The organism is Bradyrhizobium zhengyangense, from assembly GCF_022012555.1.
In the GTDB taxonomy this organism is placed as follows: Bacteria; Pseudomonadota; Alphaproteobacteria; order Rhizobiales; family Xanthobacteraceae; genus Bradyrhizobium; species Bradyrhizobium zhengyangense.
Genome location: NZ_JAKLTZ010000009.1, coordinates 57,458 through 113,500, shown reverse-complemented (window position 1 = coordinate 113,500; position 56,043 = coordinate 57,458). Strand labels below are relative to the sequence as shown.

Sequence of the window (56,043 nt, the reverse complement as noted above, 5' to 3'; positions counted from 1 at the left end):
GGCTGCGAACGAACTTGGACTCTCGCGCGTTGGACTTTCCAACAAGATCAAGCGCTATAGCCTCGATGAGGCAGAGTGAGACAGCCGATGGTACGCAACGAAGATCAGTTTAAGAGGGATCCCTCACCCAACCTGGTGCGCTTCCCCCAGTCGCGAGTTTCGCCTGCTCGCAGGACGCCAGCAAAGGATCTCGGGCTGAGCCTGCTTTCCAGAAGGCTCGGTCTGCCGGAGCGCCAATTGACTGGACATTGGTGCAGCCGCTGCGAGGGCATCTGGTACGGTTATCTGCTCGAGGTCGATTGTCCTGCATGTGGCAATCGTCACGGCTGAGTACCGCTGCTCGTCTTCAAAAAATCAGCACCGAACGAGCGATACTTCAGCCTGCCTCAGGGAAGGAGCTTTGGGCACCGTCACCCCGTAACAAGGACTAATGCCAACCCTTGCAATATTTGATGCGCTGCAACGATCATTGCTTACATTGACAAGCTGGTATGCATAGCAAACTTAGTATGCGCGGCGTCACACACCGTAGATCGCCCTGCGAAGTCAGCTGACGCTTAGAATCCTTGAGCTTTTTGAAAATTGCAAGGTACGAGCCGCTCGGCATGGTCCTTGCTACCTCCTTCCGACAAAGATGCCATGCCAGCGCGTCTGATTTGGTGGAGGAAATAGATGACTAATCTTCTTTGGCTCCAGGGGGGAGCGTGCTCCGGCAACACGATGTCGTTTCTCAATGCCGAGGAGCCAAGCGCCTGTGATCTCGTCACAGATTTCGGCATCAACGTCCTATGGCACCCATCGCTCGGCCTTGAGCTCGGCGAGAATCTGAAGAAGCTTCTCAACGCGCTGACATCAGGACAGATGCCGCTCGATATTTTCGTGTTCGAGGGCACGGTGGTCAACGCGCCGAATGGCACTGGCGAATGGAATCGCTTTGCGGGCCGCCCGATGAAAGATTGGGTCACCGATCTTGCCAAGGTCGCCGGCTATACTGTCGCGATTGGCGACTGTGCAACATATGGCGGTATTCCCGCGACTGCTCCCAATCCGTCAGAAAGCCAAGGACTACAATTTCTCAAACGTCAGCAAGGTGGCTATCTCGGCACAAGCTACCGATCAAAGGCAGGCTTGCCCGTCATCAACATACCGGGATGCCCAGCCCATCCGGATTGGATCACGCAAATTGTCGTCGCGGTGGCGACCGGCAGAGGTGCTGAACTCTCGCTCGACGAGTTTCAACGCCCAAAGACGTTTTTCACGAGCTTCACCCAGACCGGCTGTACGCGGAACATGCATTTTGCCTATAAGGTCTCAGCCACGGAATATGGCCAGCGAAAGGGGTGCCTGTTCTACGATCTCGGCTGCCGTGGACCGATGACGCATTCACCCTGCAACCGCATTCTCTGGAATCGGCAATCGTCGAAGACCCGAGCAGGCATGCCGTGCATGGGCTGTACCGAGCCGGAATTTCCGTTCTTTGAGCTGGCCCCCGGGACGGTATTCAAGACCCAGACTCTGATGGGCGTGCCCAAGGATCTGCCGTCCGGCGTTGACAAAGCCGGTTACGTCAAGCTGACCGCGGCCGCGAAAGCCGCCTCACCAGCATGGGCCGAGGAAGACATCTTCGTCGTCTGACGAGTGTCCTGCTCACAGACCTGTCGCTCAACCATCAGTCATCAGGAACCGATTCACATGCCAAGCGCAGTGCAAACTCTGGACATTTCGCCGGTCGGCCGGGTCGAAGGCGATCTCGACGTGCGTGTCAACATCCAGGATGGGGTCGTGGTCGACGCCTGGACCCAAGCGGAGCTGTTTCGCGGTTTCGAAATCATTCTGCGTGACAAGGATCCCCAAGCCGGCCTCGTTGTCACACCGCGCGCCTGCGGCATTTGCGGCGCCTCGCATCTGACCTGCGCCGCATGGGCGCTCGATACGGCCTGGCAGACCGAGGTGCCACGCAACGCCATCCTGGCCCGAAATCTCGGCCAGCTCGTCGAGAGTCTGCAGAGCCTTCCGCGCCATCACTACGGGCTCTTCATGATCGACTACACTCACAAGAATTATTCGAGCTCGAAATATTATAAAGAGGCGGTGAGGCGCTACGCTCCCTTCACCGGCGCAAATTACGAAATCGGCGTGACGATTTCTGGCAAGCCCGTCGAAATCTATGCTCTGCTGGGCGGGCAATGGCCCCACTCGAGCTACATGGTACCGGGCGGGGTGATGTGTGCCCCGACGCTCACCGACGTGACGCGCGCCTGGTCGATCCTCGAGTATTTCCGCCGCGAATGGATGGAAAAGATATGGCTAGGCTGCTCGCTCGAGCGGTACGAACAAATCAAAAGCTATGACGATTTCATGGCCTGGCTTGATGAAACGCCGCACCACGCCAATTCTGATCTGGGCATGTTCTGGCGGATGAGCATCGATTGCGGCATGGACAAGTATGGTCAAGGTCACGGCCGCTTCGTGTCCTGGGGATACCTTCCCCACGAGGACAAGTATCAGAAACCGACGATCGAAGGCCGCAACGCCGCGGTCATCATGAAGAGCGGCGTCTACGATGGCCGTAGCGATACGTTCAAGCTCATGGACCAGAACTTTACGCGCGAAGACACAGCCCATGCTTGGTACGATGAGCCGGGTGGGCTGCATCCGTTTGACCGCAAGACTGTACCGACCCAGAAGAACGCCGTCGACATGGGTGGAAAGTATTCCTGGGCCACCGCCGTGTGTCACGATGAAAGCGGCCGGCTCGAAGCTGGGCCGCTATCGCGGCAGCTGATCGCAGGCGGCAAGCACGGCGAGAGCTGGCAACATTACGATCCGCTGGTCCTTGATATGTACAAGAAGCTGGGGGGCGCCAGCGTCATGCTCAGGCACTTCGCCCGCATGCACGAAGGTGTCAAGTTATACCGGCAAGCTGAACACGCGCTTCGTGAGTTTCGGCTGAACGACCCGTGGTATATCAAGCCCAACGAGCGCGACGGGCGCGGCTGGGGCGCCACAGAGGCAATCCGAGGAGCGCTGTGCCATTGGATCGACGTCAAGGACGGCAAGATCAAGAACTACCAGATCATTGCGCCGACTACCTGGAATGTTGGACCGCGGGCGGCGGACGGCACCCGAGGACCGATGGAGCAGGCCTTGATCGGCTCGCCTATCAAGGATCCGAGCGATCCCGTTGAAGTCGGCCATGTCTGCCGCTCCTATGATTCGTGCTTGGTTTGCACGGTCCACGCGCACGACGCAAAGACAGGAGAGGAACTGGCGCGCTTTAGAACAGCCTGACCGCAAACTCGCTCGAGTCACTGGATTGCATCAACAGGCTTCGTTTGGTCATTCTCGCAGGCCGAGCGAACCACGGTGGATCACTACGTCAAAAGGCGCGTCGCACAATGGCGTCCGAAAACGGGGCTACCCTGAAAGCCATCGCCGATATGCTTGCGGATGGGCTCGAAACGCAAGTCGAGCCCTTTCCCGAGACGGACAAGGAATTTGCGGAAATTTTGCTGCAGCTGCGTCAGCTCGATACGAAGGACCTCAAGGCCAAACTCGTGATCTCGGGGTTCCTCGACCATCCTTACGGACCTGACAGGCAACGCTGCCTGGAATGCATGTACTATCTCGTGCACCGCAAATGGTGCGATCTGCCAGAGCTGTCTGTGCCTGTCGAGCCGGACTGGTGGTGCCGGCTATGGCGCATCTAGCTTCTCACCCGAGGCGCTCGTCATGGCCTCCGCCAGCGATGAAAGCTTACGTTCCCGCATCATCGGTCTCCTGACCTCTGGTCTTGCCACGGACGTGTATCCGCGCGCAGACAGCCATGAGCAAGTTCAGCGGCTTGTCTGCGACCTTCGCCTTGCAGGCGATGATCTGGAGGCTAAGCTCAAGCTCGCGGGGTTTACCTCATATCCGATTGAGCACGCCGGCATTACGCAGCTTTGCGAAACTTGCATGTACTACAAGGTGCACCAGCGCTTCTGCGAGCTGCCGGAACTGAATGTGCCGGTCGAACCCGATTGGTCCTGTAAGCTCTGGCGCATCTGATGCGCCTCATGGAAAGGGCACGCCGTGATTGCCGTGGTTGCTTGTGGAAATCCAAATCGTTCCGACGACGGCGCCGGTCTTGCTGTTCTCGGGCAGCTCAAAGATCGGGGGTTCGGACAGAATGCTGACATTCGTCTGCTCGACGCTGGCACCGACGGGATGGCGGCGATGTTCGCTGCGCGGGGCTGCCGAACGCTGATTATCGTCGATGCCTGCAGATCCGGCTCCGAGCCGGGCGCAATCTTCGAGGTCCCAGGACACGAATTGACCAAACCTTATGGAGGTGGACTTAATCTGCACGACTTTCGCTGGGAGCACGCACTTTTCGCCGGAAAGGCGATATTTCGCGATGCGTTTCCCGACGATGTCATCGTATTTCTGATCGAGGCAGAGCAACTCGATCTTGGTCTGTCGCTATCTTGTCGTGTATCGCAGGCGGTCATGAAGGTCGCCGCTAGGATCGAAGAGTTGCTGCGAACGCCCCAGGAGGCCGTGCCGGTGGGCTGATGCCAAATCTTGCGGTCACCATCAAAGACGGCTCGCTCTACTTTTCTGCCGCGCTCTGCAGACGCTTCTTCGATGGCCTTCAATGCGTCATCCTGCTCCGACGAGACAACGATCTTTGCATCCTGCCAGTCCGTCACCAGGCGGGCGGTGGATATCTGTTGAAGATGCGCAACATCGCTGGTGATCGCGTGGTGCATGCACCCGACTTCTTCAGCGAGCACAATGTCCCGATAGACGTCCGCGAGTTCGCAGCCGAATGGTCCTCCGCTGACCAAGCTCTCATCATCGCGCATGCGTTCGATTTGTAAACTTTCTTTACATTTCGCTTATTGAGTAGACAGACTGAAAATTTGGCTGCAAGATTGATCCGCATCAATGACGCGCGGCAAATCAAGCGCTCGGTCCGGGAGGACACCTTGGCGGCAGGCCTTCTGAGCGAACAGGTACGCGCAGCCTTGCAAGCAGCGGAGGCCGAGACGGCTACGCCGGCCGAGCGAGCCGAGATGCTCATGGAGATCGGAATAGGGCTGCAAACGAGGCCCAAGTCGCCGGATGAGATCAACTCCGCAATAGAACTCTACGACAAAGCCCTGACCGTCTGTCCCGGTGAGCTGGCTTTGCTGCGATCTCGTATTCTGGCGCGCAAAGCAACGGCGCTGCAGGCGATGCCCGAGCAGGGCACAAAGTCAATCGAGCTCGCTCGGTCCATCTTCGAAGCCATCATGCCAGAGCTCACTCAACTCGCAACGCTTGAAGAAACCGCGGAAGCCGAGATGAATCTCGGGCTGTGCATCCAAAGCCTCGCTGCCGTTGGCCGCGCAAAGATCTCTGAGGCGATAGCAGCCTATCAACGCGCCCTTCGTACCTTCACTCGAACGAGCCACCCCAAAGAGTACGCCATTCTTCAGAACAATTTGGCGACGGCCTTTCTCTCCATGCCGATGACCGATCAGCGCGGCAAAATGCGAGAGGCTCTTGCTGTTCAAGCCTTCGAGGAAGCGCTCAAAGTCGTGACTCTCGTCGATGATCCTGTCGAATACGCGATGTTGCAGAACAACCTCGGCAATGCCCTCCAATATGTCGCCTCGAGCCACGTGCTCGAGAATAATCTTCGCGCGCTTGAGGCCTATGACGAGGCACTTAAGGTCCGCACCCGCGAGACGATGCCGATCGAGTACGCGAACACCATCTCGAACAAGGCAAACTGCCTGTGGAATCTGCCCGGTCATGCCTCGAACTCGGAAACCGGCAGGGGCATCAATCTCTCAATGGCCCTCGTCTATTACAGAGAGGCGCGCGAAATATTCCTGGCCCATGGAGATCCCGGTCGCGCTCAGATCGTCAGCGAGGCCTCCATGCAGATCGAGCGCGAGCTGATGGAGCTGTCGGCGCTTCTCGATCGACCTACCACCCTGCATTCCTAGCAAATCTGGATCGAAGGAGTTCTTGCAAATGAGCGTGTCACTTACTCCGGCAATATTCGCCTTAAGTCTCGGTCTGGCGATGATTGCATCAATCGCAGGAGGAATGGTCGGCGGCCTCATCGTCGGCGGAAAAGTGCTCGGAAATGAGCTCGCAGCGCTGCTCGGTGGTTTCTACGGCCCGTTGGCTGGAATTGCCGGCGTTTTCGTCGGCCTTATCGCTCTTTCGATCATCGCTTGAGGAAGATGACATGTGGGCAATGACACAGAACTCCATCTTGTTGTTCTTCCGCGGAAAGCTTTTCGCAGACCCAGCCAAGGCTTACCGGCAAATTGCGATCGGGGTGGCGGTCACAGCCATGCTGCTCATCATTCTTACGCTGGTCGGGGCGCCGATATGGGCGGCTTCAGCCCTGGCAGCAGCAATTGGTGGGGGCTTGCAGCCTTATCTCTTCCGAAACCTCCGCTATAGGTGAGGAGCGCGGCCGGCGCGAGATCGCATGAACGCTCACGAATCGACACCAACACTTCGGGAGGATCTCGCCGGCTTTGTCGGCGATATCGAGCGGTTGGAAACGGTCGTGGCGACCTGGGATGAAACGCAGCGGGGCGTCGTTTCCGCCTACAAGATCGCGATCGAAGCGCTCAATGCGGAAGCGTTCCGGCGCCTGATACGTGCCTTGAAGGCCGATCCCGCCGCGCTGGCCGCCATGAAGAGCGCAGCTTCGGACGAGCTCGTCTACGCGGTGCTGCGGCGCTACAACCTCTTGAGGGCGGCCCTCAACGAGCGGGTCGAGCAGGCACTCGAAAGCGTCCGGCCGATGCTGAAATCGCATGGTGGGGATGTCGAACTCGTCTCGGTTCGCCCGCCGGCAGTGGAGGTTCGGTTCAAGGGAGCCTGCGACGGCTGTCCCGCCTCGGCGCTGACATTCCATGCCGGCGTGAAGAAGGCGCTTCAGGATGTCTGCCCCGAGATCACCGACGTTATTCAGGTCAAGGGGCTGGCCGCGGCGAGCGAAGGCGGCGTTCGGTTCATCAGCCCCTTCGCGCTGAATGCGGAAGGACAGTGGATACCGGCGGGAGCTTGGGCGGATTTTCCGGAGGGCTTGGTCCGCGCGATGGAATTGGGCGGACGCAAGATCATCCTGTCACGTAGTGGGGAATCGATCTCCTGTTTCGAGAATGCCTGCGCGCATCTCGGCCTTCCGATCCATGATGGCGAGGTGCAGGGCGGCATCATCACCTGTCCCTATCATGGGTTCAGATACGACCTCGCCAGTGGCGAATGCCTGACCGCGCCTGAGGTGCAACTGCAGCCGCACGCGGTCAGGATCATCGGAACCAGGGTTGAAGTGAGGATAACGGCATAGCCATGATCACTTCAGCCGCAACCATTCGCTTGGACCGACCGCGCGCTAGGATGCGCGACAACCACGTGCCACGCCGGTTTCTCTCGCCGGCCGGCGCCCGCGTGATTCTGGGTGGAGAGGTCACGCCGGACGGACTTGTGCAATCGATCGTTCCGTCGGCCCAGACGTTGTTCGGCCCGCGTGGGGTGTGTCTCGACAAGAACGGGCCCATGTTCGTCTGCGACAGTGGCCATCATCGGCTGCTGATCTGGAGCCGCTGTCCGTCCTCCGATCAAGCGCCCGCCGATATTCTGATCGGTCAATCCGACTTCTCGCGCGAGGGCCGCAACGCCAAGCGCGACATCGGCCCCGACACGCTCAACTTCCCGACCGGCGTCGCTGCCGCAGACGGCATCCTGGCCGTGGCGGATGCATGGAATCACCGGATCCTGATCTGGAATCGCTATCCATCCGCCTCGAACCAGCCCGCCGATGTGGTTCTAGGTCAGGCGGACTTCGTCTCAGGCCTAGCCAATCGCGGAAGAGCGGTGTCTCGCTCCGACACACTGAATTGGTGCTACGGGGTCGCGATCTTCCAGGGCAGGCTGATCGTCTGCGACACCGGAAATCGCCGCGTTCTGATCTGGAACGGCATTCCGACCGCCAACGGCACGCCGGCCGATCTGGTCCTCGGCCAAAGAGACTTCGTCACCCGTGATGACAATGCCGGCGGCGACGTCTGTGCCACCAGCATGCGGTGGCCGCACGGCATCGCCTGCCATGACGGCGCACTCGCGATCTCGGACGCGGGCAACAATCGCGTCATGGTATGGCGCCATTTCCCCACCGTCAGCGGGACGCCGTGCGATTTCGTGCTGGGCCAGGACGATTTCGCGGGCGTCGATCACAATCGCAGCTCGTACGATCCATCCTCGAGCGCGATGAGCATGCCCTATGGTCTCGTCATCTGGGATGGCCAGCTCGTGGTCTGCGATACCGCAAATTCGCGGCTGCTTGGCTTCCATCTCCAGGACCTCGCCATGGATGCGCCGGCCACAGGGCTGGCGGCCCAGAACGGCTTTGCCGACAAAGGTGACAATCGCTGGCGCGCGGCAAGTCGCGACAGCCTGTGCTGGCCTTATGCTGCTTCGGCAGTCGGTCGGACTCTGGCGATCGCCGACACCGGCAACAACCGGATCCTGATCTGGGACAAAACACCATGAGCAGGCTCAACCTCGCCGCGCCGCAGAACCCTGTCGAGGTCGTTGAAATCCGGTTTCGCGGACGTGTGCAGGGCGTCGGCTTCCGGCCGGCGGTCTGGCGCCACGCGCGGGAACTGCGGCTTGGCGGCGAGGTGCTGAATGACGGAGAAGGCGTTCTGGTTCGCGTGCAGGGAGAACGGGCGATCATTGACATGCTCGTCGACCGCATCGCTGGCGATCCGCCGCCGCTGAGCCAGATCGAGGCAATCGAGATCACCGCCTATGCGGGCGTGCTGCGCGACGATTTTGCGATAGTCGAGAGCGCACATGGCGGGGCTCATACCGAGATTTCACCTGACGCGGCGCTCTGTGCCGATTGCGCGCGCGAAACCACCGATCCCTTTGCGCGCCGCTTCCGCTACCCCTTCACCAATTGCACCAATTGCGGGCCGCGGCTGAGCATCGTCGACGGCATCCCCTACGATCGCGCCAAGACCGCGATGTCGCCGTTTGCAATGTGCGCCGACTGCGCCCGCGAATACCGCGACCCTTCCGACCGGCGGTTTCACGCCGAACCGATCGCCTGCCATGCCTGCGGGCCCAAGGCGAAGCTGGTCAGGCTCGACGGGCGTCACTTTACCTTCGAGCAGTTTTCCATGCTTGACGATGTGGATGCGGCGTGCAGCCTGATCCAGAAGGGCGAAATCGTCGCCGTCAAAGGGCTCGGCGGCTACCAGCTCGCCTGTGACGCCACCCAGGCCGACACGGTCAGGAGGCTGCGCAAACTGAAACAGCGGGACGGCAAGCCGTTTGCCCTGATGGCCAGGGACGTTGACGTTATCCGCCGGTTCTGCGATCTCGCCGAACACGAGTTGGTCGCGTTGACAAGCCCGGCGGCCCCCATCGTGCTCCTGCATGCGAATGGGCCGGAGCACCTGCCTGACGAGATTGCACCGGGATTGCGGACGCTCGGTTTCATGCTGCCGACGACGCCGCTGCATGTCTTGCTGCTGCGGCGGATGGACCGGCCGGTCGTCATGACCAGCGGCAATTTGTCGAGCGAGCCGCAGGTGACGGGCGATACGGAGATGACGGAGCGCCTCGCGGGGATTGCGACGTTCGCGCTCACCCACGATCGGCGCATCGCCAACCGTGTCGACGATTCTGTGGTCCGGGTGGTGGCGGGCGGGCCGCGGCTCCTGCGTCGCGCCAGAGGATACGCACCGGCGCCGATCGCCCTGCCCAGGGGGTTCGCGAAAGCGCCCGATCTGCTCGCCATGGGCGGGGAGCTGAAGGCCACGTTCTGTTTGCTCAAGGACGGCGCTGCGATCCTGTCCCAGCATCAGGGCGACCTGGAGGATGTCGCGACATTCGACGATTACAGGAAGAACCTATCGCTCTATGCCGCGCTCTTCGAGCACGAGCCTACGGCAGTGATCGCCGACATGCACCCCGAATATCTGTCCTCCAAGCTCGCGCGCGAGCACCTGGCGGGCGGGACGCTGCCTTTGATGGAGGTGCAGCATCATCACGCCCATGTGGCGGCCTGTCTTGCCGAGAACGGATATGCGCTCGACGGCCGTCCGGTCCTCGGGATCGTTCTCGATGGTCTCGGATGGGGCGAGGACGCGACGTTCTGGGGCGGCGAGTTCATGCTCGCCGACTATGTCGGCTACACGCGGGCCGGTACGTTCAAGCCGATCCCGATGCTTGGCGGCGTCCAGGCCGTGCGCGAGCCCTGGCGCAATCTCTATGCGCATCTCATGGCGGAGATGAGCTGGGCCGAGCTGACAATGAATTTCGCCGAGCTCGAGCTCCATTCATATTTGGCGGCAAAGCCGCGCGCGCTGCTGGATTCGATGGCGCGCAACCGCATCAACGCTCCGCCAGCATCATCCTGCGGGCGCTTGTTCGACGCCATGGCCGCCGCCCTCGATGTCTGCCGGGACGCGCAGAGCTATGAGGGCGAGGCGGCGGCGCGGCTGGAAGCCATGGTCGACGAGAAAACTCTCGCCGATGAAGACGAGGCGCTGGCCTATCCGCTGACGATCCCCAATCTCGCCGGCACGGGTTTGCCCTATATCGAGCCGCTCGCGATGTGGCATGCGGTGCTGGGTGACCTGATCCTGAAGACACCGGCGCCGGTGATGGCTGCACGGTTCCACAAGGGGCTGGCCAAGTCCATCGCCGCCATGACACGCAAGCTCGCCGGCTCCCCCGAGGACGGCGAGCGACGCTTCTCGACCGTCGCGCTCACCGGCGGCTGCTTCCAGAACCGCATCCTATTCGAGGAGGTGGTGCGCCGGCTGGAGCGCGAGCAGTTCACTGTGCTGTCACATGCGCGCGTTCCGTCCAACGATGGCGGACTTGCTCTCGGCCAAGCCGTCATTGGAGCTGCGCATCTGATGAAATCAAACAAAGACTTCAGGGAAGGAAAGCCGTCATGTGTCTCGGTATTCCCGGGCGGATCGTAAGGATCGACGACGAAGCGAGAAAGCTTGCGACCGTCGACGTCAGCGGCGTCAAGCGGCAGGTCAACATCGCCTGCATCGTCAGCGAGGATCATCCGCCGTCGGCCTGCCTCGGCGACTGGGTGCTCGTCCATGTCGGATTCGCGATGAGCCGGATCGACGAGGAAGAAGCCGCGCAAACGCTCAAGATTCTCACAGAACTGGGTGAAGCACAGGCTGAAATCGAAGCCATGAAGCGTTCGGCAGCTGAGCCGGGAGGGTAGCGCCATGTCAGGCAACAGCGACCTGAAGGAACTTTATCCGTTTCTGCATGGCGGACAGCAGGAGCCGGCGCGGCTGGATGCCGCCCTCCTGCTCTCGGTCGAAGAGAAGGCACGCGATTCGCGCGACACCAATGCGCGCTTCTTTGCCGAGAACGCCGCGGTGCTGATCGCCGCGGCGAAAACGGTCGCGGATGTCTATCGCAACGGCGGACGGCTATTCTCGATGGGCAATGGCGGCTCGAGCTGCGACGCCTCGCATGTCGCCGTGGAGTTCGTCCACCCGATCACGGCGGGCAGGCCCGCACTGGCCGCAACCAACCTCGTCGCCGATCTGGCGATGATCTCGGCGGTCGGAAACGACCTCGGTTTCGATCACGTCTTCGTCCGCCAGATCGTGGCCCAGGGGCGGAAAGGCGATGCGCTCATTGGCATCTCCACCAGCGGCAATTCGTCGAACCTGATGGCCGCCTTTGCCAAGGCGAAGGAGATGGGCCTCGTGACCATTGGGCTTGCGGGCGGCGACGGCGGAAAGATGAAAACCGCGGGTGTCGTCGACCATTGCCTGGTCGTCCCGACGACGTCGATCCATCGCACCCAGGAGTGCCATGTAACCGCCTACCACATCCTCTGGGATCTCGTTCACACGCTCTTGGCTGACGACCGGGGATCGGCGCGAACGAAGGGAGCCGTGGCATGAAATATGTCGACGAATTCCGCGACGGCGAAAAGGCGCGCGTACTCATCGGCGAGATCGAGTCGCTGGTTTCCGGCATGAAACTTCCGGAGGGCCGGCCGCTTTACCTGATGGAGGTCTGCGGCGGGCACACCCATTCGATCTTCCGCTATGGGCTCGAGGGCATGTTGCCCAAGGCTATCGAGCTGGTTCATGGTCCGGGATGTCCGGTCTGCGTCCTGCCGATGGGACGGGTCGATGATTGCGTCGCGATCGCGGAGAACCCGAAGGTCATCTTCACAACCTTCGGAGACGCGATGCGCGTGCCCGGCTCGCGGAAGAGCCTCCTGCAGGCCAAGGCGGATGGTGCCGACGTGCGCATGGTCTATTCGCCGATGGACGCGCTCCAGCTCGCTCGGCGCAATCCCGCTCGCGAGGTCGTTTTCTTCGGCCTCGGCTTCGAGACCACCATGCCGTCGACCGCATTGACGATCCTGCAGGCGGAGAGCGAGGGGATCCGGAACTTCTCCGTGTTCTGCAACCACATCACGATCGTTCCGACCATCAAGGCGATCCTCGACAGTCCCGGCCTGCAGCTCGACGGCTTCCTCGGGCCCGGCCACGTGTCGATGGTGATCGGCACGGCTCCTTACGAGTTCATCGCCAATTTCTATCGCAAGCCGATGGTGGTCGCCGGCTTCGAGCCGCTCGACATCCTCCAGTCTATCTGGATGCTGCTGAAGCAGATCGCGGAGGGGCGGGTCGAGGTCGAGAACCAGTATGCCCGCGTCGTGCCGAGCGAGGGCAACAACGCGGCGCTGCGCGCGGTGGCCCAAGTATACGAATTGCGCGAGTTCTTCGAGTGGCGCGGGCTTGGATCGATCGATCATTCCGGCGTGCGCCTGCGCGATGCTTATGTGCATTTCGACGCGGAGCGCAAATTCGCGATTCCCAACGTCAGGATCGCCGACCCGAAATCGTGCCAGTGCGGCGAGGTGCTGAAGGGCGCACTCAAGCCGTGGCAATGCAAGGTGTTCGGCACCTCATGCACGCCGGAAACGCCTCTCGGAGCACTGATGGTGTCCTCCGAAGGAGCCTGTGCTGCCTACTACCAGTATGGCGGCCAAAAGCGCCAAGCGGAGGTCGTATGAATTTCGTCCCCTTCGTCAAGACGCGCACGCGCGGCAAAGTCAATGTCAGCTCGGTGACGCTGGCTCATGGCGGCGGCGGCAAAGCCATGAAGGACCTGATTGACGACGTGTTTCTGACGGCCTTCGGCGAGCACGCCTGTGAGCCGCTCGAGGATCAGGCGCGGTTCGATCTGGCGGTCTTCGCAGCCCATGGCGACAGGCTCGCCTTTACGACCGACTCCTTCGTGGTCGATCCCCTGTTCTTCCCGGGCGGCGATATCGGAAAGCTCGCGGTTTGCGGCACGGTGAACGATCTCGCCGTCGGCGGGGCGGTGCCCATGTATCTGTCCTGCGCGGTCATCATCGAGGAGGGCGTGCAGATCGATCTCTTGCGACAGGTCGCGCTTTCCATGGCGCGAACGGCTTCGCAAGCGGGGGTGCAGATCGTCACGGGCGACACCAAGGTCGTGCCACGGGGAGCGTGCGACAAGATCTTCATCACGACCACGGGCGTAGGCGCGATCCCTGCCTCGCTCGCGCTCGGCGTGGACAAGGCCCGCGCCGGCGACGCCGTCCTCGTGAACGGACTGCTGGGTGACCACGGTGCCGCCATCCTGTGCGCCCGCGGCGACATGGCGCTCGAGACGCCGATCGCCAGCGATTGCGCCTGTCTGCACGAGCTGATCGGCGCGATCCTCGCCGCCGCACCGGGCACTCGCTTCATTCGGGACGCGACGCGCGGCGGCGTCGCGACGGTGCTGAACGAGATCGCGGACGGCTCGGGGGTCTCCATCGAGATCGAGGAGGGCATGACGCCGATCCGCGAGGAAGTGAAGGCGTTCTGCGAGGTGCTTGGGCTCGATCCGCTCTATCTCGCCAATGAGGGCAAGATCGTCGTGATCGTTCCCCCCGATCAGGCCGAAGCCGCGCTGGCTGCCATGCGGCGAGATCCACTGGGTTTGGATGCCGCCCGTATCGGCCGGATCACCTCGGACCAGGATAGCCGCGTCATGATGCGGACGAGCTTTGGCGGACACCGAATGGTCGACATGCTCGTCGGCGAACAGCTGCCTCGGATCTGCTGAGAGGACCCATGCACGAGCTCGGCATCACCCGTAACATCGTGGCGATCGTCAGCGATGCCGCCAAGGGCCGCAAGGTCCGCCGCATCACCGTCGATGTTGGAGATCTCTCCGGCGTGATGGGAGAGGCGATCGCATTCTGCTTCGAGACCGTCGCCCGCGGGACGCCTCTTGACGGCACAGCGCTCGACATCAGGCGCGTGGCCGGGCGAGCGCTGTGCGCGACGTGTCGTTCGGAATTCGAGCAGGCGAGCCTGTTTGCGCCGTGCCCTTGTGGCTCGCGGCAGTTTACGCGCCTTCAGGGCGAGGAATTGAAGATCAGAAGCATGGAGATCGAAGGGGAGGCTGCCTGATGTGCGGACATTGCGGTTGCGGCGCCAAGGCGGGTGCCACGGTGATCAATCTCCAGACCGGACATGAAGCGAGCCTGGGCGGTGGGGAGACCGGTGAGCACCTGCATGATCATTTCCATGTCCACGCGGATGGCGTTGCTCACGCCCATTCGCATGACCATGATCCCGCCCACGTCCACTCTCACGCTGGACACGGCCATGATCACCATCATCATGACCATCATGATCACGGACATCATGGACGCCGACATTCGCATGACCATGCCCACGAACACGGGCATACCAATCATGACGAAGCTGCGGGCCTGGTGCTCGATCTGGAAGCCCGGATCCTCGCCAAGAACGACGTTTTGGCAGCAAGGAACCGGGCCTGGTTCGCCGGTCGCGAAATCCTGGCCCTGAACCTCGCAAGCTCGCCCGGCGCCGGCAAGACCACGCTGCTGGAGCGAACCATTGGCGACCTTCATCACGAGGTCAATCTCTTCGTCATCGAAGGAGACCAGGTGACGGCCAATGATGGGGAGCGAATTCGACGCGCAGGCGCCCCAGCAGTCCAGGTCAATACGGGCACGGGTTGCCATCTCGAGGCCGACATGATTGCGCGCGCTCTTTCAGAGCTGCGTCCACCGCCGGAATCGATCGTGATGATCGAGAATGTCGGAAATCTAGTTTGTCCTGCGATGTTCGACCTTGGCGAACATGCAAGGGTCGTCATCCTCTCAGTGACCGAGGGAGAGGACAAGCCGATCAAATATCCTCACATGTTCCGGTCGGCTGACCTCATGATCTTGAACAAGCTCGACTTGCTTCCGCATGTGGATTTCGATGTCGATCGCGCGGTGGCATACGCCAGAGACGTCAACCCGGCCATCGAGGTTCTGCAGGTCTCGGCCAGAAACGGCGCAGGATTTGAGGAGTGGTACGGTTGGATACGACGGCAAAGCAAGTTGCTGAAGGACACCGTATTTCCCTCTTGATGATTGGATCTTGCCATGTTCGGAATATTGGGGCTGGGACTGCTGCTGGGCATGCAGCACGCGCTCGAGGCCGATCACATTGCGGCGGTATCGAGCATTGCGGCGCGCCGCAGCGATGTGGGCGAGATCGTCAAGCATGGGTTGACGTGGGGAATTGGACACACCATCACTTTGTTCCTGTTCTCCGGGGCGGCTTTGGTGCTCGGATATGCAATTCCGCCGGGCGTTTCGCAACCGCTAGAGGCGGCCGTCGGCTTCATGTTGATTCTGTTAGGAAGCAACGTCATATGGCGCTTATGGCGCGAACGTGTCCATGTTCACCATCACATCTCAGATTTTCGTGCTCCTAGTCACAAGAGCGAAATTTGGCGCCCTGAGGCGCGCGCGCATGATCATGACCATGGTGCGCGCTGGCGGACGCTGGCGGTCGGGCTCATGCATGGGATGGCAGGCTCAGCCGCGCTCCTCGTCTTAACCGTCTCACAAGCGCCGAACCATCTAGCGGGGATACTTTACGTGTTACTATTTGGTATGGGCTCGATGATGGGGATGGCCGCACTGTCGTCGCTGATTGCGGTTCCCTTAGTCATCTCAGCCCGAACCTTAACTTGGGTCAACCGGTCTTTGCAGTTCGTTATCGGAAACATCGCGATGGGACTTGGCCTCTTGACCATCTATGGAACAGTCGCCGCCGCTGGCTAGCGAGAGGTCAGCTACCCTTCGCCATTTGAATGCGTCTTTTTTCTAAGGATGGTCCGGAGAATCGATACCGGGGGTGTCTCGACCGCCCCTAGCAGCGCGCTGCTCTCCTCGGTCGTGCCGCTTGGGTGCGACCCGGTAGATACGCTGCGCGAGCCAGCAAGCTCCCAATGACGGCGGCTCCCTTCGCTCTCGCATTTACGGACTTTATCTCTTCATCCTCTCGGCAGTCCCGGGTTGACATTAAACCGCTAGCGCCGTCTCGAACTTGGCCTCTATGTTAGTAGCGATCCTTTCCGATGGCTCGACATTGAGCATCTCGCCGCGCGCGCTGCCAGGATGCTCTGCCAGACGGCGGATTGTCGGCCCCTCGCAATCGACAAAGGGTCTATAAGCGGTTGCCGCCTATCCGCGAACCAGGAGAGGTTCGCGAATAAGGAAGGGAGGGTTCAAGCCGGAGGCAAAGGTTTTTTGTTGCCTAGGCAACTAATTCATGCGAACCTTCGCGCAAGGGAAGATGGCGGGACAACCGCTACGCCTTTCCTGGGAGGACCGATGTTCGGCAGGGATGGTATCGCCAGCAAACGCCGGCGCAAGCGTGAAGGTAACGAAGCCTTGCGTGCACATCGTGCTGTGCGCCCTGGCTTAGCTATCGGTATCCGTCACCGCGCCGAGATTTTCATGCAAACGGCGCAGCAGCCCGATCAGTATTTCCTGCTCATCCCTGGAAAGGCACGACAGCAGCCGCCGCTCGCGCCCAAGCGCCACGGCGATCACCTTGTCGTGGGTGGTGCGCCCCTTCGCTGTCAGGGAGATCGAATGGGTGCGGCCGTCATTCGGGTCGATGCGGATCGCGATCAGGCCTCGCTTCTCCATGGCGGCGAGCGTCCTGCTCACCGGCCCCTTGTCGAAGCCGATGACGTGGCAGATGCGGGCGGCCGGAATGCCTGGCTCGATTGCGAGCAGGGCAATGATGCGCCACTCGGTGACGTTGACGCCGAACGCGGGCTGATAGAACGCGTTCGCGCTCTTGGACAATTTATTGGCGATGAAGGTGATCAGAGCCGGGATGTAGCGGTCGAGATCGAGCAGCGGCGCATCGCCTTCAGTCGCGGTGTTGTGTCTCGATTTGCTGGTCGGTGGCTGCATCACGTCGGGGCTCGCTTCATGCGCTGCTCCAGAAATAAGGACATGCGCGAACGCTTCACAAGCCCAAATTTGCGAGGACTGCAATGACTGTACCGAGCGCCTGTGCTTCGACCGCCGGTCCAATGGCCATTCCACACCTTGACGTCGACCCCTTCGCGATCTCGTTCTTCGACGATCCCTATCCGACCCATGAAAGGCTGCGAGAGGCCGGCCCTGTCGTCTATCTCGATAAATGGAACGTCTACGGCGTGGCGCGTTATGCCGAGGTCTATTCAGTCCTCAACGATCCCCAGACCTTCTGTTCCAGCCGCGGCGTCGGTCTTTCCGACTTCAAGAAGGAAAAGCCCTGGCGGCCGCCGAGCCTGATCCTGGAGGCCGATCCCCCCGCGCACACCCGCACCCGCGCCGTGCTGTCAAAGGTGCTGTCGCCCGCGACCATGAAGCGGATCCGCGACGGCTTCGCTTTGGCGGCCGAAGCCAAGATCGACGAGCTGCTGCAGCGGCGCAAATTCGATGCGGTCGCCGATCTCGCAGAGGCCTATCCGTTGTCTGTATTTCCGGATGCGCTCGGACTGAAGGCGGAAGGGCGCGAGCACCTGATTCCTTATGCTGGTCTCGTCTTCAATGCCTTCGGCCCGCCAAACGAGCTACGTCAGACCGCAATCGAGCGATCGGCGCCGCACCAGGCCTATGTCGCCGAGCAGTGCCAGCGACCGAATCTTAAGCCTGGCGGCTTTGGCGCCTGTATCCATGCGTTCTCCGACACTGGCGAGATCACGTCGGATGAGGCGCCGTTGCTCGTGCGCTCACTGCTGTCCGCAGGCCTCGACACCACAGTCTATGGCATCGGAGCCGCTCTCTATTGCCTGGCACGCTTTCCGAAGGAATTCGCGCGGCTGCGGGCCGATCCGTCGCTGGCGCGCAACGCCTTCGAGGAAGCCGTTCGCTTCGAAAGCCCGGTGCAGACCTTCTTCCGCACCACGACGCGCGAGGTCGAGATCGGCGGCACGCGCGTCGGCGAGGGCGAGAAGGTCCTGATGTTCCTCGGCGCGGCGAACCGCGACCCGCGCCGCTGGATCGAGTCCGATCGCTACGACATCACCCGCAAGACTTCGGGCCATGTCGGCTTCGGCTCCGGCATTCACATGTGCGTTGGCCAGTTGGTAGCGCGGCTCGAAGGTGAGGTGGTGCTGTCCGCGATCGCGCGAAGGGTTGCATCGATCGAAATCTCCGGTCCCGTCGAGCGCCGCTACAACAACACGCTGCGCGGGCTAGAGAGCCTGCCGATATCCATCACCCCGGCCTGACGAGGACCTTTGATGCCAGCCATTACTTTCGTTCATTCCAACGGCAATAGCGATCACCTCGACGCCAGCGACGGGGAGAGTGCGATGCAGGCGGCAACCCGCTACGGCCTCGACGGCATCCTCGCCGAGTGCGGCGGCAACGCCATGTGCGCGACCTGCCATGTCTATGTCGACGACGCCCTGGCTGGCGCGATTGCCGGCCGTCCGCGACGACGAGGACGCGCTGCTCGATGGCACCGCCGCGGAGCGGCGGCCGACGAGCCGGCTGTCCTGCCAGATCAGGATCACGTCTGAGCTCGACGGTCTCGTGCTGCGTCTGCCGGAGCGGCAGGTCTAGGTTCCAGTTTTCGGCAACGACCGACTCGCGGGAGTGAGGGAGGACAAAGAATGAAGCACCTGGGGTGGACCATTGCGCTTGCCGCAAGCTTTTGGGTCGGCGCCGCGAACGCGGAGATTTCGGATGGCGTCGTGCGTATCGGCGTGCTCAACGACATCTCCGGCATATTCCAAGACACCAACGGCATGGGCTCGGTCGAAGCCGCACGCATGGCGGCGGAAGATTTCGCCGGCGGCGGCAAGGACGTCAAGGTTGAAATCGTCTACGCCGATCATCAGAACAAGGCGGACGTCGGCTCGGCCATTGCGCGAAAATGGCTCGATGTTGAAGGTGTCGATGCCATCGTCGACGTGCCGAACTCGGCGGTGGGCCTTTCCATCAACAATGTGCTACGCGACAGCCGGATGACGTTCCTGGCGTCCTCCACCGCGAGCGCCGACCTAACCGGCAAGGCCTGCTCGCCCAACACCATCCAATGGGTCAACGACACCTGGGCGACCGGCAACACCACGGCGGCGGCAATGATGTCGCACGGCGGCAAGGAGTGGTACTTCCTCACCGTCGATTACGCGCTCGGTAAAGGCATCGAGGCGGAAGCGCAGAAATATATCGAGGCGCATGGCGGCAAGGTGATCGGCTCCTCCAAGCATCCACTCGGCACTTCTGACTTCGCCTCCTTCCTGCTTCAGGCGCAGGGCTCGAAAGCCCAGGTGATCGGGCTTGCCAATGCAGGCGGCGACACCATCAACGCGGTGAAGCAGGCGGCTGAGTTCGGTATCCAGCAGAGCGGACAGAAGCTCGTTGCCTTCCTCCTCTTCATCAACGACGTCCACGGAATGGGATTGAAGGTCGCTCAAGGACTGCAACTCATGGAGGCTTTTTACTGGGACATGAACGACGACACCCGTGCCTTCGCCAAACGCTTTGCGGCACGCCCCGGCATGAACGGCAAAATGCCGAGCGGCAATCAAGCCGGCGTCTACGCCTCCACGCTCGCCTACCTCAACGCGGTCGCCGCTACTGGCAGCGACAACGCCAAGGACGTCGTGCCGCAGATGAAGACGTTCAAAGGCCACGATAGGCTTTTCGGCGATACCGCGATCCGTCAGGATGGCCGCGTCGTGCATCCGATGTACCTGTTCGAGGTCAAGAAGCCGGAGGAGACGAAATATCCGTACGATTATTACAAGCTTGTTTCGACGATCCCGGCAGACCAGGCGTTCCGGCCAATGGTGGAGGGCGGCTGTGCGTTGGTGAAGTAGGGAGCGCTGCCGAGTAACCAGGACATTGGCACGCTTCACGTTTTGGTGCGGCGTTTCCAGCCTGCAGGAAGTACCTGCGAACTGGCTGGTTGGTAGCGGCCGGGGTTGCGATTTCGCTGTCCGGGCTGCGCCGCGAGCCATGATCTCAAGAGCGCATATCCGTGACTCCGCCCGGTGTCCTTATCTCAAGAGTTCACCTGGCTCTGCGGTTGTTCTGGCGTGAAGACGCCGCAGCAAGCTTTAACAGAGGCAGAAACGCGCTCAATTGGCGCAGCGCGCTTCCAGCGCGTCGACAAAGGAACGGTCCCAGCGGCCCTCGCGAATGGCCTGCATCGTCGCCTCCTCCTTCTGATGTTGAGCCATCGCCTTCTCGATCACGCTTGCGGCAAGACCGGGCGGGAAGGCGAGAAGTCCATCTTGGTCCCCGACGATCACGTCTCCCGGATTGACCACCATACCGCCGACCGTGATCGGCACGTTGATCTCCCCTGGACCGTCCTTGTAGGGGCCGCGGTGGTTCACGCCGCGGGCATAAACGGGAAAAGCTCGTGCGCCGATTTCGGCCGCGTCCCGAATGGCGCCATCGAGCACCATGCCGGCGAGACCCAGCGAAGCGGCGGCGAAGGTCATGATGCCACCGACCAGAGCGTTGGTAGTGTCTCCGCCGGCATCGACCACCATGACGTCTCCGGGCCGGCAGAAATCATAGGCGCGCAGAATGGCGAGGTTGTCCCCGCCACGCGTCTTCACGGTCACCGCCGTGCCGGCCATGGGGGCGGGCGAATGGTAGGCGCGAAGACCGATGCTGCCGCAGTTGCGGTGCAGTTGATCGCTCAGCAGCGCCACCGCGATGCTCCGCAGCTTGGCGACGGTGGACGGGTCGACCTGGGGAGCGGAGGGGTTTCTGACGATTCCGGGATTGGTCATGGAGGATGCTTTCGATCAATTTCAGGTTAGTGCAGCTCGGCAACTGCACGGGCGATGCGATCCGTGCCTTCGTCGAGCGCCGCTTGCGATGTCGCGATCGAGGCACGGAAGAATGGCGACAGACCGTAGGCGGTGCCCTGGACGACGGCCACGCCGGCCGCCTCCAACAAGTACATCACGACGTCACTGTCGCTCTCGAGGCGAGTCCCGGCCGGCGTTGTCCGGCCGATCAGGCCTGCACAATTGACGTAGAGATAAAACGCTCCGTCGGGCGGCCGGCAACTCAGCCCGGGGATCGCGTTGATACGCGCGAGCGTGCGATCGCGACGCGCCCGATAAGTCGCAACGGTCTCGCCAACGAAGCTCTGGTCGCCGGTGAGCGCCGCGACCGCCGCCGCCTGGCTGATCGAGCAGGCATTGCCCGAGGCCTGCGACAGCAGCGTATTCAGCGCGCCGACGAGGTCCGCGGGGCCGGCGATCCAGCCGATGCGCCAGCCGGTCATCGCATAGGTCTTGGATACGCCGTTGATGGCGAGGACGCGCTCACGCAGCTCGGGTGCTGCGTTGAGCAGATGCGGCGTACTCTCGCCGTCGAAACGGATGTGTTCGTAGATGTCGTCGGTCATGACCAGCACATGCGGATGGCGGGCGAGAACCTCGGCAATCCCGCGATATTCCGCTGCGGAATAGCTTGCGCCGGTCGGGTTCGATGGCGAGTTGATCAACAGCCAGCGCGTCTTCTCCGAGATCGCCGCCTCCAGCTGGGCCGGCGAGATCTTGAAGCTCTGGCTTTCCGGACAGGCCACGATCTTAGGTATTCCTTCGCAGGCGAGCACCATGTCCGGATAGGACACCCAATAGGGCGCTGGGATGATCACCTCGTCGCCGGCCTCGAGGGTCGCTTCGAGCGCGCTGTAAATGGCGCTCTTGGCGCCGTTGGTGACGACGATCTCCGCGGGATCGTAGACGAGGCCGTTTTCGCGCTTCAGCTTGGCGACGATCGCCTGGCGCAGCTCCAGCGTGCCGGCAAGCACCGTGTACCGCGTCTCTCCCTTCTCCATCGCCCAGACGGCGGCAGTGCGAATATGCGCGGGCGTGTCGAAATCCGGCTCGCCGACCACAAGGCTGACGATGCTCTTGCCCTCGCGCTTGAGCGCGCTCGCCCGATCCGCAGCCGCCGTGCTGGGCGAAGGCTTGATGCGTCTGACGCGCGCGGAAATACGAGAACGGTTCATGGCAATTGACCCCGGTCTGGAGAGGTGCGACGCTAAAGACAGCCGCCGGCGCTGACCAACACGAGTTCAATCTGGCCTGATAGGCATATCTTATGGTTGGATTCCTCCTCGGCGCCCCGTTGAATGCCGCGCAGCCGGGAAGGCCGCTGCGCCGATCGATCCGAGGGACAAGGTGAATCTGAGGCGTCTTCAGTATTTCGTGAAGATCGTCGACGTCGGCAGCCTGACGCAGGCCGCCGATGTGCTCCATGTCGCGCAGCCGGCGCTCAGCCAGCAGCTCGCGACCTTGGAGGGCGAGGTCCGCCAGCAGCTCCTGGTGCGCACCAAAAGCGGCGTCGTGCCCACGGAAGCGGGCAAGGTGCTGTATCGCCACGCGCAGCTCATCTTGCGTCAATGCGAGCAGGCGCGCGCCGATATGAGCGCGGCGGCCAAGAGCATCTCCGGTGCGGTCGCCGTCGGACTTGCGCCTGGAACGGCCGCGGCCGGACTCGCGCTGCCGCTGCTGCGGACCGTGCGCGCCCGCCACCCTGGCATCCTGCTCTACCTCAACGAGACCTACGGAACGACGCTCTCGGAGCTCGTCATGAACGGCCGGATGGATCTCGCCGTGCTCTACGGCGGCAAGACGGCCGTTCATGGCCTCTCGTTCGTGCCGCTGCTGCGCGAACAGCTCTACGTGGTCGGCCCCGCCAGCATGATGGCCCCGCCGGGCGAGATCAGCGTGCCAGCGCTGGCCGACATGGATCTCTATCTCGCCCGTCCCTACAACGTCGTGCGCAAGATGGTGAACGAAGCCTTTGCGGCGATCGGTCAGGCGCCGAAGGTCGTCGCGGAAATCGAATCGGCGAGCACATTGACGGCGGTGATCGCCGACGGGCTCGGCGCGACGATCCTGCCGGAATCGATGGCCCGACAGGTGGCGGGCTCCTGCGGCGGCTGGCAGTCCCGCATCGTCGATCCGATCATCGAGGCGCCGTTGGCATTGTGCCAGTCCGATCATTTGCCGCTATCGGAGCCGGCCCAGGCCATCAAGGAAATCCTGCTCGAGCTCGTTGCTGGGCTGCCTGGCAATCTCGTCGTCGCCGAGGAGCGGGCGCAGAAAGCGTCATAGCGCTCTCTTATATGGGCAAAGCCAAACCGTCTTGGTCGGGGAAGACCGCCAGCGGTAGCGTTCGTCGGTAGGTAGCGACGCCGCGGGCGCCGACCTCGACGAACGGCCGGAGCATGGATCTCGATCGTATCAAGTCACTGATTGACGCCATGGCGGCTTCCGATCTGGCCGAGATGGAGTTCAGCCAGGGCGGCATGTCATTGCGGCTGGTGCGCCGACCGCAGCCGACCGAATCGCGGCCGGCGGTGCCAGTGGTCGCCGCCACGGCGCGCCCCCCGAGCCGTCCCGAGCCTGCGCAACCGGCACCGGTCAACGCCGCGGCGGATGGCGTCGTCGCGCCGCTGTTTGGCGTTGCCTATCTGCAGCCCGATCCTGACGCGCCGCCCTTCGTCACGGTGGCCCAGGCGATCACCGCCGGCACGACATTGTGCGTCATCGAAGCCATGAAGATGTTTCACGAGGTCCGTGCCGATCGGGACGGCGCCGTGATCGCAATTCTCGTCTCCACCGGGCAGGAGGTCGAGGCCGGGCAAGAACTGATGCGGATCAGGTAGGCACATGTTCGGCTCGGTCCTCATAGCCAACCGGGGCGAGATCGCGCTGCGCATCCAGCGTGGTTGCCGGCGGCTCGGGCTGCGCACCATCGTCGTCCATTCGGAGGCCGATCGCGATGCGCCCTACGTGCATCATGCCGACGAGGCCATCTGCATCGGGCCGGCCGCGGCAGCGCAGAGCTATCTCAACCAGACGGCGTTGCTGTTCGCCGCCGAGGTCAGCGGAGCGGAGGCGATCCATCCGGGCTACGGGTTCCTGTCCGAGAACCCTGGCTTCGCCGAGCAGGTCGAAGCTGCCGGCCTGACCTTCATCGGCCCGACGGCCGCGGTGATGCGCGTCATGGGCGACAAGGTCGCGGCCAAGCGGGCGATGCGCGCCGCCGGCGTTCCCTGCGTACCCGGTCCGGATGCGGCGCTCGGCGACGACCTCGATCTCGCGCGCGCAACCGCGCGGCAGATCGGCTACCCCGTGATCCTGAAAGCGGCGGGCGGCGGCGGTGGACGCGGCATGCGCATGGTGGAGAGCGAGGCTGGCCTCATCGATGCGATCGCCGTGACGCGGGAAGAGGCGCGGCGCGGCTTCGCCAACAGCGCGATCTACATCGAGAAATTCCTGCGCCGGCCGCGACATGTCGAGATCCAGGTGATTGCCGATACCCATGGCAATGCCGTCTGGCTCGGCAGCCGCGATTGCTCGCTGCAGCGACGGCACCAGAAGGTGCTGGAGGAGGCGCCGGCACCGGGACTGGACCAGGACGTGCTGGCGCAGATCGGCGAGCGCTGCGCGGAGGCCTGCCGGCAGCTCGAATACCGCGGCGTCGGCACGTTCGAGTTCCTCGTCGAGGATGACGCGTTCTACTTCATCGAGATGAATACGCGCCTGCAGGTCGAACACCCCGTCACCGAGATGACCGCTGGGATCGATATCGTCGAGGCGCAGATTCGTGTGGCTCAGGGCGAGGCGCTGCCGTTCGCGCAAGCCGACATCGTCTGCCGCGGTCATGCCTTCGAATGCCGGATCAACGCCGAAGATCCCGACACGTTCGTGCCGTCCCCCGGTGTGATCACCGCCTGGGAGCTCCCCGGCGGCCCCGGCGTGCGCATCGATAGCCATGCCAGCAGCGGATATCGCGTGCCGCCATATTACGACTCGCTGATCGGCAAGCTCGTCGTGCACGGCGCGAATCGCGCCGAGGCCCTGGACCGGCTGCGCATCGCCCTCGACGAAATGCGCGTGGAAGGAATCGCGACCAACCTGCCGCTGCACCGGCGGCTCGTCAGGGATGCCGCGTTCATCAGGGGCGGCGTCAGCATTCACCATCTCGAGCAGCAGTTGTGCGGGAGCGGCAAGGCATGACGACGGACCTGCCACAACTCAGCCTGCTGGGAACGACCGCGCTGCTGTTCGAAGCTCCGGGCGAGACCTCGCTGACGACGCAGTGCCGCATCTGGGCCCTGGCGCTGGAGGCGGGCCGTCTGCCCGGCGTTCGGGAGGCCGTGCCGGGCATGAACAACCTCATGATCGCTTTCGCCGAGCCGCCGCGGCACCGGGGACAAATCGAGCACAGACTGATCGAGCTGTGGCACGCCCTCGAGCCGCTTCCTGTCGCCGGGCGCTGCCTTGATCTGCCGGTGGTCTATGGCGGCGACGGCGGCCCGCACATGGCCGATGTCGTGGCCCACACCGGATTGAGCGTCGACGATATCGTCGCGATCCACAGCGCACCGACTTACACCGTCTACGCCCTCGGCAGCCATCCCGGGTACTGCTATCTCGGTGGCATGGACCAGCGCATCGCGACGCCGCGGCGCAAGGTGCCGGTGCTGCGCATCCCACGCGGCGCCGTCTCCATCGGCGGCAGTCAGACCGGCGTCTCTGCCTCCGATGGGCCGAGCGGCTGGAATACGATCGGCAGCACCGAGGTCGCATTCTTCGATGTCGAGCGCACGCCGCCAGCGCTGCTGCAGCCCGGTGACTGCATCCGCTTCAAAACCATCCGGGTGCTGCGATGATCGAGGTGCTGTCGGCCGGCGCGCTCGCCACGGTGCAAGATCTCGGCCGCACCGGCGCGCTCAACCTCGGCGTCGGGACATCGGGTGCGATGGACCCGTTGGCGCTCGCCGCTGGAAACATCCTGCTGCGCAACGAGGAGAATGCGGCAGCCCTCGAGATACCGCTGTTCCCGTTCCGCGTCCGCTTCACCCATTCGACGGTGTTCGCCGTGACCGGCGCGGATTGCGCGCCGCGGCTCGACGAGGCGCCAGTGCTACCATGGTGGGCGCACCGCGCCGATGCCGGCCAGGTCCTCTCGCTCGCCGTTCCCTCAACTGCGACCTGGCGCGCCAGCCGCGTCTACCTGTGCATCGCGGGCGGGATCGATGTTCCCTCGGTGCTCGGCTCACGCAGTACCCAGCTGCGCGGCGCCTTCGGCGGGTTAGAGGGCCGTCCGCTGCGCGACGGCGATCGGTTGCCAATTGCCGAGCCCCCCGGTCGCGCCAAGACAGGCTTCGGCATCACGCCGCCCGGCCTCGCCTTGCCATTGGAGGTGGACGGGTTGACCGCCGTGCGGGTGCTGCCGGCTGCCGAATACGATAGCTTCACGCCGTCTTCCCACGAGGCGCTATGGTCCGAGCCTTGGAAGATTACGTCACAGAGCGACCGCTACGGCTATCGTCTCGCCGGCCCCGAACTCAGGCCGCAGCGACCCATGGAGCTGCGCTCCCACGGCATTGTCCCAGGCGTGATCCAGGTCCCCCACGGCGGCCAGCCGATCATCCAGATGCGCGATGCGCAGCCATCGGGCGGCTATCCCAAGATCGGCACCGTCATCGACGCCGACCTCTGGCGCCTCGGCCAGGCTCCCATCGGCAGCCGGATTCGTTTCGTGCTGTGCAGCTGGGACGAGGCGCTGGACGCGTCGGCGGCGACCCGGCGCTGGCTGAGCAACGCCCGCCGATTGGTCGAGCTCTACTGCAACCAGGGAGCGGTGCGATGACCAACCCGCTCGACCATGTCGACCAGCTCTGCGCCTTCCTCGCGGCGACCGACATCGGCCTGCTCGAGCTGAAAGGCCCAGCCGGGGTGCTGCGCCTGCGGCATGACGGCGCCCGAGTCGAAGTCGAAATGATCGAGGCTGCGACGGCGGCGCTGTCTTCTTCCCCCACGCAGATCATTCGGGCACCGGTGCCGGGTCTCTACCTCGACCGCCATCCATTGCGCTCGCAACCATCGGTCGCCGTCGGCGACGAAGTTGCGGCCGGCACGCCGCTCGCCTTTCTCCAGATCGGACCGCTCTTGCTTCCGGTCCCGGCCCCGGAGGACGGCATGGTGGTCGAGACGTTCGCCGAGCATGGCGCGACGGTGGGATACGGCGCGCCGCTGATCGGATTGCAGCCGCACGGGAGTGACGCCGAATGAAGATCGATCTCAATGCGGATCTGGGCGAGGGCTACGGTCCCTGGTCCATGGGCGACGACGACGCTCTGCTCGGCCTCGTCTCGTCGGCCAACATCGCCTGCGGCTTTCACGCGGGCGACCCGCTGATCATGCAGCGCACCGTGGAATCGGCAAAGGCGCGGGGTGTCGATGTCGGCGCCCATGTCGGCTTCCCGGATCGCCAGGGCTTCGGCCGCCGGGCGATGCACATCGATCCTACCGAGCTCGCGGCGATGGTCACCTATCAGCTCGGCGCGCTTGCAGGGATCGTCCGCGCAGCCGGTTACCGCATGACCCACATGAGTTTCCACGGCGCCTTGGGCAACATGGTGGCCGCCAACGCCAAACTCGCCGAACCGCTGGTCCGCGCTGTCGCCGCCTTCGATCGAGAGCTCCTCATCGTATCGTCGACCAGCCGCGCCATCGAGGGGGCGGCGGCGGCCTGCGGCCTGCGCGTCGCCACCACTTTCCTCGCGGATCGCGCCTACGACGATGACGGACTGCTCGTGCCACGGGGCACGGCCGGCGCGGTCATTCACGACCCGGCGCTCGTGCTCGAACGGGTGCAGCGCCTGCTCTGCGACGGCGTCGTCATCACCGCGACCGGCCGGGCGCTGCCGATGCAGGCCACATCGATCCTGCTGCATGGCGACACCCCGGGCGCGGTCGAGTTCGCCCGGACGATCCGTGCGGCGATCGAGACCGCCGGTGGCGAGATCGCGCCGGTGTCGCACCTGATCGCCGGCGGCCCCGGGCGTGGCCCATCATAAGCGCCCCTTATCCCGCCAAAGTGATTCCATCTTGGCGGCGGAACTGCTCCGTCGGTAGCCTCTGGAGAACAGCGAGGACTCAGATGCCATTTTCCGACTACAGGACGGCTCTCGTCACCGGCGCCTCGTCAGGCATCGGCCTCGCCGTCGTCGAGCGCCTGGCGCGCGAGGGACTGCAGGTGCACGCGTTGGCGCGTAGCGCCGATCCACTGAAGGCGCTGGCAGATCGCACCGGCTGCATTCCCCATGCCGTCGACGTTCGCGATCTGCCTGCGCTTACCAAGCTCGCCGGCAGCGTCGAATTCGACGTTCTCGTCAACTGCGCCGGCGTCGACCGGCCCAAGAAATTCCTGCAGGCGGATGCCGAGGATATCGAGCTACTGCTCGGCGTGAATCTGGGGGCCGTCCTGCATCTGTGCCGCCTCGTCGTGCCCGGCATGGTGGCGCGCGACCGCGGTCACGTCGTGAACATCACTTCAATCGCCGGCGCCTATAATTTCGGCGGCAACTCGACCTACCACGCCACCAAGGCGGCGGTCAGCATGCTGTCCCGTCAGCTCCGGATCGATGCCTTCGGCAAGCGTGTTCGCATCACCGAGATCTGCCCGGGGCGGGTCGAGACCGATATCTTCGCTCACGTCCACGGCGACTCCGCCGCGACCCGCGCTGCCTTCATCGACGGATTCGAGCTGCCCAAACCGGAGGACATCGCCGACACGATCGCTTTCGCCATTGCCGCGCCAGTGGCGGTAAACATCGGCCATATCGAGATCACACCGACCCTGCAGGTGCCGGGCGGACTGTCGACGGTCCGTCCCGAGCACCCCGCCAGCCCTCCAGCCGTCACCTAGAGCGGAGGGTGCGATGAAGGGCTTCGACCTCATGGCGATCCTGCTGAACCCCGAGTTCAGCCGCATGCTCGTCCACGGGGTGAAGATGACCTTCATCATCTTCGCAGGCTCCTGGCTGCTCGCCATGAGCCTCGGTATCACCCTCCTTGCAATTCGAATGCTGCCGGGCCGGATCGCCGACGCCCTGGTCGAGGCCTACGTTGCCTATCACCGCAACGTGCCGACACTGGTGCAGCTGATGCTCTGGTATTTCGGTGTCTCCAGCCTGCTGCCCGAGCGGCTCCAGGTCTGGCTGTCCGATCAGAACGGCGAGGCAATCTTCGCGGTGATCGCGCTCGGACTGTGTCAGGCCGCATATTTCAGCGAAGACCATCGGTCGGGCTTGCGCGCCGTGCCCAAGGGCCAGTGGGAGGCCGCTCGCGCGCTGGGTCACAGCTATCTCGGCGCGATGACTTACATCCTGCTGCCGCAGGCGGTCCGAAATGCGATGCCGGCGCTGGTGAACCACACGGTGTCGCTGTTCAAGAACAGCAGTCTTGCCATGGCGATCGGCGTCACCGAGCTCACGCATGCGGTGAAGGAGGTCGAAAACCAGAGCTTCCGCGCTTTCGAGACCTACCTGATCGCGACCGTCTTCTACCTCGTGTGCTCGCTGCTCCTGATGTGGCTTGGCTATTATTTCGAGCGGCGCAGCCGCATGGCGGGAGCGCTCTGACATGACGCTCCTGTTCAACATGATAGGCATCGTCAGCGACAACTGGCTGCTGCTGCTGGTCGGCCAGTTTCCGAACGGCCCGCTCGGCGGGATCGCCGCGACCCTGATCCTGTCGATTCTTGGAATTGCGCTGGCATTCCCGCTCAGCGTGGCGATGGCGCTCGCGCGTCTATCGCCTTGGCCCGTGCTGCGCTGGCCGGCGACGGCGCTGGTCTATGTCGTGCGCGGCGTTCCGCTGCTGCTGATCATCCTCTGGGTCTATTTCCTGCTGCCGCTCCTGATCGGCGAGAGCGTTCCCGGCTTCGTGACCATGCTCGCCACCTTGGTCATCTACGAGGGGGCCTTTCTCAGTGAGATCGTGCGAGCCGGAATCACGGCATTGCCGCGAGGGCAGATGGACGCGGCGCGGGCGCTCGGCCACAGCCACCTCGGCGCGATGCGCTACGTGATCCTGCCGCAGGCGCTGTTCAACATGATCCCGAGCATCATCAGCCAGTTCGTCTCCACCATCAAAGAGACGACGTTGGGCTACATCATCAACGTGCCAGAGCTGACCTTCGCGGCGGGACAGATCAACAACCGGCTTCTGACCAAGCCGTTCGAAGTCTACTTCATACTCGCCATCATCTATTTCGTCGTCTGCTGGACTCTCACTAAGCTGGCCAGCACGCTCGAACGTCGGATTGCCGTTCGGCGCGCCAGGTCGATGGATGGTGCTGCAGCGCCGGCTTTGGCAGCCGCATCGAGGACATGATCATGTCAAACCAGGCCTCGAACAGTACGGCAACTCCGATGATTGAATTCATTGGCATCAACAAGTTCTACGGTTCGCTGCCCGCCCTCGTCGACATCAACGCGGAGGTGAAAAAGGGCGAGGTGGTCGTGGTATGTGGCCCCTCGGGCTCTGGCAAGTCGACGCTCATCCGCACCGTCAACCGGCTTGAGGAGATCCAATCCGGAGTGCTGCGCTTCGACGGACAGAATGTTCATGCGAAGATTAGCAGCTTGGCAATGAACCACCTGCGCAGCCGTATCGGCTTCGTTTTCCAGAGTTTCAATCTGTTTCCACACCTCAGCGTGCTGGACAATGTGATGCTGTCGCCTGTGAAGGTGAACGGCATCAAACGGAGCAAGGCAAGGGAGATCGCGCTTCAGTTGCTCGACCGGGTAGGCCTTTCCAGCAAGGCGCAGAACTATCCGGCGCAGCTGTCCGGCGGCCAGCAGCAGCGTGTCGCGATCGCGCGAGCGCTGGCCATGGAGCCGCCGGCGATGCTGTTCGATGAGCCGACCAGCGCGCTCGACCCGGAGATGGTCGGCGAAGTTCTGGCGGTGATGCGGGGACTTGCTCGCGATGGCATGACCATGATGTGCGTCACCCATGAGATGAATTTCGCACGCGATGTCGCTGATCGTGTCTGGTTCATGGATGCCGGGCGCCTGCTGGAATCGGCGTCGCCGAGCGCGTTCTTCGGCTCGCCGCAGCATCCGCGTGCGCAGCGCTTTTTGTCGGATCTGCGGGCACGATGACAACGCCTGCCATCATTGCAAAACAGGGAGTTCGAAATGTCGATCGGGATCGGGACTAAGACTGGAAAATGCGTGCTCCGCGCCGCCATCGTTGCCACGGGCCTGAGTTGCTTTGCCAGCGTGGCCATGGCTGATCAGCTGGCCGATATCATGCAGCGCAAAGAGCTGCGCTGCGGCACCTTCGCCGACGTACCCCCGTTTGCCGCGCCCGATCCGAAAACGCGGGAGATGGTTGGCTTTGATGTCGACCTCTGCAGAGCCATTGCCAAGCGCTGGGGCGTCGAGGCGAAGATCAGCCCGCTCTCGGTCGAGGCGCGGGTGCCCGAGGTCAAGCTCGGCCGCGTCGACATCACAGTCGCCAATCTCGCCTATACGCTGGGCCGCGCCGAGCAGATCCAGTTCTCCGACCCCTATTATCTCGCCAAGGAGATGTTGGCGGTGAAGGCTTCGGATCCAGGAACCAAGAAGGCCGACTTCAAAGGTAAACGTCTGGCTTCGACCAAGGGCTCGACCTCCGAGCTCGCGATCAAGCTGAATGAGTCGGATCCCCTCACTTTCGTCGACACCGGCTCGGCTTTCATGGCCGTCCAGCAGAACAAGGCGGTCGGAATGGTGGCCAATACCATGACCATCACCAAGCTCGTCAACGAATCGAAGTCCGCTGGCCAACCGCTGAAGATGATCGATGAGCCCATGGTCTTGCAACCGATCGGCATCGGCATGAAGAAGGACGAGCCGGCGCTGCTCGCCAAGATCAACGAGACACTGCTCGCACTCGACCAGGCAGGTGAGATCAACCAGCTCTGGGACAAGTGGCTCGGCCCGAACACCGAGTTCAAGATGACCCGCACCGACAAAGTCGTGCCGCTCGGCCAACTTAAGTTCACGCCGTTGCCGTAACCGGTGCACCGGGGCACACCTCCAAGAACCGGCCCGGACAGACTTGGTGGTTGAAACGGCGTCGGCTCCTGGACGCGGTGGGTCAATGCCTGGTCGACGTGCAATAAAACATTGGAAGAAGTCGAGAAAAAAGCGCGATGGGTTGAATCGTCATGGCGCTTTAGCTCTTTGTTTGAGCATGAGTTTTGGGAAAACCGCTTCACACTTTTCCGGATCTTGCTTTAGCGCCCGCCGAGTTCAGGTAGGTACGGCAAATAATTCGACCCTTCAGAGCCAAGAAAATCGAACATAGCCTGCGCCGGCGGCAGCAGGACCTTGTCACTGCGGCGGATCACGTACCATTGCCGCACGATTGGTAGGCCCGCGACGTCGAGCACGACGAGGCGGCCCTCGCCGAGCTCGTGCGCGACGGTGTGCGCCGAGATGAAGGCGATGCCGAGCCCGGCGATAACAGCCTGCTTGATGGTCTCGTTGCTGCTCATCTCCATGCCGATGATTGGCTCGAGATCCGATTTCTGGAACATGCCCTCCATTAGTGTTCGCGTGCCCGAGCCCGGCTCGCGAGTGAGAAAGGTCTCGTGCACAAGGTCGGTCAGACTGAGTCCTCGGTCCTTTTCCAGCCAATGTCCCCTGCGGGCGACGATGATGTGCGGATTGCGGCCGAGCTGGCGCACGTCGACGTGGACGTCGGCGGGTGGCCGGCCCATCACCGCGAAGTCGAGATCATAACCGTGCATGGCTGCGCGGATCTCATCGCGATTGCCAATCGTCAGCTTGATCTCGATCTTGGGGTAGCGCTTGGAGAACGCCGCGATCGCATGCGGCACGAAATATTTAGCGGTCGAGACCGCACCGAGATGCACCGCGCCGCCGCTCCGTCCGGCGAGCAGGTCGAGCGCGCCCTGGCAGTCCGCGATCGCGGCCTCGACCCGCTCGGCCAGCGCCAACACTTCCTTGCCCGCCGCGGTCAGCTGCATGCCGTCGCCGGTCCGCTGCACCAAGGGCAGGCCGGCGAGGTCCTGAAGTTGCCGCAGCTGCTGGGTCACGGCCGGCTGGGTCAGCCCAAGATGGCCGGAGGCCGCCGTCACGCTGCCCTTGGCCGACAGCGCCGCGAGCGAGCGCAGCTGCCTGATCGTCAGATGCCGGAGCTGTGCAGCCGCCTGTCCGGGTCAATTATAAGAAAATTCTTTGGTGCTCATTACGAATAGAAATTTTCCTTATTAATCTGTCCCTGTCAATCTCCTGGTGCTGGGACTGACCGCGACCGACCTTCAGAGGGGAGGGCATGGCTGCGGCGCCGGCCAAGGGGATGGACGCAGATGACTGGGCAACTCAGGCTGGACGATCACCTTCAACGGTATTCCGAGACCGCGCCGCATGCGCTGGCCGTGGCGGCCGCAGTCGATGCCATCGCGGCGGCGGCCATCGAAATCGCCGACCTCATCGCGTCAGGTGATCTCGCTGACGCCTCTGGCCTGACCACGGAGCGCAACAGCGACGGCGACATCCAGCGCGACCTCGATGTCCAGGCCGATGCGATCCTGCGCCGCTGCCTCAGCAAGCTGCCGATCGCGGCGCTGGCGTCGGAGGAGATGCGCGAACCCCAGATCGGCGACCGCGAGGGCCGCGTCTGCATCGCGATCGATCCGCTCGACGGATCCTCCAACATCGACATCAACATGACGGTGGGGACGATCTTCTCGATCCTGCCGGCACCCGACGACCTCTCGCTCGCCTTTCACCAGCGCGGATCAGTGCAGCTTGCGGCGGGCTTCGTCACCTACGGGCCGCAGACCTCGCTGGTGTTGACGCTCGGCGAAGGCGTCGACATCTTCACGCTCGATCACAAGGCCGGCTGCTTCCGTCTCGCCCGCAGCGGCGTGCAGATCTCCGAGGCCTGCGAGGAGTTCGCGATCAACGCCTCGAACCGTCGGCACTGGGATCCGCCGGTGCGCGCCTTCATCGACGAATGCCTCGCAGGCGTCGAAGGCCCCGCCAACCATGATTTCAACATGCGGTGGGTCGGCTCGCTGGTTGCCGAGGCCTACCGAATCCTCACCCGCGGCGGCGTCTTCCTCTACCCTTCGGACGCGCGCCCCGGCTACGGCGAGGGCCGCCTGCGCCTGACTTACGAGGCGCATCCGATGGCCATGATCATCGAGCAGGCCGGCGGCTCCGCCTCCACGGGACGCGAGCGCATCCTCGACCTCTCCGCGCAGAGCCTGCATCAGCGCGTGCCCCTGATCATGGGCTCGAGCAACGAGGTGCGGCGCGTCGAGGAGCTTCATTGCGATCCAGTGCTGGTCGCCAGCGTCTCTGCGCCGCTGTTCGCGCGGCGCGGATTCTTCCGGCTCTGAGCGAGGTGTCCCATGTCCAGGAAGCATCCGATCATCTCCATCACCGGCTCCTCCGGCGCCGGCACCACCTCGGTCAAGAAGACTTTCGAGCAGATTTTTTTCCGCGAGAAGGTCAATGCCGCCTACATCGAAGGCGACGCCTTCCACCGCTACGACCGCGCCGAGATGCGCGCGCAGATGGCGAAAGAGGCCGAGCGCGGCAACAAGCATTTCAGCCATTTCAGTCCCGAGACCAACCTGTTCGAGGAGCTGGAGCGCGCGTTCCGCGACTACGGCGAGACCGGTACGGCGGTGACGCGGCACTATGTCCACGACGCCGAGGAATCCGCGCTGCATGGCACGGCGCCCGGTACTTTCACCGACTGGAAGCAGCTGCCGGAGAACTCCGACCTGTTGTTCTACGAGGGCCTGCACGGCGCCGTCGTCACCGACAAGGTCAATGTCGCGCGCTATGCCGATCTCAAGATCGGCGTCGTGCCCGTCATCAACCTCGAATGGATTCAGAAGCTGCACCGCGACCGCAGCGCGCGCGGTTATTCGACCGAGGCGGTCACCGACACCATCCTGCGGCGGATGCCCGACTATATCCACTACATCTGCCCGCAATTCACCGAGACCGACATCAACTTCCAGCGTGTGCCGACGGTCGACACGTCCAATCCGTTCATCGCGCGCTGGATCCCGACGCCGGACGAATCGATGGTCGTGATCCGCTTCAAGAATCCACGCGGCATCGACTTCCCCTATCTGCTCTCGATGCTGCCGCAGAGCTGGATGTCGCGCGCCAATTCGATCGTCTGTCCCGGCGCGAAGCTCGATCTCGCCATGCAGCTGATTCTGACGCCGCTGATCATGCAGTTGATCGAGCGCAAGCGCAGCCTGAAGTGAACGAGGAGAGACACCGATGAATATCTCCGTCCACGCCGAAGCCGACATCACGGCAGTCGCGCATAACGATCTCGCCAACGCCGTCCGCTTCCTCGCGGTCGATGCCATCGAGACCGCGCAGTCGGGCCATCCAGGTCTGCCCATGGGTATGGCCGATGTCGCGACCGTGCTGTTCTCGCGCTTCCTGAAATTCGACTCGGCGCATCCCAATTGGCCGGACCGCGACCGCTTCGTTCTGTCGGCGGGCCACGGCTCGATGCTGCTCTATGCGCTGCTGCACCTGACCGGCGGCGACCTCAGTCTCGATGACATCAAGGCGTTCCGGCAGTGGGGCTCGAAGACGCCGGGCCATCCCGAATACGGCCACACGCCGGGAGTCGAGACCACGACGGGTCCGCTGGGGCAGGGGATTGCGACCGCGGTCGGCATGGCGCTTGCCGAGCGCATGGCCAATGCGCGGCATGGCGACGGCCTCGTCGATCACTTCACCTACGTGATCGCGGGCGACGGTTGCCTGATGGAAGGTCTCAGCCAGGAGGCGATCTCGCTCGCGGGTCATCTCGGGCTCGGCCGTTTGATCGTGCTGTTCGACGACAACGGCATCTCCATCGACGGTCCGACGTCGCTCGCGACATCGGATGATCATCTCGCGCGCTTCGCGGCCTCCGGCTGGTCGGTGCGCCGTGTCGACGGACACGATCCAGAAGCCGTGGCCCAGGCGATCGCGGAGGAGCGGGAGACCGCCAAGCCGTCGCTGATCGCGTGCCGCACCATCATTGGTTATGGGGCGCCTGATCGGCAGGGCACCGAGAAGGCGCATGGTGCGCCACTCGGCACCGAGCAGACCGCGGCGGCGCGCCGCGCGCTCGGTTGGGATTATCAGCCTTTCGTGGTGCCGATCCCGGTGCTCAAGGCGTGGCGGATGATCGGACAGCGCGGGCAGGTCGAGCGACTCGCCTGGCTCGATCGTTATGAGCGCGCAACGCCCGAGCAGCGCGATTTGTTCGTGGAAGGTAGGGCGGTTGCCCTGCCTGCTGCCTATGTGCTCGCCGCGGCGAAGTTGCGCGAGCGCTTCGCATCCGAACGGCCGAAGCTGGCGACGCGGCAGGCTTCGCAGCAGGTGCTTGACGGCATCGCCAGCACCATTCCCGGACTGGTCGGCGGCTCGGCGGATCTGACGCATTCGAACCTGACGCAGGCGAAGGCGCAGACCCCCGTTAAAGCCGGTGCGTTCGCCGGTGGCTACATCCACTACGGTATCCGCGAGCACGGGATGGCTGCAGCAATGAACGGCCTCGCGCTGCATGGCGGCTTCATTCCCTATGGCGGCACGTTCCTCGCCTTCTCCGACTACAGCCGTCCCGCGATCCGGCTCGCAGCGTTGATGCGGCTGCGGGTTATCCACGTGATGACGCACGACTCCATCGGGCTCGGTGAGGACGGCCCGACGCATCAGCCGGTCGAACACCTTGCCGCGCTGCGGGTGATCCCGAACTTGCTGGTGTTCCGTCCCGCCGACGCGGTCGAGACGCTGGAGGCTTGGGACTGCGCACTCGGCTCCGAGCATCGCCCGTCCGTGCTGTGCCTGTCGCGTCAGGCGCTGCCAACTTTCCGCAGCGATGCCCGCGGCAAGAACCGCGTCGCACGCGGCGCCTATCTCGTCGTCTCGCCCGACGGCGGCCGTGACGTGACGCTGATCGCGACCGGCTCGGAAGTCTCGATTGCGCTGGAAGCAGCCCGCCTGCTCGCGACCGAGCACATCCGCGCGGCCGTGGTGTCCGCGCCCTGCTTCGCCTTGTTCGAGGAGCAGCCGGACGATTACCGCGCCACCGTGCTCGGCACGGCGCCGCGCGTCGGCGTCGAGGCAGCGGTTGTCGGCGACTGGCATCGCTGGATCGGTGCCGACGGTGAGTTCGTCGGCATGCGCAGCTTCGGTGCCTCGGCGCCGGCGCCCGTGCTGTACCGCGAATTCGGCATCACACCGCAGAGCATCGCAGAAGCGGCCAGGCGCTCGGTCGCACGTCGGAACCAGGGAAGAACAGCATGAGCTTGCGTGTCGCCATCAACGGATTTGGCCGGATCGGTCGCAACGTGCTGCGTGCGATCGCCGAGTCCCGCCGCAACGACATCGAGGTGGTCGCGATCAACGACCTCGGTCCGGTCGAGACCAATGCGCATCTGCTGCGCTTCGACTCGGTCCACGGCCGCTTTCCCGGCGAAGTCAAGGTCGACGGCGATACGATCGACGTCGGCGGCGGCCCGATCAAGGTGACCGCGATCAAGGACCCGGCGCAGCTGCCGCATCGTGCGCTCGGTGTCGATATCGCCCTGGAATGCACCGGTCTGTTCACCTCGCGTGAGAAAGCCGCCGCACATATCCAGGCCGGTGCCAAGCGCGTGCTGGTCTCGGCGCCGGCAAGCGAGGTCGATCTCACCGTCGTGTTCGGCGTCAATCATCTCGCCCTGACCGGCGATCACATCGTGGTCTCCAACGCCTCGTGCTCGACCAACTGCCTCGCGCCGCTCGCTCAGGTGCTGGACGACGCCGTCGGGATCGAGAAGGGGTTCATGACCACGATCCACTCCTACACCGGCGACCAGCCGACGCTCGATACGTTCCACAAGGACCTCTATCGCGCCCGCGCCGCGGCGCTGAAGGCGCTGCGGCTCGAGGACATGCGGCTGCCGGTCGCCTATGTGAAGACGTTCCAGGGGCCGGCCACCGGCATCGTGGTCGAGCGCGAGCGGCTCGACAAGTTCGGCCGGCCGCTGCTCGGCGCCACCATCAAGCCGAAGCTCGGCCTCTCGGGCCGCAATTACGGCCGCGTGGTCTATGAGGCGCTGAAGGGCGGGCTCGACTTCACCAAGGACGACGAGAACATCAACTCGCAGCCCTTCATGCACTGGCGCGACCGCTTCCTCTACTGCATGGAAGGCGTCAACCGCGCGCAGGCGGCGTCGGGCGAGGTGAAGGGCACCTATCTCAACATCACGGCCGCGACCATGGAGGACATGTACGAGCGTGCGGAGTTCGCCAAGGAGCTCGGCTCGGTCGTGGTCATGATCGACCTCGTGATCGGCTACACCGCGATCCAGTCGATGGCGAAATGGGCGCGCCGCAACGACATGATCCTGCATCTGCACCGCGCCGGTCACTCGACCTATACGCGCCAGAAGAGCCATGGCGTGTCGTTCCGCGTCATCGCCAAATGGATGCGGCTCGCCGGAGTCGATCACATCCACGCCGGCACGGTCGTCGGCAAGCTCGAGGGCGATCCCAACACCACGCGCGGCTATTACGACATCTGCCGCGACGACTTCAACCCGATGAAGCTCGAGCACGGCGTGTTCTTCGACCAGAGCTGGGCGAGCCTGAATAAGCTAATGCCAGTGGCTTCCGGCGGCATCCATGCCGGCCAGATGCACCAGCTGCTCGACCTGCTCGGCGAGGACGTCGTGCTGCAGTTCGGCGGCGGGACCATCGGCCACCCCATGGGTATCCAGGCCGGGGCGACCGCCAACCGGGTGGCGCTGGAAGCGATGATCCTCGCTCGCAACGAGGGACGTGACTACGTTCACGAAGGCCCAGAGATCCTGGCCAAGGCCGCAGCGACCTGCACGCCGCTGAAGGCCGCGCTGGAGACCTGGAAAGACGTCACTTTCAACTATCAATCCACCGACACGCCGGACTTCGTGCCGACGGCGCTCGCCGCTGTCTAAAGGAGAGCAAAGATGAAACTGACCCAAGGCTGTTTCTCCTTCCTGCCCGATCTCAGCGACGAGCAGATTACCAAGCAGGTGCAATATTGCCTGAGCAAGGGTTGGGCGGTGAACATCGAGTTCACCGACGACCCGCATCCCCGCAACACCTATTGGGAGATGTGGGGTCTGCCGATGTTCGATCTCGCGGACGCTGCCGGCGTGATGATGGAGCTCGCCGAATGCCGCAGGGTGTATGGCGACCGCTACATCCGCGTCTCGGGATTCGATTCCAGCCATGGCTGGGAGTCGGTGCGCATCTCGTTCCTCGTCAACCGGCCCGCGAAGGAGGCTGAGTTCGAGCTGGTGCGCCAGGAGATGGCCGTACGCTCGGTACGTTACACCACCGTACACCGGCAACCTCAGCCGGCTTCCTCTTAGTCGCTTTCCGCTCGGAGCGACTCTTTCTCCCCGCTCCGACTCCCTGGCGGACAACTGCTTCGCCGTCATTTGCGGCGGCGAAGCCTCTTTATTCGAGGTCCAAGATGCTGGATGTGCCGCACACGACGACCATTGAGGTCAATGAGGTGCCTACTGCGTTTGACCTGCGCAAGGAGGCCGAGGCGGCGGGGATCACGGAGACCTTGCACCAGCTCGAACAAGAGTTGATCGGCTTGAAGCCCGTCAAGCAGCGGGTGCGGCAGATCGCTTCGCTCCTGTTGATTGAGCGGATCCGGCAGCGGGCCGGGCTCGTCTCCTCGGCCCCGACGCTGCACATGTCCTTCACCGGCAATCCCGGCACCGGTAAGACTACCGTCGCCCTGCGCATGGCGAAGATCTTGCACGGCCTCGGCTTCGTGCGGCGCGGACAGGTGATCTCGGTGACGCGCGACGACCTTGTCGGTCAGTATATCGGTCACACTGCGCCGAAGACCAAGGAGATCCTGAAGAAGGCGATGGGCGGCGTACTGTTCATCGACGAGGCCTATTACCTGCACCGGCCCGACAACGAGCGCGACTATGGTCAGGAAGCCATCGAGATCTTGCTGCAAGTCATGGAAAACCAGCGCGAGGATCTCGTCGTCATTCTCGCGGGTTATGGCGAACGGATGACCAGTTTCTTTGCCTCCAATCCAGGCTTCCGATCACGCATCGCCCACCACATCGAGTTTCCCGACTATTCGGAGGCGGAGCTGCTCTACATTGCCGAGCTTATGCTGAGGGAGCGCGGCTACCGCTTCTCGGCCGCGGCACGCGAGTCGTTCGAAAGATACATTGTGCTGCGCCGGACTCAGCCGTTCTTCTCCAATGCGCGCTCGGTCCGCAACGCTGTCGATCGCATCCGGTTGCGCCAGGCCGATCGGCTGGTCTCCGATCTCGACCGGATGCTCGAGATCGCTGATCTCGAAACCATCGATCCCTCCGACGTATTGGCGAGCCGCGTGTTCAGCGGCGGAGCTGGCAGCGAGCAGGCGACCGGGAGCAAATGTCCATGACCAGGGATATCGTCATTGCTCCCTCGATCCTGGCGGCGAATTTCGCGCGTCTCGGCGAGGAGGTCGCGGCGATCGACGCAGCCGGCGCTGACTGGATCCATTGCGATGTCATGGACGGGCACTTCGTGCCGAACATCAGTTTCGGTGCGGACGTGATAAAGGCGGTGAGGCCGTTCACCACGAAGACGTTTGACGTTCACCTCATGATAGCGCCCGTCGACGCTTATCTTGAAGGCTTTGCCAAAGCCGGTGCCGACATCATCACGATTCATGCGGAAGCCGGTCCACATCTCGATAGTTCGCTGCAGGCTATTCGCGCGCTCGGCAAGAAAGCGGGCGTAAGCCTGTGTCCGTCGACGCCGGAGGGTACAATCGAATATGTGCTCGATAGGTTGGATCTGGTGCTTGTCATGACCGTCAATCCGGGCTTCGGTGGCCAGGCGTTTTTGGAGTGCCAGATCCCCAAGATCAGGCGCATTCGCGCCATGATCGGCGATCGCCCGATCCGCCTTCAGGTCGATGGTGGTATCACGTGCCACAATGCTGCCGCCGTCGTGGAGGCTGGGGCCGACACGTTGGTGGCGGGTTCAGCCCTGTTTGGCGGCAATATCGCTGCCGAGTACGCCACCAATATCGCGGGCCTACGAATGGCAACTAGGGTTGGCCGGTCCCCGAGTTAGACTTCGGCATGGGTCAACAAACACGCAGGACGCGGCGGCTAGGCGCTATGCCGGAGGGACGATGGGGCCGTCGCGGTGAATTCCTCTGCCGTGCGCTTTAGTGGGAACTGCTCGGCTCGACCTCATCGTGATGAACCGCTGAACCATCACAAAGGCGTCAAGTCGAGCGCAAAAGCCATTGCGACGAGTAGAGAGAGCAGAAGGCCTGCTCCACAAAATATACCAAGAATCTTGAGAGTATCGCCGTCCTCAGCTGGTTTTCTGACCGTGCTGGAAACGACTCTTGCGATTTGCGCGATCATCCTGCAACTCCAATTGGCAATGCCAGACTGAAAGCAATTTATACTGAGAACAGCGTCATCGGGCCAGCATTGCAAGCATGAGAGGCTACTCTGCCTAGACCAAATGTCTGGCGGAGGCTTTTTTCAGATCGTTTTCGTATGCCTGCAAAAGTGCTGTTGAAGCGTCCACTGGCGCTTCGCATTGCGTAGCCTCGTCGCGGCCAGCCGATCTTATTTTAGAAACCCCGATTTCTGGCTCTTACCCAACCTTACCCAAACTCTGTGTCAAAAGCCGCTTAGCCCGTTAGAATGGCGCATAGCCTTCGCCTACCACGGCCTCTGCTAGAGGAGAGGGCGCGTGGTTTGCGGGCCAAAGAGCCCATCGGAGGGAATCATGCCAAGGACGCTAGCCGTTGTTTGCGGTCATTCGGCTCAACTTATCAAAAAAGCTCTCATTAACTCCACCGTGTGCGCCGGGGCGGCACTGGCTGCCACCCAGGCCTACGCAGAAGACATCAACTGGCGGCAATTCGAAGGCACGTCCATCGTCTGGGCCTACGATATTCACCCCTATGCTGACGCTGTTGCGGCTCAACTGCCCGAGTTCGAGAAACTCACCGGCATCAAGGTGACGCCGGAGCTTTATCCGGATGATGCCTATTGGAATAAGCTAACGATCCAGCTCAGCACGAAATCGCCAAGCTGGGATGTCGTCGGCACGGGCATCCAGCCCGCCTGGGACCTTGCCCCGGGCCAACTGCTCGAACCGCTCGATCGCTATCTAAACGATTCAAAGCTCACCTCTGCAGCCTACGACTACAAGGACTTCTTCCCAGCCTTGCGCGAAGCGCTGACATGGAAGGTCAAGGAGGGCCAGATCGAGGCCGGCAGCGGGCAGGTCTGGGCGATCCCCCATGGCTTCGAGAACATCCAGTTGTTCTACCGCAAGGATGTGCTGGACAAGCACGGTATCAAAGTCCCGAGCACCCCGCCGGAGATGTCGGCCGCTTGTGAGAAACTCAAAGCTGCCGATCCCACCATCACGCCTCTCGGCGTTCGCGGCGTAAGGTTCTGGAGCAGCATCCACACGGCTGCGATCTCGATTGCGAGGTCCTATGGCGTGCACGATTTCGTCGTCAAAGACGGCAAACTCGACACGGGCCTGGATTCGCCAGAGTCGATCGCCTTCCACAAAGACTATGTCGACATGATCAAGAAATGCGCTGCTCCCTCCTTTGCCAATGACAATTGGTACCAGGTGGTCGAAGGGATCAATTCAGGGCGGACCGCCATGGCGATCGATTCCAACATGTTCGGTTTCTGGAACGACGTCGCCGGCAAGCCCGCCTCCGGCAAGATCGCCTTTGCACCACCGTTGCGCGCACCGAACGGCAAGAACTTCGAATCCAACATCTGGATCTGGTCTCTGGCCATGAACGCCGCCTCCCAGAAGAAGGGCGCGGCCTGGCTCTTCATCCAATGGGCGACCTCCAAGCAGGTCGAGCTGAACGGTGCCGTTGCGGGCAAGCTCGTCAACTCTCCGCGCGCATCGACCTGGAGCGACAAGGCCTGGCTCGAATACGCCGCAAAGCCTGAATTCAACAACTTCGTCGAGACGTTCAAGACTGTGCAGGACCAGGCGCAACTCGCCTTTACGGCCCGCGTCGGCTTCGCCGAGGCAATGAATGCCTGGGCGGTGGCGATGCAGAAGATGGTCAATGGAGCGGATGTGAAGGCAACGCTGACCGACCTTGCCTCCGAGATCCGTTCGTCGATGTGAAGTCCCAAAGGGGGTGGTAGGCTTGCATGCCGCCCCCTTGGATTTCGATGTCAGTTGAAATGTATTCTTCAGGATTAGACGCAATCGTGACGCTGCAGTCTTCAGTGAGCCAACTCGCTTCGGCGCAAGACGGCGCGGCCAAGAGTGCCAGCCCGCCGCGCCTTGACTGGTGGAGCATCGCCGCGATCGCGCCGGCGGTCTTGATCCTTCTTGGCTTTCTGTTCCTGTTCTTCTACGGCGTATTTCAGTCCCTGACGGATCTCAAGTTCGGCCGGCCACTGGTCCACTTTATTGGCCTTACCAATTACGCCGCGTTGATCAAGACAGACGACTTCTGGAATAGCGTCCGAGCAACACTTGTCTACGCTGGTTCAGCGGTCCTTGCGGAAGCCGTGCTCGGCGTTGCCCTCGCCAAGCTCTTTGCCACCGAAGTGTTCCTGGCACGCGTGATGCGGCCGGTCATTCTGTTGCCACTCGTGCTTCCGCCCATGAGCGTTGCCTTGATGTGGACGACGATGATGGATCCGCAGAGCGGCATCCTGAACTATCTGCTGTCGCTTGTAGGAATGGGCCGGTTTGCATGGATTTCTGATCCCGCGACAGCGATGATTTCCCTCGTCCTGATCGACATATGGACTTACACCCCCTTTTTCACGCTGATCATCTTCGCCGGCCTCCAGGGCATCAATGAGGAGATCAGGGAGGCCGCGCGCGTCAATGGTGCAAAGGGCTGGGCAACCTTCCTCTACATCGAGCTGCCGTTGATCGCGCCCTACATCCTGATTGCTGCGGTCTTCCGTCTGATCGAATCTCTCAATCAATTCGACATCATTTTCGGAACGACGCAAGGCGGTCCCGGCAACAGCACCTCCGTTCTTTCCGTGCGCGCCTACATCACCGCATTCCAGAACCTCGCCTTCGGCCGGGGCGCGGCCCTCATGGTCGTCAATTGGATCATCGTCCTGGCCGGAGCGTTCCTCACGGTCAAGTTGTGGCGATACGTCCGACAACGCGTTAGCTGAAGAGACGCGACATGCGCCTAAATCGCTCAGGATCGACAAATATCGCTCTCAATCTGCTGGTTGGCATCTGCGCGCTCACTCTCGCTTTTCCGCTGATCTGGATCCTGCTGATGTCGTTGAAACAGCAGGGCGAGGTCATGGCCTGGCCGCCCAAGTTCATCTTCTCGCCGACGCTTGAGAATTTCCGGGTGCTGTTCGACGCCGCGCAGGCCGGCGCGACAAGCTATGGCACCATCAAGGTTGATTTCCTCACGCCAGTGACAAATAGCGTCGCCATCGCGCTCGGATCTGTTTTCGTCTCAATGCTCCTTGGCGTGCCCGCCGGTTACGTTCTGGCAAGGCGAGACATCCCGATGAAGGAGGACATCGCCTTCTTCATTCTTGGCTTCAGGTTCGCCCCGGCCTTGCTCGTCGTCATCCCGCTCTTCAACGTGTTCCAGACCATCGGACTCTACGACACCTATCTCGGCATGATCTGGGTCTACCAGGTCGTCACGCTGCCTATGATCGTGTGGTTGAGCCGCTCCTACATCGAGGATATTCCAAAGGACATCGAGGAGGCTGCAGCGATGGACGGGGCCAAACCTGTCAGGGTCATTCTGCATATCGTGCTGCCGCTTCTCAAGCCCGGCCTGATCGGCGCCTCCTTGCTGATCTTTCTGCTGGCCTGGCACAACTTCGCGCTCGGCTTGATCCTGAGCTCCACCAAGGCGCCGGTGACCGTCGCGCTACTCAAGCTGCTCAATCCGGGGGTGCAGTTCTATCCCGTCATGGCTGCAGGACTGGTCGTTACCATGATCATTCCGGTGATCTTGATCGTGATGGGCCAGCGCCACCTCGAACGTGGTCTCACTTTCGGGGCAGTAAAATGAATCCCAGGCCCTTGATGTTCTTTGGAACGACCAATCTCGACCTCTGCTTCAATGTCGAGCGGCTGCCAACGCCGGGTGAAAGTTTGATGGGCAAATTGAACCGCAATCCTGGAGGGAAGGGCGCCAATCAAGCCGTAGCGGCCGCACGGCTTGGACTGAAGCCCCTATTCTACACCCGTCTTGGCGGGGACGAGGCTGGCCAGTCCCTCTTGCAGTCACTGCGCGAAGCCGGAGTCCGTGCTGAGGCCATCACCATTTGTGCCGGTGAGGTCTCCGGCTCGGCCCTCGTCCTGGTGGGAGACGACGGTTCGAACATGATCGTGATCGATCCGGGCGCCAATCTGAATGTGATGCCGGCCATGGTTGAGAGCGCGGCCGCATTCATCGCGCCAGGCGCGCTCGTTGTTGCCGAAATGGGCTTGCCCATCTCCGCCCTCAACCGGCTCTTTGAAATGAAAAGCGAGAAGGGCTTCGAACTCATTTTTAATCCGGCGCCGGTCAGACCCGGGCTTTCGCCGGCGGCATGGCGACAAGTCGATTACGTGACCCCCAACCAGACCGAGGCCTTCGAGCTGACCGGGGTAGAGGTGACCGATTTCGACAGCGCCGCAGTGGCGGCGTCCAAGCTTCTGCACCTCGGACCCAAAGCCGCACTGATCACGCTGGGAGCGCAGGGCGCCTTCTATGCCGACGCGGCGCACTCGTTTGCGCTGCGTGCCTTTCCCGTCAAAGTCGTCGATACCACGGCCGCCGGGGACGCCTTCAATGGCGCTTTTGCCGCTTCGCTCGCTCAAGGCCTGCCTCTGAGGGATTCGGTCAGACGAGCACTAGCCGTTGCTGCCCTGTGCGTAACGCGCCGCGGGGCGCAGGCCTCAATGCCGCTGGCAGCAGAGGTCGATGAATTCCTCAAATCACAAACGATCTTGGAGTTGGAATGACCGAACAGTTCTCAGTCTCAGACAGAACGGTGCTCGTGACAGGGGCAGGGGGCGGCATCGGATCTGCCATTGTGAATGCGTTTCGGGCAGGAGGGGCCAACGTCGTTGCCACCGACGCCAATCTCGAAAGCCTCAGGCAGACATTGGTAGGACTTCCCCATGGCAATGGCGTGTTGCCGATGGCCATGGACGTTTCGCGCGAAGAGGACGTGGCGCGCGTGCTCGAGGAGATCGGAAAACGATTCGGCCGGCTCGACGTGCTCGTCAACAATGCCGGCGTTAAATCTGCCCAGCCGCTCCTCAGCGGGGCGGCCGACAAGATCGAACGCACAATCCAGATCAACTCGGTCGCAATCCTCCGCTGCTCGAAGCTCGCGATCGAGCGCTTCATGACAACCAAGGGCGGCCGCATCGTCAATGTCGGTTCCTCCTTGTCTTCGCAAGGCGCCGTATTCAACTATCAGGCCGGAGGGGCGGACTATTGCCTCTCCAAGGCAATCGTTCACGACATCACAAAGCTCCTTGCTTATGAATGCGCGCCGCTCAAGATCAATGTGAATGCAATCGCACCGGGGATCATCGACACCCCCATGCATGGCCGTCCGCGTGAGGAGACGGAAGCCCGCCATAGCGGCCGAATCCCATTGGGACGGGTTGGATTGCCGAACGACATTGCCGGCCTTGCCGTGTTTCTCGCAAGCCCTGCGGCCTCCTACATGACCGGCCAGATCGTTCACGTGAACGGCGGGATGCTGATGAATGGCTAAGTCCGGCACTCAGCTTCAATGGCCCGAGATCGCCGGTGTCATTTCCGATCTGGATGGCGTGGTCTACCGGGGGAACGCCGCGATCGCGGACGCCATCGAAGCCTTCAAGAGCTGGCAGCGGGCAAAACTTCCCTTCTGCTTCGTCACTAACAATTCGACCCACACGCCGGAAGATGTTGTGCGCAAGGTCGGAGGTTTCGGGCTTTCGATCTCCCCGAGGCAGGTCGTGACGAGCGCCATCACGGCCGCGGCGCTCATTCGCGCCCAATACCCGAAACTGACACGGGCCTTTGTCATCGGCGCGCCATCCCTTGCCAAAGCGATCGAGGAGGCGGGCCTCGAAGTCACCGATGCGAAGCCTGAAGTCGTGGTGATGGGGCTCGACCGCCAGATTACGCATGACAAGCTGCGAATTGCTGCTGCGGCTATCCTGGGCGGCGCCGTGTTCATAGGCACAAACCCTGATCTTCTCTTGCCGACTGCGGACGGCTTCGAACCAGGGGCAGGGGCCATGATCACGGCAGTTGCAGCCGCAACTCAAGTCCAGCCTCTGATCGTCGGCAAACCCGAGACGCACATGATCGAAGCCGCGCTTTCGCGGCTTGGAACGCCACGTCAATCCACATTGATGATCGGCGACCAGATACAGACAGATATCCAGGCCGGCAAGCGCGCCGGCCTTCCTGCCGTGCTCGTCACGACAGGCGTCCCACCTCGCAAGGACGCCGCGCTGCTGCCAGCCGACTTTACCGTGTCCAGCCTTTCAGAAATCGCCGTGAAGGCTGGTGTAGACACCGTACGGCAGAGGAGAGCGTGATGGCCAATGTTCGCCTGGAAGGCCTCAACAAGGCCTATGGCACTATCCAGATCCTGCGCAATATCGACCTCACCATCGATCACGGCGAATTCGTCGTCTTCGTCGGGCCTTCAGGGTCGGGCAAGTCGACCCTGCTGCGCATGATCGGCGGTCTCGAGCCGATTAGCGGAGGACGGCTTTTCATCGACAATGAGCTCGTCAACGACGTGGACGCGGCCGACCGCAATCTAGGCATGGTGTTCCAGAGCTACGCCCTCTATCCGCACATGACCGTCCGGGAAAACCTGGCTTTCCCCTTGCGGATGGCCAAAGCGACGAAAGCGGAGATCGGGAAGCGTGTCGCTGAGGCCGCGTCCTTATTGCAGATCGACCATTTGCTCGATCGCAAGCCACGGCAGCTCTCCGGCGGCCAGCGCCAGCGCGTGGCGATCGGGCGGGCCATCGTCCGCGAGCCCAAGGTGTTTCTGTTTGACGAGCCGCTGTCCAACCTCGACACCGAGCTGCGGGTGCAGATGCGGGTCCAGATCGCCAAGCTCCACGAGCAGCTTGGAAACACCATGATCTACGTCACTCACGATCAGGTCGAGGCCATGACCATGGCTGACAAGATCGTCGTGCTCAAGGACGGCAATATCGAGCAGGTGGGGAGCCCCCACGAGCTCTATCACTACCCGGCGTCGCGCTTCGTCGCCGGCTTCATTGGCTCGCCTAAGATGAATTTTTTGGGCGGTCATATCGAGGCCGCGCACGAGACAGGGGTGGAGGTCAGGCTTGACGCGGGCTCGACCGTCTCGGTCCCCGTTCGGCCGGATCAATTGCTGGTCGGCAAGCCGATCACGCTCGGGATCCGTCCCGATGATTTCTCGCAGCCGGCAGAAGACAAAGAGATCGCTCTCGAGCTGGACGTCGATTTCGTCGAGCACCTTGGCAGCGTCACCTACATCTACGGCAACGCGGGCAAGGAAGCCGTGGTCGCCAAAGCGCCACGGCTCGAGCCAGCCAAACGATCTGGCAAGGTCCGCCTTGCGGCTTCACCAGCCGATTGCCACCTGTTCACGGCCAACGGCAAGGCCCTGCAGCGGTTGCACGCACCGGCAAATTGGAGCTAATTTTCGGGCCTGCCGCACAGGAGGGGCGGCCGGTATGCACAACCGGGTAGAGCAGGTCAAGAACGCAGGAATCAGGCAGTTCTTCCGCAATTCCCGTTCATTCGTGCTCGGGGCAGGCATCGGCTCGGGCATGACCGCAAGGGCGGCCGAACGGGCGGGTGCAGATTTTGTCCTTGCGCTCAACGCTGGCCGTTTTCGCGCCATGGGCGGCTCCTCGCCAGCCTCGATCCTGCCCATCCGCGATAGCAACGAATTCGTCGCCGGATTCGGCCGAACCGAGATCCTGCCCAGCACCAAACTGCCGGTCTTTTTCGGCGCATGCACCTTCGATCCGCGCCTCGATCTCGATCGCTTCCTCGACCGGATCATCCGATGGGGCTTTACAGGGGTTACCAATTTCCCCTCCGTCATCCACATCGACGATTTTAGAAGGTCCTTGCTCGAGAAATCTGGCCTCGGCTACGAGCGAGAAATCGAACTTCTAACAAAAGCCCGTCAACGCGGTTTGATGACGATTGCCTATACCCGCTCCCAGGCCGAAGCGCGGCGCATGGTCGAGGCAGGCATTGAGGCGATCTGCATCAACTTCAATCTCAATCGCAGCGTCGAAAGCGGATCTGATCCATCGATCAGCCAGTCCGAGCTCGCAGCGCGGACCAGCGCCGTGACACGGGTGGCGCACTCCACCGACAAGAACGTCATCTGTCTACTCGGCGGCGGACCCATTACAAAGCCGGACGAACTCCTCGATATCTGCCGCGAAACGGGCGTCCAGGGCTTCATAGGCGGCTCTTCGCTGGACCGGGTCCCGTTGGAGATGTCGGTCCTCGAGGTCACATCCGGGTTCAAGACGATTCATCTCTTGCGCGAGAAAGTCGATCTGCTCGAGCGTCAGCTCCAATTGAGCGGGTTCAGGCACGGCGTCATTGCCCAATCCTCAGTCATGAAGCGGGTGCTCGAGACCGCCAAACGCCTGGCTGCCAATCCTAATCCTGTGCTCGTGTGGGGCGAAACGGGCTCGGGAAAACGCAGGATAGCGAATCTCGTTCACAGCTTCAGCGACCGCAAACATACAAAGGCTGCGCTCTTCCAGTGCCGCGCGGGGCCGGCAGCGGGCAACATCGGTGCATTGTTCGGCGCGGAGCGCGACGAGACCAGGAAGCGCCAACTATCGATTCTTGAAGCTGCAAACGGCACTGCCGTCCTGCTGCTGCATCTGGATCAACTGCCGCGGGATGGCCAGGAGCGTCTTGCTGATTACCTCGAGACCGGCGGTTTTGCACCCCTGAACGGGGTATCGGTCGTGCGGTCCAACGCACGGATCATTGCAACAGCGACAATTGCTCGCAGCGCCAGCCTTCAAACCGTGCTCTGTCCTCGGCTTCTTGCCCTGTTTACCGGGCTTGACATTGCCCTGCCGGCCTTGCCGGACAGGCTCGAAGACCTTCCCCAACTGGTCCAGCATTTCACGGTGGAAGCGAAGGGAGATTCAAACGCGCCGACGTTGGGAATAGAGAATTCTGCCTTCCTGGCGCTTGCCGGGCATGATTGGCCGGGAAACCTGCGAGAGTTGCGCCAAATCGTCAACCAGCTGGTGACGCTGCAACTGTCACACATTACGGCTGACGTCCTAAGGCCTTTGCTGACCGCGTCATCGGCCGTGAAACGGACAAATGTGTTCTCCGAGCGCGAGTGGATCATCGAAGGGCTGAAACGAAACAAGCTCCACCGCGGAAAAACTGCCCAGTCCCTTGGACTCTCCAGGAAGACCCTCTACAACAAGATCAAGAAGCTGCGGATCCTGGAGTAGCTCTGCTCCTCATTATTTTCGCGCTGGCGGCTTCGTGCCGCTCAGAAGCGCGAACTTCGCCACCGGCGCTCCTCGCTTCCCGGCGCTTACCAAATCGACGCCATCGCCAATCACGAACTTGAGCGCTTCTTCCGGCATCTGGACCAGGCCGGCCAGATGCGAGCCGATGCGCCGCTCGGCCATTGCGGTCTTAGAGATGTCGTCCGTCGCGAACAACACCCTGAAGTCCAAATTGGCAAACCATTCCAGACGTCGAAGCTCGATCTCCTGTCCGCTTTCAATGGGCGTCCCTGTCGTTGACCGCTCAATGAGAGACGCCGGCGGGAAGTTGATGATCCCCTTGATCCCGGCCTCTTTCAACGCATCGGCAAGATCCTCCCAGCACGCGAAGGGATCGATCATGACGATCGCGGCGTAAACACCCGCAGATCTCTCCTTTCGGAACGTGCGCAGATCCCGTAACAGACAATCGTTCCAGTCAACGACGGGCAAGGTCGCCATGACCAGCATGGAGCCTTCCGGAAGGCTCCCTAAAGCCGGCGCATAGATTGCTAGGCAATAACCCTCGCGCGTGTCCGACCTGCTTGAAATGAGCTCGCCGACTGCTCTTTGCTTCAACCGCCTCTACCCAATCTTACCCATTTAAACATCGCACTGATCTTATACGGCATTTCAGTTCGGTCTAGAGATCTGCACGACATCTAGGCACGTCAGGCTTCCGACGACGTCTCATCTATCCGCTGGCAGGCCGGCCTCGTCTGCTTCCTCCCTCGACTTACGCCGCTGTTGGAGAGCTCCAGCAGCGGTCTCTTTTTAGAATTCAATTCACAGGCATTGAACCGCGCGAGCTGTCCACCCGCCCGCCACTTGGCACTTTTTGCAATGGGTGAAACAGCGTCCCAAGGGCTGGCGGAGATGACCTTCGCCTGCTGCGCACCGCGTGCGTCTCATGGGCCCGAAAGGACGCCGGACAGAAGATGCCGGAAGAGGAGAGGGGAAGACACGCCGCAGACAGGACAGGCAACCTTGGCTAGAGCCACCGGTGCGCTCCCGAGCGCTTCGAGACATCTACCCAATATTACCCAACTCTCCCCGGCGCGGCACTTATTGAGCGTCTCGGCCGCGTTTAGACCATTCGTATCAAGCAGGATCGGAGAGGAAAGATCGTGTCGCACCATTGCACCGACGACGCGAAGTCGGCCAGGCTTGGGCGCTCGCCCAAGGTCGGAGCCGCTGGCGCCGTTGCAATCGTGGCGACGCTCGATACGAAGGGCGCAGAAGCATCTTATCTCCGAAACGTCATCGAAGGCCTGGGCCGCACGACGGTGGTCTTAGACGTCGGTACGTCCAAGGCAGGGTCGGACAAAGAGCCGACAGATGGCGGCCGCGCCGTTTCTCCCGTCGAGCTCTTGAACGACATTGCCCAATCGGCCCGCAAAATGGTCGATGATCTTCGCCAATCAGGCGCGATCAGCGCAATTGTCGGAATTGCGGGTGGCAAGGGCAGCGCCGTCTTTGGCGAAGTCGTCCGCGATTTACCATATGGCTTCCCGAAGCTCCTTGTGAGTAGCGCCAGGCCCGCACTGCTCGCCGAACTGGCCGTCCATAACGACATCATCCTCTATCCGACCCTTGTCGACCTCTTCGGGATCAACGCCTTCACCCAACGCGTGCTGGACAATGCCGGCCGCGCCGTGGCCGCCATGCAATATGAGCCATCCCGTCAGAGGAGACGGAAGAAAATCGTCGCCATCACGGCCTTCGGAGTTACGACGCCGGCGGCCAATCAATGCGTAAGACGTCTTGGAGAGGCCGGCCTCGATGCGATCGTTTTCCCCGCTAACGGGGCCGGCGGGCGCAAGATGGAACAGCTAATCGCGGCCGGTGAGTTTGACGCTGTAATCGATCTGACCACAACCGAGCTTGCTGACGAAATCGTCGGTGGCACCGCCAGCGCCGGACCGGATCGGCTCAAGGCAGCCGCGGATCGATCAATCCCGCAGGTCGTCGCGCCAGGCGCAGTCGACATGGTCAATTTTGGTCCACCATCCAGCGTCCCCGATCAGTTTCGCTGCCGCCAGTTCTACTCCCATACTCGCTACACCACGCTCATGCGCACAACTCCGTCCGAAAACGCAAGCATCGGCCGGCTTACGGCCGAGCGGCTGTCGCGGGCCGAAGCGCCAGCCATCGTGCTCTGGCCGGCGAAAGGCGTCTCCGACTACGACCGCGACGGCGGCGTGTTCCGTGATTGCAATGCCGACCGCGCTTGGCTGGACGCGGTCAAGAACAATCTGCCGCCCAAAATCACGGTGCGCGAATTGAACTGTCACATCAACGATCCCGAATTTGCCGAGGCGGCCGCGAGTTGGATCCTCGAGCAATTGGCGCAGGAAGGCTGACTGCGATGCGGATGTTTGAGCGAAGCGAAATCCTAGCGAAGATCGCAAGCCAGGTGGCCGAGCGCAGAGCGGTTCTTGCCGCAGGCAGCAGCTGCGGCCTGGTGGCCAAATGCGCTGTCCTCGGGGGCGCGGACATGCTGGTGGTCTACTCTACCGGGCTGTCGCGCCTGATGGGGCTTCCGACCAGCCGGATCGGAGACTCCAACGCGCGCACGCTCGAGCTTGCCGCAGAAATCCGCAACGTTGTCTCTTCCATCCCCGTGATCGGCGGCGTTGAGGCCTGGGATCCCGTTCGGCTCGATCTCGATGCGTTGCTCGACAAATTCTGGGCGGCCGGCTTCTCAGGCGTGATCAACTATCCCACCATCTCGACCATGGGCGACAAATGGCGCGACCGCCGCGGCCGCGTCGGGCTCGGCTTCGAACGCGAAGTCGAGATGATCGCATCTGCGCGCAAGAAGAACATCTTCTCGCTCGCCTATGTCGCAAACCCGGACGATGCCAAGGCGATGGCAAGCGCCGGGGCCGACTGCATCATCCCTCATGTCGGCGCCACACGGGGCGGGCTCGTTGGCCATGAGGAAGGGCGGTCGGTCAAAGACGCGATCAATCGCATCAACGACATCAACGCCGCGGCCAGGAGCGGGCGCTCCGACGTTGTCCTGCTCTGCCATGGTGGTGCGATCGCAGAGCCCGCGGATACGGCCGAGGTGTACCGGTCGACGCAATGCGTCGGATTTGTCGGCGCCTCCTCCATCGAACGAATTCCGATCGAACGGGCAGTAAAGGCGGCAGCCGAGGAATTCAAAGCCGTCCCGCTTCCCCAACATCACTGACCTCAGTTCCAAGAAATCGCAGCGAGGCTGGAATGGACACACCGATGGGCCAATCAAGCAAGGGCATGACCGTGGCGATCGCCCGAAGCGCAAGGGCGGATCACGAATGGGCAACCGACGTTCTCGTAGTCGGGAGTGGTGCAGCCGGGCTCTCGGCCGCCCTCTATGCGGCAAAAGCAGGACTGCGCGTCACTGTCTGCGAAAAATCCGCCCGGCTCGGCGGCACGACAGCTCTTTCCAATGGTATGATCTGGGTTCCTTGCTCACCCCAGGCGCGCTCAGCGAAGATCGACGACTCGCTTGCGAAGGCAAGGACCTACCTGCAGCACGAACTTGGCACCTATTACCGGGCAGGCTTCATCGATGCTTATCTCGAGGACGGCCCAGCTGCACTTGCCGCCCTTGAGGACGGGACAGAGGTCAACTTCACGCTGGCCTCGGCGCCCGATTATCATTCGAGCCAGATCGGCGGCGTCGACAAGGGCCGGGCACTGAGCCCGGCTCCCTATGATGGGCGCCTTCTCGGAGCCGATTTCGATCTGATCGGCGATCCCATCCGGGTTGTGCTTGGTGGAATGATGATCTCATCCAGCGAGGTCAGAAGCTTCCTCAATCCCTTCCAATCCTTTGCCGCCCTCAGACACGTCTTGCGGCGTGTCGGTCGCTACGCGCGTGACCGGCTGGGCCACAGGCGCGGGACAGAGCTCAGCGGAGGGAACGCCCTGATCGCGCGCCTGGTCGTCAGTCTGCGCAAGCACGGCGTCGAGATATGGCCTGGCTCCCCGCTGATAGAGCTGATCAGGGAAGATGGGCGTGTCACCGGAGCCGTCGTCAAGCGGAACGGTTCCGACCTTCGCGTGCGCGCCTCGCATGGCGTCATCCTCGCAACGGGCGGATTTGCTCGCAGCGCAGAGTTAAGAGCCAGCCTCAGCGGTCCCCACCAGCACGATGACACGCTGGCCCATGTGGACGTTGTGGGCGATGGCATTTCCCTGGCGTCCAGGCTTGGAGCTGCGATTGACAACAATGTCGCCTCTGCCGGCTTTTGGACTCCCGTCTCAATTCTCAAGAGCGGCAGCTCCTCCCAAGTGGTCCCCTATGGCTGGCTCGATCGCGGCCGTCCCGGCGTCATCGCAGTGGGGCCGGATGCCAAGCGTTTCGTCAACGAATCCAATTCGTATCACGACATTTGCCTGGCGATGTTCACCAGCGGCTATCCGGCAGATAAGCGATTTTACTTCATCTGCGACCTGGAGTTCGTACGGTTGAGAGGTATGGGACATCTGCTGCCCTGGCCCTGGACCTTGAGGATCGGAAAATATGCGCGCCTTGGGTACATCAAGGTCGGCCGGACAATTCCTGAACTTGCCAAACAGCTGGGGCTAGATCCGGCTGCGCTTGAAAAGACCGTCGAAGAGCACAACACGCACGCTGCTGAGGGGCGCGATCCGCTGTTCAAACGCGGTGAATCCGCCTTTAATCGCACGCTCGGCGATCCGGCCGTGAGCAAGAAAAACCCAAATCTCGGACCCATCAAGACAGGCCCGTTTATCGCGCTTCCAATCGTTCCGGCAACGCTCGGCACGGCCACCGGCCTGGCAACCGACACTTGCGGCCAGGTCCTAGACGGGCAGGAAAGATCCATCGCGGGCCTTTACGCTTGCGGCAACGACATGACATCCCCGATGCGCGGCATCTATCCAGGAGCAGGCATCACCATCGGGCCTGCGATTGTGTTCGCGTACCGGGCTGTCAACGCCATCCTATCGGCGACGCAGCAAAAGACAAAGGCTGCCGCTTCTGGAGCTTGACATCGTTTGCATGGGGCGAGCGCGTGATCGACGAAGCATTGGCTTTCGCCAGGAGCGGCTGGCTCGAAGGCGGCTCATCCAAGGGGTTTGATTTTTGATGCGCCGCTCGCGCCATGCCAAGATCGTCGCAACCATCGGCCCGGCAACCGTCGAGCTCGACCAACTCCGTGCTCTCGATCTTGCAGGTGCCGATACATTCCGCCTGAACTTCAGTCATGGC

Annotated in this window: 59 protein-coding genes and 3 pseudogenes (2 of these 62 only partly in view); 55 read left to right on the top strand and 7 right to left on the bottom strand. The window is 62.4% G+C overall.

Annotated elements, in window-relative coordinates:
* From L6639_RS29060 to L6639_RS28975, 18 genes are all read left to right on the top strand, one after another.
* Positions 1–79 carry the 3' end of a sigma-54 dependent transcriptional regulator gene (locus tag L6639_RS29060; RefSeq protein ID WP_128930101.1) on the top strand. The gene continues 1,364 nt to the left of window position 1, outside the view, so the window shows 79 of its 1,443 coding nt (coding positions 1,365–1,443); the start codon falls outside the window, past its left edge; the stop codon is at positions 77–79.
* A gap of 593 nt (positions 80–672) precedes the next feature.
* Entirely contained in the window at positions 673–1,635 is a 963-nt protein-coding gene (locus L6639_RS29055; protein WP_128930103.1) for an NADH-quinone oxidoreductase subunit B family protein, read from the top strand.
* A gap of 57 nt (positions 1,636–1,692) precedes the next feature.
* Positions 1,693–3,291, top strand: a complete 1,599-nt coding sequence (locus tag L6639_RS29050) for a nickel-dependent hydrogenase large subunit (RefSeq protein WP_128930104.1) — start codon at positions 1,693–1,695, stop codon at positions 3,289–3,291.
* Positions 3,292–3,398: 107 nt separating this feature from the next.
* Positions 3,399–3,710 carry a hypothetical protein gene (locus L6639_RS29045; RefSeq protein ID WP_128930105.1) on the top strand — a complete coding sequence of 104 codons (312 nt, stop codon included), beginning with the start codon at positions 3,399–3,401 and terminating at the stop codon, positions 3,708–3,710.
* Between the two features lie 22 nt (positions 3,711–3,732).
* Positions 3,733–4,050 (top strand): hypothetical protein, encoded by a 318-nt coding sequence (locus L6639_RS29040; RefSeq protein WP_128930106.1) that lies wholly within the window; start codon positions 3,733–3,735, stop codon positions 4,048–4,050.
* Between the two features lie 24 nt (positions 4,051–4,074).
* Positions 4,075–4,557: a hydrogenase maturation protease gene (locus L6639_RS29035; RefSeq protein WP_128930107.1), complete on the top strand. Its 483-nt coding sequence runs from the start codon at positions 4,075–4,077 to the stop codon at positions 4,555–4,557.
* Complete coding sequence (locus tag L6639_RS29030; RefSeq protein WP_128930108.1) at positions 4,557–4,865, top strand: hypothetical protein; 309 nt, start codon at positions 4,557–4,559, stop codon at positions 4,863–4,865. Before L6639_RS29035 ends, L6639_RS29030 begins: the two co-directional genes overlap by 1 nt.
* Before the next feature lie 54 nt (positions 4,866–4,919).
* Positions 4,920–5,981 (top strand): tetratricopeptide repeat protein, encoded by a 1,062-nt coding sequence (locus tag L6639_RS29025; protein WP_232995559.1) that lies wholly within the window; start codon positions 4,920–4,922, stop codon positions 5,979–5,981.
* A gap of 28 nt (positions 5,982–6,009) precedes the next feature.
* A complete protein-coding gene (locus L6639_RS29020) occupies positions 6,010–6,219 on the top strand; it encodes a hypothetical protein (RefSeq protein WP_128930109.1) in 210 nt (69 codons plus the stop codon).
* A gap of 10 nt (positions 6,220–6,229) precedes the next feature.
* The gene (locus L6639_RS29015; protein ID WP_128930110.1) at positions 6,230–6,454 is read left to right on the top strand and encodes a hypothetical protein; all 225 of its coding nucleotides are present in this window, start codon (positions 6,230–6,232) and stop codon (positions 6,452–6,454) included.
* Positions 6,455–6,478: 24 nt separating this feature from the next.
* A complete protein-coding gene (locus L6639_RS29010; RefSeq protein WP_128930111.1) occupies positions 6,479–7,348 on the top strand; it encodes a NifU family protein in 870 nt (289 codons plus the stop codon).
* A 65-nt stretch (positions 7,349–7,413) separates the two neighbouring features.
* Complete coding sequence (locus tag L6639_RS29005; RefSeq protein ID WP_232995560.1) at positions 7,414–8,550, top strand: NHL repeat-containing protein; 1,137 nt, start codon at positions 7,414–7,416, stop codon at positions 8,548–8,550.
* Positions 8,547–11,003 carry a carbamoyltransferase HypF gene (gene hypF, locus L6639_RS29000; protein ID WP_128955153.1) on the top strand — a complete coding sequence of 819 codons (2,457 nt, stop codon included), beginning with the start codon at positions 8,547–8,549 and terminating at the stop codon, positions 11,001–11,003. Before L6639_RS29005 ends, hypF begins: the two co-directional genes overlap by 4 nt.
* Entirely contained in the window at positions 10,973–11,263 is a 291-nt protein-coding gene (locus tag L6639_RS28995) for a HypC/HybG/HupF family hydrogenase formation chaperone (RefSeq protein ID WP_128930114.1), read from the top strand. The genes hypF and L6639_RS28995 overlap by 31 nt, the downstream gene beginning before the upstream one ends.
* 4 nt (positions 11,264–11,267) lie before the next feature.
* Positions 11,268–11,960 carry a D-sedoheptulose-7-phosphate isomerase gene (locus tag L6639_RS28990; protein WP_128930115.1) on the top strand — a complete coding sequence of 231 codons (693 nt, stop codon included), beginning with the start codon at positions 11,268–11,270 and terminating at the stop codon, positions 11,958–11,960.
* Complete coding sequence (gene hypD, locus L6639_RS28985) at positions 11,957–13,087, top strand: hydrogenase formation protein HypD (protein ID WP_128930116.1); 1,131 nt, start codon at positions 11,957–11,959, stop codon at positions 13,085–13,087. Before L6639_RS28990 ends, hypD begins: the two co-directional genes overlap by 4 nt.
* Complete coding sequence (hypE, locus tag L6639_RS28980) at positions 13,084–14,151, top strand: hydrogenase expression/formation protein HypE (protein ID WP_128955154.1); 1,068 nt, start codon at positions 13,084–13,086, stop codon at positions 14,149–14,151. The genes hypD and hypE overlap by 4 nt, the downstream gene beginning before the upstream one ends.
* 8 nt (positions 14,152–14,159) lie before the next feature.
* Positions 14,160–14,501 (top strand): hydrogenase maturation nickel metallochaperone HypA/HybF, encoded by a 342-nt coding sequence (locus L6639_RS28975; RefSeq protein WP_128930118.1) that lies wholly within the window; start codon positions 14,160–14,162, stop codon positions 14,499–14,501.
* Here L6639_RS28975 and L6639_RS43325 read toward each other — a convergent pair.
* Positions 14,447–14,791 (bottom strand): hypothetical protein, encoded by a 345-nt coding sequence (locus L6639_RS43325; protein WP_308421686.1) that lies wholly within the window; start codon positions 14,789–14,791, stop codon positions 14,447–14,449. The two genes, L6639_RS28975 and L6639_RS43325, sit on opposite strands and share 55 nt — an antisense overlap.
* A gap of 18 nt (positions 14,792–14,809) precedes the next feature.
* Between L6639_RS43325 and hypB the strand changes: the two genes are divergently transcribed.
* A complete protein-coding gene (hypB, locus tag L6639_RS28970) occupies positions 14,810–15,478 on the top strand; it encodes a hydrogenase nickel incorporation protein HypB (RefSeq protein ID WP_308421687.1) in 669 nt (222 codons plus the stop codon).
* Positions 15,479–15,493: 15 nt separating this feature from the next.
* Entirely contained in the window at positions 15,494–16,180 is a 687-nt protein-coding gene (locus L6639_RS28965; RefSeq protein ID WP_128930120.1) for a sulfite exporter TauE/SafE family protein, read from the top strand.
* Positions 16,181–16,822: 642 nt separating this feature from the next.
* On the opposite strand, the gene L6639_RS28960 is transcribed toward L6639_RS28965, so the two are convergent.
* A complete protein-coding gene (locus tag L6639_RS28960) occupies positions 16,823–17,326 on the bottom strand; it encodes a MarR family winged helix-turn-helix transcriptional regulator (RefSeq protein ID WP_128930206.1) in 504 nt (167 codons plus the stop codon).
* 83 nt (positions 17,327–17,409) lie between these two features.
* Here L6639_RS28960 and L6639_RS28955 point away from each other — a divergent pair, with 83 nt between their 5' ends.
* The 3 genes and pseudogenes from L6639_RS28955 to L6639_RS28945 all read left to right on the top strand — a co-directional run bounded on the left by L6639_RS28955 (position 17,410) and on the right by L6639_RS28945 (position 20,232).
* Positions 17,410–18,633: a cytochrome P450 gene (locus tag L6639_RS28955; RefSeq protein WP_128930121.1), complete on the top strand. Its 1,224-nt coding sequence runs from the start codon at positions 17,410–17,412 to the stop codon at positions 18,631–18,633.
* A 12-nt stretch (positions 18,634–18,645) separates the two neighbouring features.
* Positions 18,646–18,970: pseudogene (locus L6639_RS28950) on the top strand (2Fe-2S iron-sulfur cluster-binding protein).
* A 50-nt stretch (positions 18,971–19,020) separates the two neighbouring features.
* Positions 19,021–20,232 carry an ABC transporter substrate-binding protein gene (locus tag L6639_RS28945; protein WP_128930122.1) on the top strand — a complete coding sequence of 404 codons (1,212 nt, stop codon included), beginning with the start codon at positions 19,021–19,023 and terminating at the stop codon, positions 20,230–20,232.
* A gap of 261 nt (positions 20,233–20,493) precedes the next feature.
* Here L6639_RS28945 and L6639_RS28940 read toward each other — a convergent pair whose 3' ends face one another.
* Both L6639_RS28940 and L6639_RS28935 read right to left on the bottom strand, forming a co-directional pair.
* Positions 20,494–21,159, bottom strand: a complete 666-nt coding sequence (locus L6639_RS28940) for an RraA family protein (RefSeq protein WP_128930123.1) — start codon at positions 21,157–21,159, stop codon at positions 20,494–20,496.
* 26 nt (positions 21,160–21,185) lie between these two features.
* Positions 21,186–22,394: an aspartate transaminase gene (locus L6639_RS28935; protein WP_128955156.1), complete on the bottom strand. Its 1,209-nt coding sequence runs from the start codon at positions 22,392–22,394 to the stop codon at positions 21,186–21,188.
* Between the two features lie 172 nt (positions 22,395–22,566).
* Here L6639_RS28935 and nac point away from each other — a divergent pair, with 172 nt between their 5' ends.
* The 12 genes from nac to L6639_RS28875 all read left to right on the top strand — a co-directional run bounded on the left by nac (position 22,567) and on the right by L6639_RS28875 (position 32,258).
* Positions 22,567–23,505: a nitrogen assimilation transcriptional regulator NAC gene (gene nac, locus L6639_RS28930; protein WP_128930125.1), complete on the top strand. Its 939-nt coding sequence runs from the start codon at positions 22,567–22,569 to the stop codon at positions 23,503–23,505.
* Positions 23,506–23,618: 113 nt separating this feature from the next.
* Entirely contained in the window at positions 23,619–24,059 is a 441-nt protein-coding gene (locus L6639_RS28925; RefSeq protein ID WP_128930126.1) for an acetyl-CoA carboxylase biotin carboxyl carrier protein, read from the top strand.
* 4 nt (positions 24,060–24,063) lie between these two features.
* Positions 24,064–25,416 (top strand): acetyl-CoA carboxylase biotin carboxylase subunit, encoded by a 1,353-nt coding sequence (gene accC / locus L6639_RS28920; RefSeq protein ID WP_128930127.1) that lies wholly within the window; start codon positions 24,064–24,066, stop codon positions 25,414–25,416.
* Positions 25,413–26,072 (top strand): 5-oxoprolinase subunit PxpB, encoded by a 660-nt coding sequence (gene pxpB / locus L6639_RS28915; RefSeq protein WP_128930128.1) that lies wholly within the window; start codon positions 25,413–25,415, stop codon positions 26,070–26,072. The genes accC and pxpB overlap by 4 nt, the downstream gene beginning before the upstream one ends.
* Positions 26,069–27,055: a 5-oxoprolinase subunit C family protein gene (locus L6639_RS28910; protein ID WP_128930129.1), complete on the top strand. Its 987-nt coding sequence runs from the start codon at positions 26,069–26,071 to the stop codon at positions 27,053–27,055. The genes pxpB and L6639_RS28910 overlap by 4 nt, the downstream gene beginning before the upstream one ends.
* Entirely contained in the window at positions 27,052–27,477 is a 426-nt protein-coding gene (locus tag L6639_RS28905; RefSeq protein ID WP_128930130.1) for an acetyl-CoA carboxylase biotin carboxyl carrier protein, read from the top strand. Before L6639_RS28910 ends, L6639_RS28905 begins: the two co-directional genes overlap by 4 nt.
* Positions 27,474–28,265 carry a LamB/YcsF family protein gene (locus tag L6639_RS28900; protein WP_128930131.1) on the top strand — a complete coding sequence of 264 codons (792 nt, stop codon included), beginning with the start codon at positions 27,474–27,476 and terminating at the stop codon, positions 28,263–28,265. Before L6639_RS28905 ends, L6639_RS28900 begins: the two co-directional genes overlap by 4 nt.
* A gap of 83 nt (positions 28,266–28,348) precedes the next feature.
* Positions 28,349–29,116: an SDR family oxidoreductase gene (locus L6639_RS28895; RefSeq protein WP_128930132.1), complete on the top strand. Its 768-nt coding sequence runs from the start codon at positions 28,349–28,351 to the stop codon at positions 29,114–29,116.
* A 13-nt stretch (positions 29,117–29,129) separates the two neighbouring features.
* Positions 29,130–29,831: an amino acid ABC transporter permease gene (locus tag L6639_RS28890; protein ID WP_128930133.1), complete on the top strand. Its 702-nt coding sequence runs from the start codon at positions 29,130–29,132 to the stop codon at positions 29,829–29,831.
* 1 nt (position 29,832) lies between these two features.
* Complete coding sequence (locus L6639_RS28885) at positions 29,833–30,585, top strand: amino acid ABC transporter permease (protein ID WP_128930134.1); 753 nt, start codon at positions 29,833–29,835, stop codon at positions 30,583–30,585.
* A 2-nt stretch (positions 30,586–30,587) separates the two neighbouring features.
* Positions 30,588–31,358, top strand: coding sequence for an amino acid ABC transporter ATP-binding protein (locus L6639_RS28880; RefSeq protein WP_373291654.1), 771 nt, complete (start codon positions 30,588–30,590; stop codon positions 31,356–31,358).
* Positions 31,359–31,484: 126 nt separating this feature from the next.
* On the top strand, positions 31,485–32,258 hold the full coding sequence (locus L6639_RS28875; protein WP_232995647.1) for an ABC transporter substrate-binding protein: 774 nt from the start codon (positions 31,485–31,487) through the stop codon (positions 32,256–32,258).
* Between the two features lie 221 nt (positions 32,259–32,479).
* Here the strand turns inward: L6639_RS28875 and L6639_RS28870 are convergent, their stop codons facing one another.
* Positions 32,480–33,397, bottom strand: coding sequence for a LysR family transcriptional regulator (locus L6639_RS28870; RefSeq protein WP_232995648.1), 918 nt, complete (start codon positions 33,395–33,397; stop codon positions 32,480–32,482).
* Between the two features lie 180 nt (positions 33,398–33,577).
* Between L6639_RS28870 and L6639_RS28865 the strand changes: the two genes are divergently transcribed.
* From L6639_RS28865 to rpe, 8 genes and pseudogenes are all read left to right on the top strand, one after another.
* The gene (locus L6639_RS28865; RefSeq protein WP_128955157.1) at positions 33,578–34,615 is read left to right on the top strand and encodes a class 1 fructose-bisphosphatase; all 1,038 of its coding nucleotides are present in this window, start codon (positions 33,578–33,580) and stop codon (positions 34,613–34,615) included.
* A gap of 12 nt (positions 34,616–34,627) precedes the next feature.
* A complete protein-coding gene (locus tag L6639_RS28860; RefSeq protein WP_100233973.1) occupies positions 34,628–35,503 on the top strand; it encodes a phosphoribulokinase in 876 nt (291 codons plus the stop codon).
* A gap of 16 nt (positions 35,504–35,519) precedes the next feature.
* Positions 35,520–37,550 (top strand): transketolase, encoded by a 2,031-nt coding sequence (tkt, locus tag L6639_RS28855; RefSeq protein ID WP_128955158.1) that lies wholly within the window; start codon positions 35,520–35,522, stop codon positions 37,548–37,550.
* Positions 37,547–38,146: pseudogene (locus L6639_RS28850) on the top strand (type I glyceraldehyde-3-phosphate dehydrogenase); the annotation flags it as partial. The gene tkt and the pseudogene L6639_RS28850, both read left to right, overlap by 4 nt.
* 9 nt (positions 38,147–38,155) lie before the next feature.
* A pseudogene (locus tag L6639_RS28845) lies at positions 38,156–39,223 on the top strand (ribulose-bisphosphate carboxylase large subunit); the annotation flags it as partial.
* A gap of 12 nt (positions 39,224–39,235) precedes the next feature.
* A complete protein-coding gene (locus L6639_RS28840) occupies positions 39,236–39,643 on the top strand; it encodes a ribulose bisphosphate carboxylase small subunit (RefSeq protein ID WP_128929478.1) in 408 nt (135 codons plus the stop codon).
* 104 nt (positions 39,644–39,747) lie between these two features.
* Positions 39,748–40,698, top strand: a complete 951-nt coding sequence (gene cbbX, locus L6639_RS28835) for a CbbX protein (protein WP_128955160.1) — start codon at positions 39,748–39,750, stop codon at positions 40,696–40,698.
* Positions 40,695–41,378 (top strand): ribulose-phosphate 3-epimerase, encoded by a 684-nt coding sequence (gene rpe, locus L6639_RS28830; protein WP_128929480.1) that lies wholly within the window; start codon positions 40,695–40,697, stop codon positions 41,376–41,378. The genes cbbX and rpe overlap by 4 nt, the downstream gene beginning before the upstream one ends.
* A 146-nt stretch (positions 41,379–41,524) precedes the next feature.
* On the opposite strand, the gene L6639_RS28825 is transcribed toward rpe, so the two are convergent.
* The gene (locus L6639_RS28825) at positions 41,525–41,680 is read right to left on the bottom strand and encodes a hypothetical protein (protein WP_164933596.1); all 156 of its coding nucleotides are present in this window, start codon (positions 41,678–41,680) and stop codon (positions 41,525–41,527) included.
* A gap of 373 nt (positions 41,681–42,053) precedes the next feature.
* Here L6639_RS28825 and L6639_RS28820 point away from each other — a divergent pair, with 373 nt between their 5' ends.
* The 8 genes from L6639_RS28820 to L6639_RS28785 all read left to right on the top strand — a co-directional run bounded on the left by L6639_RS28820 (position 42,054) and on the right by L6639_RS28785 (position 50,774).
* Entirely contained in the window at positions 42,054–43,439 is a 1,386-nt protein-coding gene (locus L6639_RS28820) for an ABC transporter substrate-binding protein (RefSeq protein WP_128929481.1), read from the top strand.
* Between the two features lie 104 nt (positions 43,440–43,543).
* Positions 43,544–44,461, top strand: a complete 918-nt coding sequence (locus L6639_RS28815) for a carbohydrate ABC transporter permease (RefSeq protein WP_237864936.1) — start codon at positions 43,544–43,546, stop codon at positions 44,459–44,461.
* 11 nt (positions 44,462–44,472) lie between these two features.
* A complete protein-coding gene (locus L6639_RS28810) occupies positions 44,473–45,333 on the top strand; it encodes a carbohydrate ABC transporter permease (RefSeq protein WP_128929482.1) in 861 nt (286 codons plus the stop codon).
* The gene (locus L6639_RS28805) at positions 45,330–46,271 is read left to right on the top strand and encodes a ribokinase (RefSeq protein WP_128929483.1); all 942 of its coding nucleotides are present in this window, start codon (positions 45,330–45,332) and stop codon (positions 46,269–46,271) included. The genes L6639_RS28810 and L6639_RS28805 overlap by 4 nt, the downstream gene beginning before the upstream one ends.
* A complete protein-coding gene (locus tag L6639_RS28800; protein WP_128929484.1) occupies positions 46,268–47,038 on the top strand; it encodes an SDR family NAD(P)-dependent oxidoreductase in 771 nt (256 codons plus the stop codon). Before L6639_RS28805 ends, L6639_RS28800 begins: the two co-directional genes overlap by 4 nt.
* Complete coding sequence (locus L6639_RS28795; protein WP_128955161.1) at positions 47,031–47,855, top strand: HAD-IIA family hydrolase; 825 nt, start codon at positions 47,031–47,033, stop codon at positions 47,853–47,855. Before L6639_RS28800 ends, L6639_RS28795 begins: the two co-directional genes overlap by 8 nt.
* Entirely contained in the window at positions 47,855–48,964 is a 1,110-nt protein-coding gene (locus L6639_RS28790; protein WP_128929486.1) for an ABC transporter ATP-binding protein, read from the top strand. Before L6639_RS28795 ends, L6639_RS28790 begins: the two co-directional genes overlap by 1 nt.
* 34 nt (positions 48,965–48,998) lie before the next feature.
* Positions 48,999–50,774 carry a phosphoenolpyruvate hydrolase family protein gene (locus L6639_RS28785; protein ID WP_128929487.1) on the top strand — a complete coding sequence of 592 codons (1,776 nt, stop codon included), beginning with the start codon at positions 48,999–49,001 and terminating at the stop codon, positions 50,772–50,774.
* Positions 50,775–50,786: 12 nt separating this feature from the next.
* Here the strand turns inward: L6639_RS28785 and L6639_RS28780 are convergent, their stop codons facing one another.
* Complete coding sequence (locus tag L6639_RS28780; protein ID WP_232995564.1) at positions 50,787–51,284, bottom strand: hypothetical protein; 498 nt, start codon at positions 51,282–51,284, stop codon at positions 50,787–50,789.
* Between the two features lie 740 nt (positions 51,285–52,024).
* Here L6639_RS28780 and L6639_RS28775 point away from each other — a divergent pair.
* The 4 genes from L6639_RS28775 to pyk form a co-directional block, all read left to right on the top strand.
* Complete coding sequence (locus L6639_RS28775) at positions 52,025–53,176, top strand: Tm-1-like ATP-binding domain-containing protein (protein ID WP_128930139.1); 1,152 nt, start codon at positions 52,025–52,027, stop codon at positions 53,174–53,176.
* 11 nt (positions 53,177–53,187) lie between these two features.
* Complete coding sequence (locus L6639_RS28770) at positions 53,188–54,012, top strand: phosphoenolpyruvate hydrolase family protein (protein WP_232995566.1); 825 nt, start codon at positions 53,188–53,190, stop codon at positions 54,010–54,012.
* Positions 54,013–54,044: 32 nt separating this feature from the next.
* Complete coding sequence (locus L6639_RS28765) at positions 54,045–55,823, top strand: FAD-dependent oxidoreductase (RefSeq protein WP_232995567.1); 1,779 nt, start codon at positions 54,045–54,047, stop codon at positions 55,821–55,823.
* 97 nt (positions 55,824–55,920) lie between these two features.
* Positions 55,921–56,043, top strand: the 5' end (the start) of a protein-coding gene (pyk, locus tag L6639_RS28760; RefSeq protein WP_128929489.1) for a pyruvate kinase. It continues 1,290 nt past the right edge of the window; the window shows 123 of its 1,413 coding nt (coding positions 1–123); the start codon lies at positions 55,921–55,923; its stop codon lies beyond the right edge, outside the window.

Coding starts and splice junctions, on each gene's coding strand:
- L6639_RS29055 (WP_128930103.1), top strand. CDS start 673: ATGACTAATCTTCTTTGGCTCCAGGGGGGAGCGTGCTCCGGCAACACG.
- L6639_RS29050 (WP_128930104.1), top strand. CDS start 1,693: ATGCCAAGCGCAGTGCAAACTCTGGACATTTCGCCGGTCGGCCGGGTC.
- L6639_RS29045 (WP_128930105.1), top strand. CDS start 3,399: ATGGCGTCCGAAAACGGGGCTACCCTGAAAGCCATCGCCGATATGCTT.
- L6639_RS29040 (WP_128930106.1), top strand. CDS start 3,733: ATGGCCTCCGCCAGCGATGAAAGCTTACGTTCCCGCATCATCGGTCTC.
- L6639_RS29030 (WP_128930108.1), top strand. CDS start 4,557: ATGCCAAATCTTGCGGTCACCATCAAAGACGGCTCGCTCTACTTTTCT.
- L6639_RS29020 (WP_128930109.1), top strand. CDS start 6,010: ATGAGCGTGTCACTTACTCCGGCAATATTCGCCTTAAGTCTCGGTCTG.
- L6639_RS29015 (WP_128930110.1), top strand. CDS start 6,230: ATGTGGGCAATGACACAGAACTCCATCTTGTTGTTCTTCCGCGGAAAG.
- L6639_RS29010 (WP_128930111.1), top strand. CDS start 6,479: ATGAACGCTCACGAATCGACACCAACACTTCGGGAGGATCTCGCCGGC.
- hypF (WP_128955153.1), top strand. CDS start 8,547: ATGAGCAGGCTCAACCTCGCCGCGCCGCAGAACCCTGTCGAGGTCGTT.
- L6639_RS28995 (WP_128930114.1), top strand. CDS start 10,973: ATGTGTCTCGGTATTCCCGGGCGGATCGTAAGGATCGACGACGAAGCG.
- L6639_RS28990 (WP_128930115.1), top strand. CDS start 11,268: ATGTCAGGCAACAGCGACCTGAAGGAACTTTATCCGTTTCTGCATGGC.
- hypD (WP_128930116.1), top strand. CDS start 11,957: ATGAAATATGTCGACGAATTCCGCGACGGCGAAAAGGCGCGCGTACTC.
- hypE (WP_128955154.1), top strand. CDS start 13,084: ATGAATTTCGTCCCCTTCGTCAAGACGCGCACGCGCGGCAAAGTCAAT.
- L6639_RS28975 (WP_128930118.1), top strand. CDS start 14,160: ATGCACGAGCTCGGCATCACCCGTAACATCGTGGCGATCGTCAGCGAT.
- L6639_RS43325 (WP_308421686.1), bottom strand. CDS start 14,791: ATGATTGGTATGCCCGTGTTCGTGGGCATGGTCATGCGAATGTCGGCG.
- L6639_RS28965 (WP_128930120.1), top strand. CDS start 15,494: ATGTTCGGAATATTGGGGCTGGGACTGCTGCTGGGCATGCAGCACGCG.
- L6639_RS28960 (WP_128930206.1), bottom strand. CDS start 17,326: ATGCAGCCACCGACCAGCAAATCGAGACACAACACCGCGACTGAAGGC.
- L6639_RS28955 (WP_128930121.1), top strand. CDS start 17,410: ATGACTGTACCGAGCGCCTGTGCTTCGACCGCCGGTCCAATGGCCATT.
- L6639_RS28945 (WP_128930122.1), top strand. CDS start 19,021: ATGAAGCACCTGGGGTGGACCATTGCGCTTGCCGCAAGCTTTTGGGTC.
- L6639_RS28940 (WP_128930123.1), bottom strand. CDS start 21,159: ATGACCAATCCCGGAATCGTCAGAAACCCCTCCGCTCCCCAGGTCGAC.
- L6639_RS28935 (WP_128955156.1), bottom strand. CDS start 22,394: ATGAACCGTTCTCGTATTTCCGCGCGCGTCAGACGCATCAAGCCTTCG.
- L6639_RS28925 (WP_128930126.1), top strand. CDS start 23,619: ATGGATCTCGATCGTATCAAGTCACTGATTGACGCCATGGCGGCTTCC.
- accC (WP_128930127.1), top strand. CDS start 24,064: ATGTTCGGCTCGGTCCTCATAGCCAACCGGGGCGAGATCGCGCTGCGC.
- pxpB (WP_128930128.1), top strand. CDS start 25,413: ATGACGACGGACCTGCCACAACTCAGCCTGCTGGGAACGACCGCGCTG.
- L6639_RS28910 (WP_128930129.1), top strand. CDS start 26,069: ATGATCGAGGTGCTGTCGGCCGGCGCGCTCGCCACGGTGCAAGATCTC.
- L6639_RS28905 (WP_128930130.1), top strand. CDS start 27,052: ATGACCAACCCGCTCGACCATGTCGACCAGCTCTGCGCCTTCCTCGCG.
- L6639_RS28900 (WP_128930131.1), top strand. CDS start 27,474: ATGAAGATCGATCTCAATGCGGATCTGGGCGAGGGCTACGGTCCCTGG.
- L6639_RS28895 (WP_128930132.1), top strand. CDS start 28,349: ATGCCATTTTCCGACTACAGGACGGCTCTCGTCACCGGCGCCTCGTCA.
- L6639_RS28890 (WP_128930133.1), top strand. CDS start 29,130: ATGAAGGGCTTCGACCTCATGGCGATCCTGCTGAACCCCGAGTTCAGC.
- L6639_RS28885 (WP_128930134.1), top strand. CDS start 29,833: ATGACGCTCCTGTTCAACATGATAGGCATCGTCAGCGACAACTGGCTG.
- L6639_RS28880 (WP_373291654.1), top strand. CDS start 30,588: ATGTCAAACCAGGCCTCGAACAGTACGGCAACTCCGATGATTGAATTC.
- L6639_RS28875 (WP_232995647.1), top strand. CDS start 31,485: ATGGCTGATCAGCTGGCCGATATCATGCAGCGCAAAGAGCTGCGCTGC.
- L6639_RS28865 (WP_128955157.1), top strand. CDS start 33,578: ATGACTGGGCAACTCAGGCTGGACGATCACCTTCAACGGTATTCCGAG.
- L6639_RS28860 (WP_100233973.1), top strand. CDS start 34,628: ATGTCCAGGAAGCATCCGATCATCTCCATCACCGGCTCCTCCGGCGCC.
- tkt (WP_128955158.1), top strand. CDS start 35,520: ATGAATATCTCCGTCCACGCCGAAGCCGACATCACGGCAGTCGCGCAT.
- L6639_RS28840 (WP_128929478.1), top strand. CDS start 39,236: ATGAAACTGACCCAAGGCTGTTTCTCCTTCCTGCCCGATCTCAGCGAC.
- cbbX (WP_128955160.1), top strand. CDS start 39,748: ATGCTGGATGTGCCGCACACGACGACCATTGAGGTCAATGAGGTGCCT.
- rpe (WP_128929480.1), top strand. CDS start 40,695: ATGACCAGGGATATCGTCATTGCTCCCTCGATCCTGGCGGCGAATTTC.
- L6639_RS28825 (WP_164933596.1), bottom strand. CDS start 41,680: ATGATCGCGCAAATCGCAAGAGTCGTTTCCAGCACGGTCAGAAAACCA.
- L6639_RS28820 (WP_128929481.1), top strand. CDS start 42,054: ATGCCAAGGACGCTAGCCGTTGTTTGCGGTCATTCGGCTCAACTTATC.
- L6639_RS28810 (WP_128929482.1), top strand. CDS start 44,473: ATGCGCCTAAATCGCTCAGGATCGACAAATATCGCTCTCAATCTGCTG.
- L6639_RS28805 (WP_128929483.1), top strand. CDS start 45,330: ATGAATCCCAGGCCCTTGATGTTCTTTGGAACGACCAATCTCGACCTC.
- L6639_RS28800 (WP_128929484.1), top strand. CDS start 46,268: ATGACCGAACAGTTCTCAGTCTCAGACAGAACGGTGCTCGTGACAGGG.
- L6639_RS28795 (WP_128955161.1), top strand. CDS start 47,031: ATGGCTAAGTCCGGCACTCAGCTTCAATGGCCCGAGATCGCCGGTGTC.
- L6639_RS28790 (WP_128929486.1), top strand. CDS start 47,855: ATGGCCAATGTTCGCCTGGAAGGCCTCAACAAGGCCTATGGCACTATC.
- L6639_RS28785 (WP_128929487.1), top strand. CDS start 48,999: ATGCACAACCGGGTAGAGCAGGTCAAGAACGCAGGAATCAGGCAGTTC.
- L6639_RS28780 (WP_232995564.1), bottom strand. CDS start 51,284: ATGCTGGTCATGGCGACCTTGCCCGTCGTTGACTGGAACGATTGTCTG.
- L6639_RS28770 (WP_232995566.1), top strand. CDS start 53,188: ATGTTTGAGCGAAGCGAAATCCTAGCGAAGATCGCAAGCCAGGTGGCC.
- L6639_RS28765 (WP_232995567.1), top strand. CDS start 54,045: ATGGACACACCGATGGGCCAATCAAGCAAGGGCATGACCGTGGCGATC.